Origin of the sequence: uncultured Vibrio sp. (assembly GCF_947488985.1) — a bacterium.
GTDB lineage: Bacteria > Pseudomonadota > Gammaproteobacteria > Enterobacterales > Vibrionaceae > Vibrio.
In genome coordinates this window covers 1-57,218 of sequence record NZ_CANLBV010000012.1, presented here as the reverse complement: position 1 = coordinate 57,218, position 57,218 = coordinate 1, and the positions used below count along the sequence as shown (strand labels likewise).

Annotated in this window: 57 protein-coding genes and 1 riboswitch; of the genes, 26 read left to right on the top strand and 31 right to left on the bottom strand. The window is 45.7% G+C overall.

Annotated features, from left to right (window positions below; all coding sequences use genetic code 11):
- Positions 1–250 precede the first annotated feature (250 nt).
- The 4 genes from cysD to cysC all read left to right on the top strand — a co-directional run bounded on the left by cysD (position 251) and on the right by cysC (position 5,079).
- Positions 251–1,195 carry a sulfate adenylyltransferase subunit CysD gene (gene cysD / locus Q1A70_RS04620; protein WP_299687601.1) on the top strand — a complete coding sequence of 315 codons (945 nt, stop codon included), beginning with the start codon at positions 251–253 and terminating at the stop codon, positions 1,193–1,195.
- An 18-nt stretch (positions 1,196–1,213) separates the two neighbouring features.
- Positions 1,214–2,644: a sulfate adenylyltransferase subunit CysN gene (cysN, locus tag Q1A70_RS04615; RefSeq protein WP_299687450.1), complete on the top strand. Its 1,431-nt coding sequence runs from the start codon at positions 1,214–1,216 to the stop codon at positions 2,642–2,644.
- A gap of 65 nt (positions 2,645–2,709) precedes the next feature.
- Positions 2,710–4,434 carry an SLC13 family permease gene (locus tag Q1A70_RS04610; protein ID WP_299687452.1) on the top strand — a complete coding sequence of 575 codons (1,725 nt, stop codon included), beginning with the start codon at positions 2,710–2,712 and terminating at the stop codon, positions 4,432–4,434.
- A 24-nt stretch (positions 4,435–4,458) separates the two neighbouring features.
- Positions 4,459–5,079, top strand: coding sequence for an adenylyl-sulfate kinase (cysC, locus tag Q1A70_RS04605; RefSeq protein WP_299687455.1), 621 nt, complete (start codon positions 4,459–4,461; stop codon positions 5,077–5,079).
- Between the two features lie 166 nt (positions 5,080–5,245).
- Here cysC and Q1A70_RS04600 read toward each other — a convergent pair whose 3' ends face one another.
- The 6 genes from Q1A70_RS04600 to Q1A70_RS04575 all read right to left on the bottom strand — a co-directional run bounded on the left by Q1A70_RS04600 (position 5,246) and on the right by Q1A70_RS04575 (position 10,601).
- Positions 5,246–6,154 (bottom strand): TIGR03899 family protein, encoded by a 909-nt coding sequence (locus Q1A70_RS04600; RefSeq protein ID WP_299687458.1) that lies wholly within the window; start codon positions 6,152–6,154, stop codon positions 5,246–5,248.
- Between the two features lie 348 nt (positions 6,155–6,502).
- A complete protein-coding gene (locus Q1A70_RS04595) occupies positions 6,503–7,015 on the bottom strand; it encodes a DUF3299 domain-containing protein (RefSeq protein WP_299687461.1) in 513 nt (170 codons plus the stop codon).
- Between the two features lie 14 nt (positions 7,016–7,029).
- Positions 7,030–8,289: an ABC transporter permease gene (locus tag Q1A70_RS04590; protein ID WP_299687464.1), complete on the bottom strand. Its 1,260-nt coding sequence runs from the start codon at positions 8,287–8,289 to the stop codon at positions 7,030–7,032.
- The gene (locus tag Q1A70_RS04585; protein ID WP_299687467.1) at positions 8,286–9,002 is read right to left on the bottom strand and encodes an ABC transporter ATP-binding protein; all 717 of its coding nucleotides are present in this window, start codon (positions 9,000–9,002) and stop codon (positions 8,286–8,288) included. Before Q1A70_RS04585 ends, Q1A70_RS04590 begins: the two co-directional genes overlap by 4 nt.
- A 144-nt stretch (positions 9,003–9,146) precedes the next feature.
- Complete coding sequence (locus Q1A70_RS04580; protein WP_299687470.1) at positions 9,147–9,836, bottom strand: DUF2796 domain-containing protein; 690 nt, start codon at positions 9,834–9,836, stop codon at positions 9,147–9,149.
- Positions 9,837–10,049: 213 nt separating this feature from the next.
- Positions 10,050–10,601, bottom strand: coding sequence for a YtfJ family protein (locus tag Q1A70_RS04575; protein ID WP_299687472.1), 552 nt, complete (start codon positions 10,599–10,601; stop codon positions 10,050–10,052).
- A 248-nt stretch (positions 10,602–10,849) separates the two neighbouring features.
- Between Q1A70_RS04575 and Q1A70_RS04570 the strand changes: the two genes are divergently transcribed.
- Positions 10,850–11,050 (top strand): DUF1107 family protein, encoded by a 201-nt coding sequence (locus tag Q1A70_RS04570; RefSeq protein WP_299687475.1) that lies wholly within the window; start codon positions 10,850–10,852, stop codon positions 11,048–11,050.
- 101 nt (positions 11,051–11,151) lie between these two features.
- On the opposite strand, the gene msrA is transcribed toward Q1A70_RS04570, so the two are convergent.
- A complete protein-coding gene (gene msrA, locus Q1A70_RS04565) occupies positions 11,152–11,781 on the bottom strand; it encodes a peptide-methionine (S)-S-oxide reductase MsrA (RefSeq protein WP_299687478.1) in 630 nt (209 codons plus the stop codon).
- 161 nt (positions 11,782–11,942) lie between these two features.
- On the opposite strand from msrA, the gene Q1A70_RS04560 reads away from it, so the two are divergent.
- Positions 11,943–13,655, top strand: a complete 1,713-nt coding sequence (locus Q1A70_RS04560) for an autotransporter assembly complex family protein (protein ID WP_299687480.1) — start codon at positions 11,943–11,945, stop codon at positions 13,653–13,655.
- Positions 13,652–17,404, top strand: coding sequence for a translocation/assembly module TamB domain-containing protein (locus Q1A70_RS04555; RefSeq protein WP_299687483.1), 3,753 nt, complete (start codon positions 13,652–13,654; stop codon positions 17,402–17,404). The genes Q1A70_RS04560 and Q1A70_RS04555 overlap by 4 nt, the downstream gene beginning before the upstream one ends.
- 93 nt (positions 17,405–17,497) lie before the next feature.
- Here the strand turns inward: Q1A70_RS04555 and fbp are convergent, their stop codons facing one another.
- Positions 17,498–18,508 carry a class 1 fructose-bisphosphatase gene (gene fbp / locus Q1A70_RS04550; RefSeq protein ID WP_299687486.1) on the bottom strand — a complete coding sequence of 337 codons (1,011 nt, stop codon included), beginning with the start codon at positions 18,506–18,508 and terminating at the stop codon, positions 17,498–17,500.
- Positions 18,509–18,776: 268 nt separating this feature from the next.
- Between fbp and mpl the strand changes: the two genes are divergently transcribed.
- From mpl to thiQ, 5 genes are all read left to right on the top strand, one after another.
- Positions 18,777–20,135, top strand: a complete 1,359-nt coding sequence (mpl, locus tag Q1A70_RS04545; RefSeq protein WP_299687489.1) for a UDP-N-acetylmuramate:L-alanyl-gamma-D-glutamyl-meso-diaminopimelate ligase — start codon at positions 18,777–18,779, stop codon at positions 20,133–20,135.
- Positions 20,136–20,173: 38 nt separating this feature from the next.
- Positions 20,174–20,797 (top strand): flavin prenyltransferase UbiX, encoded by a 624-nt coding sequence (locus tag Q1A70_RS04540; protein ID WP_299687492.1) that lies wholly within the window; start codon positions 20,174–20,176, stop codon positions 20,795–20,797.
- A gap of 43 nt (positions 20,798–20,840) precedes the next feature.
- Positions 20,841–20,958: riboswitch (TPP riboswitch) on the top strand.
- A gap of 51 nt (positions 20,959–21,009) precedes the next feature.
- Entirely contained in the window at positions 21,010–22,002 is a 993-nt protein-coding gene (gene thiB / locus Q1A70_RS04535) for a thiamine ABC transporter substrate binding subunit (protein ID WP_299687495.1), read from the top strand.
- Between the two features lie 82 nt (positions 22,003–22,084).
- A complete protein-coding gene (gene thiP / locus Q1A70_RS04530) occupies positions 22,085–23,695 on the top strand; it encodes a thiamine/thiamine pyrophosphate ABC transporter permease ThiP (protein ID WP_299687498.1) in 1,611 nt (536 codons plus the stop codon).
- An 18-nt stretch (positions 23,696–23,713) separates the two neighbouring features.
- Positions 23,714–24,418, top strand: a complete 705-nt coding sequence (gene thiQ / locus Q1A70_RS04525; RefSeq protein ID WP_299687603.1) for a thiamine ABC transporter ATP-binding protein — start codon at positions 23,714–23,716, stop codon at positions 24,416–24,418.
- Positions 24,419–24,526: 108 nt separating this feature from the next.
- Here the strand turns inward: thiQ and yjgA are convergent, their stop codons facing one another.
- Positions 24,527–25,051, bottom strand: coding sequence for a ribosome biogenesis factor YjgA (gene yjgA, locus Q1A70_RS04520; RefSeq protein ID WP_299687501.1), 525 nt, complete (start codon positions 25,049–25,051; stop codon positions 24,527–24,529).
- A 118-nt stretch (positions 25,052–25,169) separates the two neighbouring features.
- On the opposite strand from yjgA, the gene pmbA reads away from it, so the two are divergent.
- Positions 25,170–26,513, top strand: a complete 1,344-nt coding sequence (gene pmbA, locus Q1A70_RS04515) for a metalloprotease PmbA (protein ID WP_299687504.1) — start codon at positions 25,170–25,172, stop codon at positions 26,511–26,513.
- Positions 26,514–26,625: 112 nt separating this feature from the next.
- On the opposite strand, the gene mgtE is transcribed toward pmbA, so the two are convergent.
- The 12 genes from mgtE to Q1A70_RS04455 all read right to left on the bottom strand — a co-directional run bounded on the left by mgtE (position 26,626) and on the right by Q1A70_RS04455 (position 35,900).
- On the bottom strand, positions 26,626–27,981 hold the full coding sequence (gene mgtE, locus Q1A70_RS04510; protein WP_299687508.1) for a magnesium transporter: 1,356 nt from the start codon (positions 27,979–27,981) through the stop codon (positions 26,626–26,628).
- Between the two features lie 153 nt (positions 27,982–28,134).
- Positions 28,135–28,410, bottom strand: coding sequence for an HPr family phosphocarrier protein (locus tag Q1A70_RS04505; RefSeq protein WP_299687511.1), 276 nt, complete (start codon positions 28,408–28,410; stop codon positions 28,135–28,137).
- Positions 28,411–28,412: 2 nt separating this feature from the next.
- On the bottom strand, positions 28,413–29,282 hold the full coding sequence (gene rapZ, locus Q1A70_RS04500; protein WP_299687514.1) for an RNase adapter RapZ: 870 nt from the start codon (positions 29,280–29,282) through the stop codon (positions 28,413–28,415).
- 1 nt (position 29,283) lies between these two features.
- On the bottom strand, positions 29,284–29,745 hold the full coding sequence (gene ptsN, locus Q1A70_RS04495; protein ID WP_299687517.1) for a PTS IIA-like nitrogen regulatory protein PtsN: 462 nt from the start codon (positions 29,743–29,745) through the stop codon (positions 29,284–29,286).
- 1 nt (position 29,746) lies between these two features.
- Positions 29,747–30,034, bottom strand: coding sequence for a ribosome hibernation promoting factor (gene hpf, locus Q1A70_RS04490; protein ID WP_299687520.1), 288 nt, complete (start codon positions 30,032–30,034; stop codon positions 29,747–29,749).
- A gap of 61 nt (positions 30,035–30,095) precedes the next feature.
- Positions 30,096–31,556, bottom strand: coding sequence for an RNA polymerase factor sigma-54 (locus tag Q1A70_RS04485; RefSeq protein WP_299687523.1), 1,461 nt, complete (start codon positions 31,554–31,556; stop codon positions 30,096–30,098).
- A 52-nt stretch (positions 31,557–31,608) separates the two neighbouring features.
- The gene (gene lptB / locus Q1A70_RS04480; protein WP_299687526.1) at positions 31,609–32,334 is read right to left on the bottom strand and encodes an LPS export ABC transporter ATP-binding protein; all 726 of its coding nucleotides are present in this window, start codon (positions 32,332–32,334) and stop codon (positions 31,609–31,611) included.
- Positions 32,335–32,336: 2 nt separating this feature from the next.
- A complete protein-coding gene (gene lptA, locus Q1A70_RS04475) occupies positions 32,337–32,831 on the bottom strand; it encodes a lipopolysaccharide transport periplasmic protein LptA (RefSeq protein ID WP_299687529.1) in 495 nt (164 codons plus the stop codon).
- Positions 32,812–33,375, bottom strand: coding sequence for an LPS export ABC transporter periplasmic protein LptC (gene lptC, locus Q1A70_RS04470; protein WP_299687532.1), 564 nt, complete (start codon positions 33,373–33,375; stop codon positions 32,812–32,814). Before lptC ends, lptA begins: the two co-directional genes overlap by 20 nt.
- The gene (kdsC, locus tag Q1A70_RS04465) at positions 33,372–33,929 is read right to left on the bottom strand and encodes a 3-deoxy-manno-octulosonate-8-phosphatase KdsC (protein ID WP_299687535.1); all 558 of its coding nucleotides are present in this window, start codon (positions 33,927–33,929) and stop codon (positions 33,372–33,374) included. The genes lptC and kdsC overlap by 4 nt, the downstream gene beginning before the upstream one ends.
- Complete coding sequence (gene kdsD, locus Q1A70_RS04460) at positions 33,929–34,900, bottom strand: arabinose-5-phosphate isomerase KdsD (RefSeq protein WP_299687537.1); 972 nt, start codon at positions 34,898–34,900, stop codon at positions 33,929–33,931. Before kdsD ends, kdsC begins: the two co-directional genes overlap by 1 nt.
- Before the next feature lie 34 nt (positions 34,901–34,934).
- Positions 34,935–35,900, bottom strand: coding sequence for a calcium/sodium antiporter (locus Q1A70_RS04455; RefSeq protein WP_299687540.1), 966 nt, complete (start codon positions 35,898–35,900; stop codon positions 34,935–34,937).
- A 261-nt stretch (positions 35,901–36,161) separates the two neighbouring features.
- Between Q1A70_RS04455 and mlaF the strand changes: the two genes are divergently transcribed.
- The 8 genes from mlaF (at position 36,162) to Q1A70_RS04415 (ending at position 41,645) form a co-directional block, all read left to right on the top strand.
- Positions 36,162–36,968: a phospholipid ABC transporter ATP-binding protein MlaF gene (gene mlaF / locus Q1A70_RS04450; protein WP_299687543.1), complete on the top strand. Its 807-nt coding sequence runs from the start codon at positions 36,162–36,164 to the stop codon at positions 36,966–36,968.
- Positions 36,958–37,737: a lipid asymmetry maintenance ABC transporter permease subunit MlaE gene (gene mlaE / locus Q1A70_RS04445; RefSeq protein WP_299687546.1), complete on the top strand. Its 780-nt coding sequence runs from the start codon at positions 36,958–36,960 to the stop codon at positions 37,735–37,737. The genes mlaF and mlaE overlap by 11 nt, the downstream gene beginning before the upstream one ends.
- A gap of 2 nt (positions 37,738–37,739) precedes the next feature.
- Positions 37,740–38,231, top strand: a complete 492-nt coding sequence (mlaD, locus tag Q1A70_RS04440) for an outer membrane lipid asymmetry maintenance protein MlaD (RefSeq protein WP_299687549.1) — start codon at positions 37,740–37,742, stop codon at positions 38,229–38,231.
- A 4-nt stretch (positions 38,232–38,235) separates the two neighbouring features.
- Positions 38,236–38,913: a phospholipid-binding protein MlaC gene (locus Q1A70_RS04435; RefSeq protein ID WP_299687552.1), complete on the top strand. Its 678-nt coding sequence runs from the start codon at positions 38,236–38,238 to the stop codon at positions 38,911–38,913.
- Entirely contained in the window at positions 38,913–39,221 is a 309-nt protein-coding gene (locus Q1A70_RS04430) for a lipid asymmetry maintenance protein MlaB (protein WP_299687555.1), read from the top strand. The genes Q1A70_RS04435 and Q1A70_RS04430 overlap by 1 nt, the downstream gene beginning before the upstream one ends.
- Before the next feature lie 13 nt (positions 39,222–39,234).
- Positions 39,235–39,489 carry a BolA family iron metabolism protein IbaG gene (gene ibaG, locus Q1A70_RS04425; RefSeq protein ID WP_299687558.1) on the top strand — a complete coding sequence of 85 codons (255 nt, stop codon included), beginning with the start codon at positions 39,235–39,237 and terminating at the stop codon, positions 39,487–39,489.
- An 8-nt stretch (positions 39,490–39,497) separates the two neighbouring features.
- The gene (gene murA / locus Q1A70_RS04420) at positions 39,498–40,763 is read left to right on the top strand and encodes a UDP-N-acetylglucosamine 1-carboxyvinyltransferase (protein WP_299687605.1); all 1,266 of its coding nucleotides are present in this window, start codon (positions 39,498–39,500) and stop codon (positions 40,761–40,763) included.
- A 150-nt stretch (positions 40,764–40,913) separates the two neighbouring features.
- Complete coding sequence (locus tag Q1A70_RS04415) at positions 40,914–41,645, top strand: 1-acylglycerol-3-phosphate O-acyltransferase (RefSeq protein ID WP_299687561.1); 732 nt, start codon at positions 40,914–40,916, stop codon at positions 41,643–41,645.
- Positions 41,646–41,752: 107 nt separating this feature from the next.
- Here the strand turns inward: Q1A70_RS04415 and Q1A70_RS04410 are convergent, their stop codons facing one another.
- From Q1A70_RS04410 to arcA, 5 genes are all read right to left on the bottom strand, one after another.
- Positions 41,753–42,142 (bottom strand): RidA family protein, encoded by a 390-nt coding sequence (locus Q1A70_RS04410; RefSeq protein ID WP_299687564.1) that lies wholly within the window; start codon positions 42,140–42,142, stop codon positions 41,753–41,755.
- A 135-nt stretch (positions 42,143–42,277) separates the two neighbouring features.
- On the bottom strand, positions 42,278–42,739 hold the full coding sequence (pyrI, locus tag Q1A70_RS04405) for an aspartate carbamoyltransferase regulatory subunit (RefSeq protein WP_299687568.1): 462 nt from the start codon (positions 42,737–42,739) through the stop codon (positions 42,278–42,280).
- Between the two features lie 12 nt (positions 42,740–42,751).
- Positions 42,752–43,681, bottom strand: coding sequence for an aspartate carbamoyltransferase (pyrB, locus tag Q1A70_RS04400; RefSeq protein WP_299687571.1), 930 nt, complete (start codon positions 43,679–43,681; stop codon positions 42,752–42,754).
- Positions 43,682–43,968: 287 nt separating this feature from the next.
- Positions 43,969–44,973, bottom strand: a complete 1,005-nt coding sequence (locus tag Q1A70_RS04395; RefSeq protein WP_299687574.1) for an ornithine carbamoyltransferase — start codon at positions 44,971–44,973, stop codon at positions 43,969–43,971.
- A 193-nt stretch (positions 44,974–45,166) separates the two neighbouring features.
- On the bottom strand, positions 45,167–46,387 hold the full coding sequence (arcA, locus tag Q1A70_RS04390) for an arginine deiminase (RefSeq protein WP_299687577.1): 1,221 nt from the start codon (positions 46,385–46,387) through the stop codon (positions 45,167–45,169).
- A 576-nt stretch (positions 46,388–46,963) separates the two neighbouring features.
- Here arcA and rraB point away from each other — a divergent pair.
- The gene (gene rraB, locus Q1A70_RS04385; RefSeq protein ID WP_299687580.1) at positions 46,964–47,380 is read left to right on the top strand and encodes a ribonuclease E inhibitor RraB; all 417 of its coding nucleotides are present in this window, start codon (positions 46,964–46,966) and stop codon (positions 47,378–47,380) included.
- Between the two features lie 126 nt (positions 47,381–47,506).
- Positions 47,507–48,301, top strand: coding sequence for a hypothetical protein (locus tag Q1A70_RS04380; RefSeq protein ID WP_299687583.1), 795 nt, complete (start codon positions 47,507–47,509; stop codon positions 48,299–48,301).
- Between the two features lie 25 nt (positions 48,302–48,326).
- Here the strand turns inward: Q1A70_RS04380 and Q1A70_RS04375 are convergent, their stop codons facing one another.
- The 5 genes from Q1A70_RS04375 to pepA form a co-directional block, all read right to left on the bottom strand.
- Positions 48,327–48,821, bottom strand: coding sequence for a GNAT family N-acetyltransferase (locus Q1A70_RS04375; protein ID WP_299687586.1), 495 nt, complete (start codon positions 48,819–48,821; stop codon positions 48,327–48,329).
- A 64-nt stretch (positions 48,822–48,885) separates the two neighbouring features.
- The gene (locus tag Q1A70_RS04370; protein ID WP_299687589.1) at positions 48,886–49,290 is read right to left on the bottom strand and encodes a DUF2061 domain-containing protein; all 405 of its coding nucleotides are present in this window, start codon (positions 49,288–49,290) and stop codon (positions 48,886–48,888) included.
- 225 nt (positions 49,291–49,515) lie between these two features.
- Positions 49,516–52,419 carry a valine--tRNA ligase gene (locus tag Q1A70_RS04365; RefSeq protein ID WP_299687591.1) on the bottom strand — a complete coding sequence of 968 codons (2,904 nt, stop codon included), beginning with the start codon at positions 52,417–52,419 and terminating at the stop codon, positions 49,516–49,518.
- A gap of 102 nt (positions 52,420–52,521) precedes the next feature.
- A complete protein-coding gene (locus Q1A70_RS04360; protein ID WP_299687593.1) occupies positions 52,522–52,971 on the bottom strand; it encodes a DNA polymerase III subunit chi in 450 nt (149 codons plus the stop codon).
- 98 nt (positions 52,972–53,069) lie between these two features.
- Complete coding sequence (gene pepA, locus Q1A70_RS04355; protein WP_299687595.1) at positions 53,070–54,590, bottom strand: leucyl aminopeptidase; 1,521 nt, start codon at positions 54,588–54,590, stop codon at positions 53,070–53,072.
- A gap of 192 nt (positions 54,591–54,782) precedes the next feature.
- Here pepA and lptF point away from each other — a divergent pair, with 192 nt between their 5' ends.
- The 3 genes from lptF to Q1A70_RS04340 form a co-directional block, all read left to right on the top strand.
- Positions 54,783–55,883 carry an LPS export ABC transporter permease LptF gene (gene lptF, locus Q1A70_RS04350; protein ID WP_299687597.1) on the top strand — a complete coding sequence of 367 codons (1,101 nt, stop codon included), beginning with the start codon at positions 54,783–54,785 and terminating at the stop codon, positions 55,881–55,883.
- A gap of 3 nt (positions 55,884–55,886) precedes the next feature.
- Positions 55,887–56,957: an LPS export ABC transporter permease LptG gene (gene lptG / locus Q1A70_RS04345; protein ID WP_299687599.1), complete on the top strand. Its 1,071-nt coding sequence runs from the start codon at positions 55,887–55,889 to the stop codon at positions 56,955–56,957.
- Between the two features lie 118 nt (positions 56,958–57,075).
- Positions 57,076–57,218 (top strand): transposase domain-containing protein (locus tag Q1A70_RS04340; protein ID WP_299687607.1); only part of this gene is annotated, 143 nt, incomplete at its 3' end.

Below are 57,218 nucleotides of genomic sequence, written 5' to 3'. Positions count from 1 at the left end.
CATGGATATTAATAAAATTAGTACATCTATTTTATCTGGTTATCGATAAATTTAATCCCTTATCAGTTTTTCGAATAAAAAATGAAATTTTAGAATTTCCAGTAATATGAGAGGCTGGTCATAATGCCTATATCAAGGACGTATCAGGCCGACGAATCGCAAGTATAGCTCAACACTAAGCTTCTGTTTTCTTCTCGTGCCAATACTCCCATATAAGTCAAATCCCTTGCTGGGCAAGACAAAGGAATGAATTGCTCGTAACGCGAGCCTTAAAGGAAGCACTGAAATGGACCAAGAACGTTTAACCCACCTAAAACAGCTCGAAGCGGAAAGTATTCATATTATCCGTGAAGTGGCGGCTGAGTTTGATAACCCAGTGATGATGTACTCCATCGGTAAAGATTCTTCTGTGATGCTTCATTTAGCTCGCAAAGCGTTTTACCCAGGCAAGATTCCATTCCCACTATTGCATGTTGATACGGACTGGAAATTCCGCGAGATGATTGAGTTTCGTGACCGCACAGCAGAAAAGTACGGTTTTGACCTATTGGTACATAAGAATCCTGAAGGTATCGAGATGGGTTGTAGTCCATTCGTACATGGCTCTTCGAAACACACAGACATCATGAAAACTCAGGGCCTTAAGCAGGCGTTAAACAAGTATGGGTTCGATGCGGCTTTCGGTGGCGCGCGTCGTGATGAAGAAAAATCTCGAGCGAAAGAACGTGTTTACTCATTCCGCGATAAAAGCCACACCTGGGATCCTAAAAATCAGCGTCCAGAATTGTGGCACACCTACAACGGTCAGGTGAATAAGGGTGAAAGTATTCGTGTATTCCCATTATCAAACTGGACGGAACTGGATATTTGGCAATACATCTATCTAGAGAGCATCGATATTGTTCCGCTTTACCTTTCGGATAAGCGTCCGATTGTTGAGCGTGATGGCATGCTGATCATGGTGGATGATGAGCGTATGGAGCTGCAAGAAGGTGAAGTCATTGAAGAGAAAAGTGTTCGTTTTCGTACTTTAGGCTGTTACCCCCTAACTGGAGCGGTTGAATCTGAGGCGAATACGCTAACAGGCATCATTGAAGAGATGCTGGTGGCGACGTCCAGTGAGCGTCAAGGTCGGGCGATTGACCATGATCAGTCGGGCTCTATGGAACTGAAAAAGCGCCAAGGTTATTTCTAAGAATCTAAGGAAAGAAAAATGAATAGTGCAGTAGAAGCCGAATTGGCTGAACTCGGGATTGAAGGTTATCTAAGTCAGCATCAGCATAAATCTATGCTTAGATTTTTAACGTGTGGCTCGGTAGATGACGGTAAAAGTACGCTAATCGGTCGTTTGCTCCATGATACAAAACAGATTTATGAAGATCAGCTAGCCGCAGTCCACTCGGATAGCCAACGAGTGGGTACTACAGGTGAGAAGCCTGACTTGGCACTGCTTGTTGATGGCTTGCAGGCTGAACGTGAGCAAGGCATCACGATCGACGTAGCTTACCGCTACTTCTCGACGCAAAAACGTAAATTCATTATTGCTGATACTCCAGGGCACGAGCAGTACACGCGCAACATGGCAACAGGCGCTTCAACGTGTGATCTGGCGGTGATCTTGATTGATGCTCGTAAGGGCGTTCTGGATCAAACGCGTCGTCACTCGTTTATTTCTAACCTGCTTGGTTTGAAGCATTTCATCGTTGCAGTCAACAAGATGGATCTTGTGGAATATTCACAAGATCGTTTTGAAGAGATTCGCGATGAATACCTAGAGTTTGCTGAAAACCTAGAAGGCGAAACTAATATTCAGATCTTGCCTGTTTCGGCGCTTGAAGGGATCAACGTTGCTGCGCCAAGCGAAGAGCTTGCATGGTTTGAAGGTCCATCATTACTCGAAGTTTTAGAGAACGTCGACATTGATCAAAAGCGTTCTGCGGGTGAATTCCGTTTCCCTGTGCAGTATGTGAATCGTCCTAATCTAGATTTCCGTGGCTTTGCAGGCACAGTGGCTTCTGGCCGTGTCAGTGTCGGTGATGAAATCAAAGCGCTGCCATCAGGCAAAACGTCTAAGGTTGCACGCATCGTGACTTTTGATGGTGATTTGGAATCTGCACAAGCGGGCTTGGCAGTAACGCTGACCCTTGAAGATGAGATCGATATCAGCCGTGGTGATTTGATTGTGTTGGAAAACGCACAGATCGAATCCACTAACCACGTATTGGCCGACATCGTGTGGATGACAGAGCAGCCTCTGCAACCGGGCAAAGCCTACGACATCAAGATCGCAGGCAAGAAAACCGTCGGTCAGGTGGAAACGGTTCGTCACCAGTACGACATCAACAACCTGTCTACTCACGCAGTTGATGAGTTGCCACTGAATGGTATTGGTTTGTGTGAATGGTCACTCAATGAGACAGTCGCGCTGGATAAATACCGTGAAAGTGCCGATACCGGTGGCTTTATCGTTATTGACCGTCTGACTAACGTAACGGTTGGTGCAGGTTTGATTCGAGACCGCTTGGACTCAGTTGAACAGCAAGTTGGTAACTTCTCTGCATTTGAAATTGAGTTCAACGCATTGGTTCGTAAGCACTTCCCTCATTGGGATGCCAAAGATTTAAGCCTACTACTTAAGTCATAAACGACTACGTAATCGCTTATTGAATCAGGCGGAAACCGATTGCTTCCGCCATAAAGGACGGGTATATGTGGCAACAAGGATTTGTATTAGCGATTTTGCTCGGCATCATTACTTGCCTGCTCGTTACCCGTATTAAGCCAAGCTTTATTTTTGCTGGCGCGGCGTTTATTGCTTTTATGGCAGGGATGATCGACTTGTCGAGCCTAGCCAGTAACTTCACTAACTCCTCATTACTGACTTTAATTCTTCTTATTCTCGCATCAAGTGCGTTGGAGAAAACTCGCTTAATCAGTTGGGTTAGCCGTAATATCTCTGAAGGTCGGCTAGGGACCGTGGTTGCGAAGTTGGGTATTTCCACAGCGTTACTTTCTTCTTTTACTAATAACACGGCAGTGGTGGTTTCTTTGATCGGGGCGATCAAACGTAATCAACAACATGCGCCATCTAAACTGCTTATCCCTTTGTCATACGCGGCCATCTTAGGTGGTACATTGACTTTGATCGGCACCTCAACCAATTTGATCATCAATAGCTTTGTTGAGGATGTAGGGCTACCTAGCTTGAACTTTTTTACGCCAACCTTGATCGGTTTAGCTGTGCTAGTGGGTGGGGTATTGATCCTGATCCCTCTGAGTTACTTCTTGCCAAACTACGATGATGGATCGCAGGATGATCTGCCTTATTTTCTTGAAGCAAGAGTAGAGCCCGGCTCGCCATTGGTTGGACGTAGCGTCAGTGAAAATAATCTTAGAGCATTGAGAAAATTGTTTTTAGCCGAAGTGATTCGAGACGGAAAAACCACGGCTTCGATTGACCCTGATTTTATTCTCCAAGCTCGTGATCGATTGCTGTTTTGTGGTGATGTCGAGAGCGTTGCAACACTGCAAGAGATCCAAGGGCTAACCCTGTTTGGCCAGCATCACCTTAATGGTCAGCGCTTTGTTGAGGTCGTCGTGAGTTCATCGGCAAGCTTTTGTCATAAAACCCTGAAAACTAGCCAGTTTAGAGACCGTTTCGATGCGGTGGTAGTGGCGATTCGTCGTGGTCATGAGCGGCTTGAAGGAGGGTTAGGGAATATTACGCTGACCGCAGGTGACACACTAATCTTAGTGCCAGGTAAGCGCTTTGAGGAGCAGCGTCAGCAACACAGTAAAGAGTTTGTGTTGATGAATGACTTAGACTCAAGTGCTAAGCTCGATGCCGATAAATCGACGCTTGTACTACTTGGCTTTGCCAGTGTTATTGGTCTAGCAATCGCTGATGTTGTCCCTCTAATCAAAGGGCTGGCAGGTTTTTTATTGCTGCTGGTCGCATTTGGTGTGGTGCAACTTGGTGAGTTTCGTCGCCGTTTCCCAGTTGATATTGTGGTGATCGTGGGATCAGCACTCTCTATCGCTCAAATGATGATTTCATCAGGGTTGTCGGAACGTATGGGGTTGATGTTCATCGAAGCGTTTAATGGCTGGGGTGTGTTTGGCGCGTTGGTCGCAACCTATTTAATGACCTTAGTTTTAACTGAGCTGGTAACCAACAATGCCGCTGCTGCGCTATCGTTTCCAATTGGCTACAGCATGGCTATCGGTTATGGCGTAGACCCGATGCCGTTCATTATGGCGGTTCTGTTTGGGGCCAGTGCTAGTTTTGTTTCGCCCTATGGTTATCAAACTAACCTGTTGGTTTATAGCGTTGGCAATTACCACGTTACGGATTATCTACGCATTGGCATTCCAATCTCGATTGTCTATTCGGGCTTGGTATTGACCTTAATACCTTATTTTTTCCCATTTTAATGCTGTTTATTTAAAGGACTAGTTATGACCGCAGTACGCCAATCAAAAGATGAGAATGTTGTGTGGCATCAGCACTCGATTGATAAAGCATTTCGCGCTGATCTAAAATCACAAAAGCCAGCCGTACTCTGGTTTACTGGGTTATCGGGTTCCGGGAAGTCGACTGTCGCTGGCGCATTAGAGAATCGCTTAGTGCAGTTGGGTTACCATACTTACTTATTGGATGGTGACAATGTACGTCACGGATTATGTAGCGACCTTAGTTTCTCTGATCAAGATCGTCGAGAGAATATCCGTCGTATTGGTGAGCTTGCAAAATTGATGGCTGACGCGGGCTTAATTGTGTTGTCCGCATTTATTTCTCCGCATCAAGCGGAAAGGCAGCTTGTGCGAGATTTATTGCCTGAAGGTGAGTTTCTGGAGGTGTTTGTTAACACTCCGCTAGAGGTTTGCGAGCAGCGTGATCCTAAAGGTCTGTATAAGAAAGCCCGCGCAGGAGAAATCCCGAACTTTACAGGTATTAGTTCAGTGTACCAAGCGCCTCAGAACCCTGAGATTGATCTACCCGCAGGTGAGAAGACACTCGATGAATTGGTCGAACTGTGTATTGATGCCTTGGAGAAGCGAAATATTCTAGCTAATTGAGACCGTTGGTATGACTAAGGCTGTCCACTTACTTATCGGCTTATTCATGACTGATAAGTCGTGCAGCTTTGGTTTACCGATACAAGAAACCTACCCTCTAGATTCTCTTTATTCTTCTCAATACACTTTACTTTTTACACCGTCTGTTCTTTGCACCGTCGAGTGTCTAGACGGTGTAGTTCACACTGCTGTTAACTTCTGTCTGCACCGTGAATTTTTGGCTCAATAGTGCAATCAACTGGTCGTAATACGGTATATTGGGTTTATTGCCAAGCAAGGTACAAAGCTCATTGCCTGTTGGGCTGAATCGATAATAAACCAGCTTTACCCCTTTTGATAAAGGGGTCAGTGACATAGTTTTGCCTTGATAGGTTAATTGCAGGGCGGGATCGAAATCTATCTCTCCGGATTCCAACTCTGTCCCTAAAATAACCCCGAGTTCTATTAAATGGAGCAGGCTAGAGTAGGGTAAGCTGTGTCCACCAAGGTTGATGGTATTAGTGGTGTCTCTTTTACCAAAGCTTAATAGCCCGGCATGAGATTTAAAGCCAAGCAATAATTTTCTACTGTTGTCGCCACCAAAACTGCAGCCCAGTGCCGCTGCTCTCTGTAGGGTGAGCGCTTCTTTGGGTGTCATACCTTGCAAGATCTGCAGTGCCTTCATCGAGGTTGAGCCCGGATTGGTGACTTCTCTTTTTAACACCTGAGCCCAAAGTCTTTGCATCGATGTATTGTGTATCTCTTGTGCCATATCGAAAAAACGAAATAGCCAGTCTTGATCCGGGTCGCCAGCCGCCTCATCCTTACATGAAGAGTGCGCCAGTTTTAGGATCTGTTCTAGGTTCCTTTGGCGTAACTCTTTGCGCTTTCTCTCTCGTAATAGTGCCCGTTGGATAAGTGTACTTTCAGCGTTATCTGCGGTCTTTTTACTATGGCTGATCAAGGCGTCTAAGCCGAAGCTTTGTGCGATGTGCCGCATCCTGCTTGCGCTATCGGCAATATGAAGCTTTTTCTCATGCTTATGCTGCGTATCGCTAGCATGCTCAATGATCACTGGCTGTTTAGTTTCTGACATAAGAGTACCGTTAGGAGGCGACTTAACTGTCTAAAATGTAACTCTTTATCTTATTGGTGGCTAGGTTTTGCGTACAGACTTGAAGACACCAACAAAATTTCACTTCTGTTAATGATAACAAGATGTTAAATTAGTTGCGATTTAGGAGGAGTATTATGAAGCAAGTCAATGATAGCAAACGGAAGAAACAGTTTAGTATGGGGTTGTTACTGGCGACTTATGTGGGTGTTCTCGTGTACTTGTCTGGTTATATCGCGTAATTTATCCCTATAGTCGTGGTCATTGATTATTGTTGAACCTTGTCATTTTTTCGCAAATAGCAGCTCATCCTTGAGCCTCTTCTAATGACTACATGTCGTCATATTCTTCAATTGCGGTACCTTCAATCAGATAGCCTGTTTGTGCTAGATCGTGGCTGATTGACTCCGTTTTCAGCGTGCCAACTAAGTAGATCACATCCCATAATTGCTGTATTGGCGCACCTTGCGGGAACTTCACGTAGATGATTTGGTTCGGTGGCGGTGGTGGCACGTGTATACATGCGCCGAAATACGGCACTAACAGAAACTCAGTGATCATGTTTTCATCACCTTCCAGCGGAATTACAAAGCCAGGTATTTTCACCTTACTGCCATTCAGCTCCGGACGTACAGCCCCCAAGGTTGATTGCTGTGGGCTTTCTATCGAGTGATCAACCATTGGCATTCCAAATGGGTCGAGTTGAGCTCGCTCCTCCTCTGGGATCAAGTCGATCCAATCGAGTGTTAATACTGACTCGTCATTCTGAGTCGTATTAGCATGAGCGGTGCTGACAAATGGGAACAGAAGTAGCCCAAGTATCAGTAGAAATTTGCGGTGCATGGTAGGGTCCTATTTTAGATGCGAATCGTCATCCCATCAGACAATGACTGGCGGTAAGCCCTGAAAGCGGGAATAAAGCCGATAATGATTCCGGCAATTTGTACCAACATGAGCAGTTTCCATTCATGGGCTGTGATTGCGGATATTGATATATTAATACCATAGCTTTGTTGCACGATAGGAGCAACCACAGCGATCAAGGCAAACAAGAGCGCAACGCCTAATGTTATACCAAGAAAGGTTAAAGCACTGGCTTCGCTAATCAGTAGGCCAAACACATGACGAGGCCTTGCCCCCATCGCTCGCAGAATCGCCATCTCACGACGTCTTTCTTGCAAGCTGGTCAGTAGGCTACTGAGCATGCCCAATAAACCGGCGACAACAACAAACCCTGAAACAATCAGTAGCGCTTGCTCTGCCACAGCCATCATTCCCCACAATTCGTGAAGCGCAATACCCGGCATAATCGCACTCAAAGGTTCTTGACGGTAGTTGTTGATCTCTCGTTGCAGTGCAAAGGTTTGGATTTTCGAGTTAAGCCCAAGCATCATTGCGGTAATCTGCTTAGGTTGGAAATCAAAAGTCTTTAACGTTTCAGCATCTGGGGTGTGTCCGAGGTTAGCTCCTGACTCCCAGCCAACGTGAATCGCTTCAATAGCCTCTAATGACACATGCACGGTTTTGTCTACTGGCGTTCCTGTTGGTGCGAGTATTCCGACAATCTTGAAGGGCAGGTTATCGTGACGGCTGAACGACACATCACTGATACCATGTGCAAGAATGATTTGATCGCCAATCTTGTAATCTAACTTTTTCGCGACATCGGCACCAATCACCACATCAAATAGCTCATTAAACTCTTTACCTTGCTGAAAAGTAAGTGGTTGCTTACTTCCGTAACGATAGTTTTCAAAGTAGCTGTGGTTGGTGCCCATCACGCGGAAGCCTTTGTGAGAGTCACCCAATGAGATAGGGATCGCCCACTTTACTGCGTTATGTTGGCTAAACTCTTGATAGCTTTTCCAATCGATGTTGTTGGTTGCATTACCGATTCTGAATACCGAATACAGCAGTAGGTTTACTTGGCCAGAGCGTCCGCCGACAATCAGGTCGGTACCTGAAATCGTATTGGCAAAGCTGTTCTTGGCTTCGGTTCTAACGCGTTCAACGCCGAGCAAGAGAATGACTGATACCGCCACGGTGAGAATGGTTAAAATGGCGGTGGCTTTACGATTGAGCACACTTTTTAGGGCTAAGTGAGTAATTACTTTCATACGACAACCTGAGCTTGGTTAACGGTTTTGAGATCTATAGTTCGAGTGAACAGTTTCTCTAGTGTTGGGTCATGGCTGACAAATATCAGAGTGGAGCCCGCTTGATTGGCTTGTTCTAACAACAGTTCAATAAAGGCTTCTCGGTTGTCATGATCCAAAGCGGAGGTTGGTTCGTCAGCAATAATGATTTTAGGTTGACCGATCAAAGCTCGAGCGGCAGCGACACGTTGTTGTTGACCAATACTTAACTCTGTCACCGGCTTATCCATTAGAGCTTGAGGTAGCTTTAATCGTAGTAATAACTCTTGGGCGGTTGCTTGCAGGCTATTTGGGCTTTCATCGACTTGCTGCTTACGAATCTTTGAAAACTGGCAAGGAAGCGTCACGTTGTCGATTACTGACAAGTAAGGAAGTAGGTTAAACTGTTGGAAAATATAACCGATATGGTCAGCTCTGAATTTGTCTCTCTGGCGCGGGGTTAACTGAGTGAGATCTTGGCCAAGGATAGAAACTTCACCTTGCTCGGCTTGATTAATTCCGGTCAACAGTCCTAGCAATGTTGATTTTCCACAACCACTAGGCCCTTTGATGAAAAGGTGTTCTTGAGCTTGAATATGCAGTGAAGGGATTTTAAGGGTTGGGGGTAATTCTGGCTTCCAACGAAAGTTGATATTTTCGAGTTTGACCACAAGTGATGAACTGTCAAAAGACATACTAGCTCCAATAATTAAAGCGGGGTATCTACTGGACCACAATGAGAAACATTAATTCCCTATAGCATACCAATTTTTGCAGCCAAGTCAGTGAGTGCTCAATGACTTGGCTGGTTTTCGATGCTTAATTCAATCTAATGCTGATTAGAATCTGAAACTAGTACGCTCAGCATTAAATACTTCTTGAGTTTGCGTATTGTCGGTGAGCAGGTTCACGGTCATTTTTTCTGTATTGCTGAACTTTGAGAACCACTCTGTGCTGACGGTATCAAGCTTGGCGATGTCTGAACATTGGTAATGGTACTCAACCGTAAATTCACCGTGGCCACCTTCCGAGTGATCATGGCCTTCATGATCATGGTGATCGTGTTCAGCGTGGTCGTGGTCTTTGTGTCCGTCATGATCGTGTTCAGCGTGGTCGTGGTCTTTGTGTCCGTCATGATCGTGTTCAGCGTGGTCATGGTCTTTGTGTTCGTCATGATCGTGCTCATGGCCTTCATGGTCATGATGATCGCCTTCTAAGGTGTTGGTTACAGACTTGAATTCCAACGTACAGTTTGCATTTTTGAAACTGAACAGCTCTTCAGGTTGGTTTAATTGTGCAATAGCTTGCTCAAACACTTTCTTTTGCTCTGCTGTTTCTGGAGCATGTTCAAAGCCTACTACATCCGAGCCCGGAGCTGTCACTTCAACCAGCAGTTCTTGCCCATCTTGAGCGATGTTTACTTCAACTTCACCGTGTACGTGTGCGCTATGAGAACGGAATTCTTCGTTAGCTAAAACATTAGTAGAGACTGTCATGCCGATAACAACGGCTAAAATAGAAGGTTTCATGTTTTTTCCTGAATAAAGGTTAATGAAAAAGGTCGCGCTATCTATTCCGTGCTTGCTGAGAGTGGGCTAACTCTGAACTTAAACAAAAAGCATATTTGTGTTCTACGTTCTACAATGTTTTGCCACATGATGATTAACCACAGAATAAAAAGGATATTGTTATATTATAACAATATCCTTTGGTTTGATCTCAAAAAAGATGTAAATAGCTGATTAAATACTCGCTTTAATCAGCTCAATGACTTGATTGATTTCTGACTCGGTTAATTCGCCTTCTTGGACAAACAAAATTTTACCTTGTTTGTCTTGTACGATAATCGCTGAGCTTTTTTCTTTCAGATCCCATGATGAGGCGACAGCACCATTTTCATCAAGCACCATTGAAGACCATGGAAATTCTTCTTTGCTGCTTTCTGCTGACGATTTGACAAAAGACCCTGTACCCCAAACCGCATCATTTTGGTTGATGATGGTCGTCGTTTGGTAGCTGTCTTCTGAGAAATCTGACGCTGTAATGGCGGTCATCAGTGGGGCATTCAGCGCTTTAGCTTTACTGCGACCAGCGATGGCTTGAATGACCCGAACCTTGCCGAGAAGATCATTGGTTGTCCAAGCTTGATATTCGGTCTTGTTGTCGTTTAGAACAATTTCCCCATAGCTGCTGATATCGACGGCAGGCACAGTTGAGCCCAGTGATAGATTGTGAGCATTGGCGAATAGTGGAGAGGCTGCGGCTAAAAAAGCCAGTAGAGTTTTGTTTTTCATTATATTTTTGTTCCGCTTATTGGTTTGCACAGCAATTATAATAGGAAATTAAAAAAATGCCTGGTTAAGTTTTTATTGTACCGCTTTGAAATAAGTTGCATGCTTGTTATCAAAGGGTATAATTGGGCGTTATAAGATAAAAATCGGATTATCTTGCTGTTAGCTTAAGGGATTAGCTCTGAATGTGCTTTGAACAAGCTTCTTTCTGGCTTATAGCTGTTGTACTCAAATGGAATTGAGGTTGTGTTATGTTAAGAGAATTTTCTACTTACCGTCCCCATCAGGTGGCGCGTTTCGTTAAAGTCCTATTCAAAGGGCAGTTTGCTATTGAAGGTGTCGGAGAGTTTCATTTTGACCAAGGCAAGGTGCTACTTCCTGAAGTTTCAGACAAACAAAAACTGACCATTTATAAAGAAGTTAACGGTACGATTGCAGCACTGCCGATGTAAAAGACCATTGTCGAGTCGTCTGCGTCAAATAAATGAATAATGAAATGGGCTTCCTAGTGGAAGCCCATTTTGATGGTTCTGGTTTGTATCTCTAGCCAGTTTTATTGTGGCGGAAAGCAGACTCCGGTACCACCTAACCCACAATAGCCGTTAGGATTTTTCGCCAGGTATTGCTGGTGGTAGGTTTCTGCAAAAAAATATTTTCCTGCAGGGAGAACTTCTGTTGTGATCTCACTCCCTAACGATTCGGTTATTGCTTGCTGGTATTCACGTTTAGACTGCTCAGCAATGGCCTGTTGCTGTTCACTAAAGGTGTAGATAGCAGAGCGATACTGAGTACCTAAATCGTTACCTTGACGCATGCCTTGCGTCGGATCATGACGCTCCCAAAAGGTTTCAAGAATGCGAACTAAAGAGGTTTGCTCGCTATCAAAAAGGACGCGAACGACTTCGGTATGGCCAGTTTGTCCAGTGCATACCTGTTCGTAACTGGGGTTGACGGTATATCCGCCTGAATAGCCAACGGATGTGGAAATCACCCCCTCCAATTGCCAAAGCAACCGCTCCGCTCCCCAGAAGCATCCCATGCCCAGCAGGACTTGTTGCTGGGAGCCTGTCGGCTCATCGAGTAAGTTCGTTTGATTAACGAAATGGCGCTCAGTTATTTGGATTGGTTCGGCATTCCCCGGTAATGCGGTTGCTGCGGAAACCTGTTGTTGTTTGTTTAGCATGTTATATTCCTTTTTGCATACGTTTACCGCGCTTAATTCTGTTTACTTCGTCTTTAAATGAAACCGTGTTATTGCAGGATTTATTACAGACTCAGTCTCTTTTTAGCGGTATGATTTCTTTTTACTTCTTAACGTATTGATAACTTCTTCCCCAATTAAGCATGATAAGAAAAACTTTACCAGTTCTGATTGGCACTCTATTGTCATCTACGCTCGCTTTCGCTGAGGTTTCCCTTGAAATTAAAGGGCTTAATGGGGCGCTTGAGGATAATGTTGAGGCTTATCTGAGTGCGATTCCTGAAGAAGAATATGCCGTTTCACTAAGGTTTCAATCTCGCTTGGAATCGATGATCCAGGAAGCCATCAATGCGTTGGGTTACTACCAACCTCGTATCACCTTTTCCCACTCTGAAGACAATACCGAATTGACCGTTGTGGTTGAACCGGGCGCGCCTGTGATTATTTATGCTTCCGATATTGTTGTGAGCGGCGAAGCCAAAGATGATCCTGATTTTTTGGCGTTGATTGCTCGGAGTCAGTTGTCGAAAGGTTCGATTCTCAACCATGGTAACTATGATGCATTGAAATCATCGATGCGTAACCTTGGATTGGCAAAAGGCTATTTCGACGGTGCTTATGAACTCAGTAAGCTAGAAGTCGCGCCCGAACTAAATCGTGCTTATGTTCGCCTGCATTACAGCAGTGGTATTCGTTATCACTTTGGTAGCACTCAGGTTTCTGGAAGTCAGATTGAAGAAGATAAGGTTCAATCACTCAAGCCTTTTGAAGACGGTGAACCGTATTCGATTGCCAAGGTGGGGGAGTACAACCAAAACTTGTCTAATACCGATTGGTTCTCTTCTGTGTTTGTTGAACCCGACTTAAGTCAATTGGGCGAAGGACGAGAAATCCCGATGAAGGTCAGCCTTACCCCGCAAGCACGCAACCAAATTGAGACCGGTATCGGTGTTTCCACTGACCTCGGTGTTAAAGGTACATTAAAATGGAACAAACCTTGGGTTAATGAACGAGGGCATAGCTTTGATAGTAGTTTGTCGATTTCCAAGCCTGAGCAGACCATCACTGCAAGCTATAAAATTCCATTGGACGACGTGCAGAATGACTACTACCAACTGAAATACGGCATGAAAAAATTGGATAACCGAGATACCAAGAGTTTGGAGTCTAACTTGGCCTTAGAAAGATATTGGCGCCTTGATAATGGCTGGCAACGAACGGTATTCATTCGTTACCTGATTGAAAACTATGAGCAAGGTCTACAAGACGATTTAGCACAGTTTGTATTGCCGGGCGTCTCTTTTTCTCGAACTCGGACGCGTGGCGGCTCGATGCCGATGTGGGGCGATAAACAGAGCATCATGGTGGAAGCGGGGGACGAGAGCTTGCTATCTGAGACCAAGGTTGTGCGCTTTCAAGGACAAACGGCGTGGATTCGCAGCATTGGTGATAACCATCGAGGATTAACTCGACTGCAATTTGGCGGTAACTTTGCTGATGAGTTTGATAAGTTGTCCCCTTCGTTAAGGTTTTTTGCCGGTGGTGATAACAGCATTCGCGGTTATGGCTATGAGTCTATTTCTCCTCGAGATAAAAGTGGCGCACTCACGGGGGCAAAATACATGGCAACCAGTTCATTTGAATACCAATACCGTGTGGTTGGGAATTGGTGGGGGGCGGCGTTCTATGATATCGGTGATGCATTTAATGATACGCCCGAATGGAAGCATGGTACCGGGGTTGGGGTTCGCTGGGCCTCGCCAGTGGGGCCAGTCAGTTTAGACTTTGCTTGGGGGCTCGATGCGGCCAAAGGTGATGAGTTCCAATTACACTTTAGTTTAGGGCCTGAGTTATGATCAAAGTGATGGGTAAGTGCATTAAATGGACATCGATATCTCTGACGTCGATTCTATTGCTATTGATAGCACTGTTGGGGTTTGTTTTATTCACTAACCTTGGACTGAACACTGTGCTGTGGGGCGCAGAAAAAGCCTTGCCACAGCTGAAAGTAGAAAGCACCACAGGGGCTCTGTTGCCAAGCTTTACGCTCAATAATGTTCAATTTAAAGACGATGCTCTTCATATCGATACTAAGGTTGAAAAATTAGCATTAGCCATCAACCCGCGCTGCTTGCTCGATCCTAAGCTGTGTGTCGATCGCATTGCGATCCATGGTTTGGAATTGGCGTTTACTGAATTACCAGCCGCCTCTCCAGAAGGTGTAGAGCCGACCCCGCCAGTAACCTCGGTAAAAACACCGCTGCCTATCGTGATCAATCGCATTGCCTTGTCTGATATTAAACTGAATATCTTGGGGCATGAAATTGAATGGAGTCTGTTCTCTAGCGCTCTAAGTATGCAAGGAGAACAACTGACGGTATCACCCACCTTGTTCAATGATCTTAAGGTGAAACTCGCTGAGTCCATTGAAGAGCCGCCATCAGACACTGTAGAGCCAGAGCCTGTTACTAATACTGCAATAGAGCTGCCTGAAGTCTGGATCCCTTTACAGATTGTACTAGAGCGTTTCGATCTCAATCGTTTCACCTTAGAGCAAGAAACCCCGGTCGTTGTTCACCACCTTGGATTGGAGGCTCGTGTGGGTCAGCATGCGGTTGATGTGTCGACGCTAGAGCTCGATATGCCACAAGCAAGCGCTAACCTCGCGGCTCAGGTTGAGCTCAAAGACGGCTACCCGCTGCAGTTGACTTTAGATGCACAAGTGAAAGAAACCGATCTCGCAGGTCAGGCATTGTCGCTGAAAGCGCAAGGTAGCGTGGCTAAGCTGCAGTTGGATTCTCAATTCTCTGAATTGATCGAGGCAAAACTGTCTGGAGAGATCCAACCCTTAGAGCCGGCGCTACCCTTTGACCTTCTTTTAGAGCAAGGGCAAGTTCAATGGCCTCTTACAGGAAAAAGCGATTACCAAGCGACCATTGAGCAATTCCAAGCCGATGGCTCACTAGACGGTTTCAATGTTCTACTTAAAGGTGAAGCCGATGGTAAGGAAATCCCAGAGTTAGCCATCGACCTGCAGGGTAAAGGTACCACTGAGCAAATCGAACTAGAGCGTCTAGCACTGAGCACCTTAGGTGGCAAACTGAATGGTGTGGTTAAAGTGAATTGGAAAAATCTAGTCAATTGGCAGGCTGAGGTTGCGCTGCAAGACATTCAGCCGGGGCTGCAGTGGCCAGAAGCGGAAGGAAAAATTAGTGGTAGTCTAATCACCACTGGTGAATTGACGGAAGCAGGGGGTTGGGCGATTGAGTTACCTAAGCTAGATATTGAAGGGATCTTGCGTGAGTATCCTCTGGATGTCCAAGGTCAGTTGTCAGCGTCTGACCGCAGCGCAACTGGTGAGCCTCAACTTAAAACCAGCGGCTTGAGCCTCGCCCATGGCGTCAACTCGATTGAAGCGCAGGGAGAGCTGGATAAGCAATGGGATATGGGGGTAGTGATTCATTTCCCGGAGCTTGTGAAAAGTATTCCTCAACTGAAAGGCGCAGTGATGGGTAATATCCAGCTTAGTGGCCCTTCAAAAGAGCCCGAAGTCGCTATCGCTTTAAATGTAGATAACATCGATTGGAACAACGAGGCGACACTCGAATCCTTGTCGCTCAATGGTTCTGTGGTGCCACTACCCAAGCCTCAAGCGGATTTAGTATTAAAGGCCAACAATCTAACCTACCAAGATCAGAGCGTGCAAAGCATCGACTTAACGGTCAATGGTGGCGAGAAGCAACACACCGTGACCCTGGATGTAATCTCCGACATAGTGTCTGCTAGCTTGGCAATTTCTGGTGAGTTGATTCAAACCCCTTCTATCATTTGGGATGGATCGTTAGATCGAGTCAAAATAACCACCGAGCAGGGGCCTTGGCAATTGAATCAACCGGTCGCGATTAAGGCTGATGTTGATAAGCAGCTTGCCGATGTACAAGCGCATTGTTGGCAGCAAGCGGGTTCGAGCGTGTGCTTGGATGAAGACGTTCGTGCCGGGCAGTCAGGTGCTGCCAAACTGTCGATCAATCAGTTCGATTTTGAACAGATTAAGACCTTCTTACCTAATGAAACGCAGCTGCAAGGCATAGTAAATGCGACGGCTGAGGCCAAATGGTCGGAGCAAGGAGAGCCTGAGGTTACGGTCAGTCTCGACATGCCGAAAGGGCAGGTTGTGCAACAAGTTGGAGAACCCATCACACTCGGTTGGGAGAGTGTTGTATTAAATGCCCAGCTCAAGGACAACCAACTCAATGCTGACTTTACGTTAGACGTGACTGAAAACGGTGATTTATCGGGTACGGTGGCGTTACCTGATATTCTTGCCGAAGATAGAATGATCGATGCGGCGATTCAATTGACCACCTTCCACCTCGACTTCTTAGAGCCCATTTTAGGCGAGTATAGTTTGTTGAAAGCACAGCTGGAGAGTGACTTAAAAGTACAAGGCTCTCTAATGCACCCTCAAGTCTTTGGTCAGTTCTCTGTCGATGGAGTGCAAGTCAAAGGTGATGTCACGCCTGTCGATATTAATGATGGTCGTATTGTGGTCGACTTTGATGGCTATAGCGCCAAATTGGATGCCGATATTGAGACCCCGGATGGTCATCTCGATCTTGAGGGGGCTGGAGATTGGCAGGATCTTCAAGCATGGCACTCAAACGTCCGAATCTTTGCTGATGAACTAATGGTTGAGATTCCGCCTATGGTCAAGGTGAAGGTTGTACCTGATATGACCATTGAAGTGACCCCTGAGCTGGCTAAAATTACCGGTGATATCGCACTGCCATGGGGGCGGATTGTGGTTGAAGACTTACCACCGTCAGCCGTTGGCGTGTCATCCGATCAGGTTATCTTGAATAAAGATCTTGAACCTGTTAATGAGGATGCGGTTCCCTTTGATGTTGTGACCAATATTAATATATCAATTGGTGATGACTTTAAACTTTCCGCTTTCGGCCTTGAGGGTGAATTAGTCGGTAAGCTCAATGTGACGCAAAAAGATCAAGGTCCATTTATCACTGGTGAAGTGAATATCGTAGATGGTACCTATCAATCATTCGGGCAAGACCTGCTGATTGAAGAAGGTAAAATTTTGATGAATGGCCCCGCCGATCAGCCATACGTGGCAATAAATGCGGTACGTAACCCAGATAATACTCAAGATGATGTAACAGCAGGGATCCGAGTGACGGGCCCTGCGACAGAGCCAACCATCGAAATTTATTCCGACCCAGCGATGCCGCAAGCGAACGCACTGTCCTATATTTTGCGTGGCCAAGATATTGATGGCGAATCGAGCGGCTCAATGACAACTACCCTAATCGGTTTGAGCCTAGCTAAGAGCGGTAAGGTGGTCGGTGAAATTGGTGAGGCGTTTGGCGTACAGGATTTGCAACTGGATACTGCGGGTTCCGGTGATGATTCACAAGTGACGGTCAGTGGCTACATTCTGCCTGGATTACAGGTCAAGTATGGCGTAGGTATCTTCAATTCGTTGGGTGAGTTTACCGTTCGTTATCGATTGATGCAGGATCTCTATATTGAAGCTGTGTCTGGTTTAGACAGTGCGGTTGACCTGCTATACAAATTTGAGTTCGAGTAGCGGTGGGAAGTAGTGCTCTCATAGAAAGTAAAAAGCCAATACTTCTCATAGTACTGGCTTTTTTAATGCAGCTAACTTTAAGGCGTTAAGCTTTTATTCTGGGTTTTGCTTAAGAAACTCTTCGACTTTATGAACCATGTCTGTTGAACCAACAAAGAAAGGAACACGTTGGTGTAGCTCAGTTGGTTTGATGTCCATGATGCGTTGAGTACCATCTGAAGCAATACCACCCGCTTGTTCCATAAGGAAAGCAATTGGGTTGCACTCGTAAAGCAGACGCAGTTTACCTTGAGGGTGGCTGTGTGTGCTTGGGTACAAGTAGATACCGCCTTTTAGCAGGTTACGGTGGAAATCTGATACTAGAGAACCGATGTAACGTGATGTGTAAGGGCGGTTGTCGCTTGGCTCATTTTCTTGGCAGTACTTGATGTACTTCTTAACACCCGTAGGGAAGCGGATGTAGTTACCTTCGTTGATTGAGTAAATCTTACCTTCGTCTGGAACCATCATGTTTTCATGAGACAGAAGGAAGGTACCCAATGATGGGTCGTAGGTGAAGCCATTTACACCAGCGCCTGTTGTGTATACAAGCATGGTTGAAGAGCCGTAAATCACGTAACCCGCAGCAACTTGCTTGTGTCCAGGTTGTAGAAAATCTTCTTCTGTTGGTGGAGTACCAATTGGAGATACTCGGCGGTAGATAGAAAAGATAGTACCAACCGATACATTCACATCGATGTTTGTAGAGCCATCAAGTGGGTCCATTAGTACAACGTACTTAGCGTTTTTGTTGAGCTCTTTATTAAAAGCTACCGCTTCGTCTTCTTCTTCACTTGCCACACCACAAACTTGGTCACGAGCTTCTAAAGCCGCTTTAAATTTGTCGTTCGCGTAAAGATCTAGCTTTTGCTGCTCTTCGCCTTGCACGTTGTCTGTACCCACTGCGCCAGTGATATCGACTAGGCCAGCTTTGTTGATCTCACGGTTAACAATTTTTGCAGCAAGTCGAATAGACGACAAAAGGGATGATAGATCACCGCTTGCATGGGGGAAGTCACTCTGTTTTTCAACAATGAACTCACCAAGGGTGCGCATCTCAGACATGTTATTTCCTTAAACTTCTCTCAATATTAGGGGGGATTTGAGCACTGTAGATCGGCCTCTTTAGCGGGCTGTATTCATCTAGACGCTTACCTAAATTCTAAAGGTTAGAACTTTTTAATGGTAATGAAGTAAGTGATTCAGGTCTCACTTAGCATGTCGACCTCATTTGTTTTGCATTGCGACTCGCTTTTAATCGCTAATTAATGATAATGAATACAGTCGTTCGATTTAGACATGATTCATTTAGCCAAGTATTTGGAAGCAACTTATGCATATTCATATCTTAGGAATTTGTGGCACCTTCATGGGTGGTGCAGCGGTATTGGCTCGTCAATTAGGTCATAAGGTGACGGGGAGTGATGCGAACGTTTATCCTCCAATGAGCACTTTACTGGAATCTCAAGGGATTGAAATAATTGAAGGGTTCGACCCCGTACAACTTGAGCCCAAGCCGGATCTTGTGGTGATTGGTAACGCGATGAGCCGTGGTAATCCATGTGTTGAGTATGTGTTGGATCATAACCTGAGATACACGTCTGGTCCGCAGTGGTTACAAGAGTTCTTGTTGCATGATCGCTGGGTGCTGGCGGTATCAGGGACACATGGTAAGACTACGACATCAAGCATGCTAGCATGGATCTTAGAAGATTGCGGCTATGCACCGGGCTTCTTAGTTGGTGGTGTTTTAGGGAACTTTGGTATTTCAGCGAGACTGGGTGAAAGTATGTTCTTTGTGGTCGAAGCTGATGAATATGACAGTGCTTTTTTCGACAAGCGTTCTAAGTTCGTTCACTACCACCCAAGAACCTTGGTGATCAATAATCTAGAGTTCGACCATGCAGACATCTTCGACGATCTGGAAGCGATAAAGCGTCAATTCCATCATTTGGTGCGCACTGTGCCGAGCAATGGACGTATTTTTTCACCTAAGCAAGATACCGCTATTGAAGATGTTCTAGCACGTGGTTGCTGGAGTGAGACGGAATCGAGCGGTAAATTTGGAGACTGGAATGCCAAGAAGCTGGTGAAAGATGGCTCTCAATTTGAGGTGTATTTCCAGGGTGAATATGTTGGTACCGTCGACTGGGATTTAGTTGGCGATCATAACGTCAGTAACGCATTAATGGCAATTGCAGCGGCAAGGCACGTAGGGGTGACACCGGATCTAGGGTGTGAGTCGCTGGCGACCTTCATCAATACTAAGCGTCGCTTGGAGTTTAAAGGTGAGGTGGCAGGAGTTTCTGTCTATGATGACTTTGCTCACCACCCAACCGCGATTGAACTGACGCTGGGCGGTTTACGTAACAAGGTAGACAATCAAAAAATCATTGCGGTTTTAGAGCCTCGCTCTGCGACCATGAAGCGAGGCGTGCACAAAGCAACCTTGGCTGATTCTCTGAAGCAGGCGGATTCGACCTACTTATTCCAGCCGGACAACATTGATTGGTCAGTGCAAGATGTCGCGGATGCCTGTCATCAACCGGCACACGTCAGTGATGATATGGATGCATTCGTTGCTAAGATTGTCGCAGAGGCACAAGCTGGTGACCAAATATTGGTGATGAGCAATGGTGGCTTTGATGGCATTCACCAGAAACTGTTGGATGCATTGGCACTCAAAGGCTAATGCCATTCAAGCTCCTATAACCTGAAATAATTGAGACCATGATAAAACACGATAAAGCGATAACCCTCGCGTTCACTGGCGCATCTGGTGCGCCTTACGGGCTGCGTTTACTTGAGTGCCTATTGGCGGCTGATTATCAGGTTTATTTACTGATATCGTCGGCGGCGAGGGTGGTGCTGGCGACTGAGCATCAACTCCAATTACCCGCAGGACCAGAAGCGGCGAAACAAGCTTTAGTTAAGCACTTAGGTTGTGACCCACAAAAGCTGGTGGTGTGTGGCAAAGATGACTGGTTCTCACCGGTTGCGTCGGGTTCAGCGGCACCAAAACAGATGGTAGTGTGCCCATGTTCGGCAGGCAGTCTGGCTTCAATTGCTCATGGCTTATCGGATAACCTGATTGAGAGAGCGGCTGACGTCGTCATGAAAGAGCGAGGGCAGCTGTTACTGGTGGTTCGTGAAACGCCATTTTCCACGCTGCATCTAGAAAATATGCACAAACTCTCAACCATGGGCGTGACGATCATGCCAGCGGCTCCGGGTTTTTATCACCAGCCTAAGTCGATTGAGGATCTGATTGATTTTATGGTAGCACGTATTTTGGATCACCTTGGTATTGAGCAGGGCTTAGTGCCACGTTGGGGGTACGATCAACGTAATTGAGCCTAACTTGATGGCTTATTGTTAAAAATAAAATTACAATCCTGAACACTCATCGGGGAGCGAACCATTCAACTAATGAATGCGAGTTGAGATCAAGCGAGCTTGGGACCCGTAAACCTGAACCAGATAATGCTGGCGTAGGAATTGAGTTAGGAACAACCTCAGCCGTTCTCCTCCCTCAATCCTGTGCCATAGACCATGGAGAGCGTCTAGTGAAATTCACATTAACCACCCTTGCGACTACCACCGCCATCTCTTTTTCTGCTTTTGCGGCAGACAATACCCTCACCGTTTACACCTACGACTCGTTCGCAGCGGATTGGGGGCCTGGTCCTATCGTTGAAAAAGCATTTGAAGCACAGTGTGGCTGTGATGTGAATTTTGTCGCGCTAGAAGACGGGGTCTCTATTTTAAACCGTCTGCGACTTGAAGGCCGTCATAGCAAAGCGGATATTGTTTTAGGTTTGGATAACAACCTAATGGCGGAAGCGAAAAACACGGGACTATTGGCTGAGCACAATGTCGATACTTCATCCGTGATACTGCCCAATGGGTGGAGCGACAGTACTTTTGTCCCTTATGATTTTGGTTACTTTGCTTTTATCTACAACACCGAGAAATTGGCAAACCCACCTAAGAGTCTGAGAGAGCTGGTTGAACAGCGTGATGATCTTAAAGTGATCTACCAAGATCCACGCACATCAACACCGGGACAAGGCATGATGCTTTGGATGAAGTCGGTATACGGTAATAATGCGGCTACAGCGTGGAAGAAGCTGGCTCAGAAAACCGTGACGGTAACCAAAGGTTGGTCTGAAGCTTACTCCATGTTCTTAGAAGGTGAGTCGGATTTAGTGTTGTCTTACACTACGTCTCCGGCTTACCACATCATCGCAGAGAGTGATTCTAAATACGCTGCCGCAAGTTTTGAAGAGGGCCATTATACCCAAGTGGAAGTGGCAGCGAAGGTTAAAGGTAGCAACAATGAGAAACTGGCTGATGAGTTTATGGCGTTTATCCTAAGTGATGAATTCCAGTCGGCGATGCCCACAGGCAACTGGATGTACCCAGTCACCGATATTGAGCTGCCAAAAGGATTCGAGCAACTTACGGTTCCTCAGCAAGCGCTAAGCTTTACGCCTGAAGAAGTTGCCGCTAAGCGAAAGCCATGGATTCGTGAATGGCAGAGTGCGCTTACTTTTTAATTTACTTTTAAAAGAATGAACGACCTGTATTTAAATCCATTCTTTATGTTTGGAATGGACTTGTTACGGTAAAAATCAATTTATGATAAAGAAAACGCCTAAGGTCGGTATTTGGGTCGCGATATTCATTACCGCCTTCGTGGTTTCAGCTGTAGGGGCATTGCTTAGCAGGGCCCCTTCTCTTGATATCAGCCAAGTATGGTCCGATCCTTACTATTGGCATGTAACGAAGTTCAGCTTTTATCAAGCGACACTCTCTACTGTGCTGAGCGTTGGCTTTGCTATACCGATTGCTCACGCGTTGTGTCGCAGACAGTTTTTTGGGCGAGCCTTATTATTGAGGCTGTTCTCCTCGACCTTAGTTTTGCCGGTGTTGGTCGGCGTGTTTGGCTTACTCGCAATCTATGGAAACAGCGGTTGGTTAGCTAAATTTTTGGCGAACTTCGATAGTGAATTGCCATTCTCCATCTATGGGTTGAACGGCATTTTGCTGGCACACGTCTTCTTTAATCTACCCTATGCCAGTCGTTTACTTTTACAAGCCTTAGATACAGTGCCTGCAGAGCAACACAAGCTGTGTGCGCACTTAGGTATGAGTCATTGGAATAAATTCAGATGGGTTGAATGGCCGCGTTTAAGGCAGCAATTGCCTCATGTGTGTGGCTTGGTCTTTATGCTGTGTTTTACCAGTTTTGCTACCGTGATGGCACTCGGCGGTGGACCTAAATCAACCACTATCGAGCTCGCTATTTATCAGGCGATTAAATTCGACTTTGACTTGCAGGCTGGTGCCTTGCTCGCGATATGGCAAATGTTGCTGTGTGGGGTACTTGCGGTGATCATTCAGCGCCTATCCAAGCCGATTTCGGTGACGGCCAGTCAGTTATCGGAAGACAAGTATTTGGTTAAGGACTACTGGTGGTCAAAAGCTTGGGATAGCTTTTGGATCATCGTAGTCTCAATGCTGGTGTTACCGCCGTTGGCGATGGTGATGGTCAGTGGTATTAACTCGCAAGCATTAACCGTACTGAGCAGTGAGCCGTTTTGGGCGGCGTTAATGACTTCGGTTAAAGTCGCGTCATTAGCAAGTGTTATCGCGGTTGGGATTGGTATCGCGATACTCCTGACCAGTCGAGCATGGCGCTTACAGAATAAAAACTTTAGAGCCGATAAAATCGAGCTGATTGGCACTATTATCTTAGTCACTCCGGGGCTTGTGATCAGTACGGGTATCTTCTTATTACTGCGCTCATTTACCGATGTGTTCAGCCTTGCTTTCTTTATCGTGATTGCGGTCAACAGCTTAATGGCGCTGCCTTACGTAATTAAAACCCTAGCTCAACCTATGCTGCATCTGTCTCAACAATATCAATATGTATGTGCCAGTTTAGGTATGACAGGCTTTACGCGTTTTAGGCTAGTGGAGTGGCGCGCACTGCGTAAACCTATGGCACAGGCTTTTTCGATCAGCTTTATGTTAGCGATGGGTGACTTAAGCGCGATTGCCTTATTTGGCAGTCAAGATTTTAGAACGCTGCCGTTATACCTATTTCAATTGTTAGGCAGCTATCAAATGGAGGCCGCTGCTGTCGTCTCCGTGAGTTTATTGTTGTTGAGTGTCGGTAGCTTTAGCTTGATTGAATTTTTATTTACTCGAAGATCTAAGCTCAATACTAAACAACTAAAGGACTAAAGAGTTAAGGAACCGATGATGTTAGTGATGAAAGATGTGGACTACCACTATCACAGGGAGTTATTTAGCTTTGATTTTCAAGCTGAACAGGGCGATATTGTTGCGCTTATGGGGCCAAGTGGCGCTGGTAAATCAACACTGCTTGCGCTAGTCGCGGGGTTTATAGAGCCGACATCGGGTACGATTTCTGTGGCAGGGCAGTCGCTGATTGGCAAAGAGGTGCATCAACGCCCATTGGCAATGTTGTTTCAAGAGCACAACCTCTTTGCCCATCTTACGGTGCGAGAAAATATTGGGCTAGGGTTACATCCAGGGCTAAGGCTCACGGCAACCCAGAAGCTCGAAGTTGAGCAAGCAGCAGTACAAGTCGGTGTTGCTGAATATTTGGACAGATTGCCTGAGCACTTATCGGGCGGTCAACGACAGCGTGTGGCGTTAGCCCGTTGTTTTGTCCAACCACATGATATTTGGCTGCTTGATGAGCCGTTCTCTGCGCTCGACCCTTTACTGCGAGAGGAGATGCTGAGTTTAGTGAAGCGCTTAGCGGCAGAGCGAAATATTACGGTTTTGATGGTGACTCACCATTTAGGTGATGCGCGCAGTATCGCGAATAAATTTGCATTTGTGGCGTTAGGTAAGGTGTTGGTTGCAGACTTGATAGAGGTACTGACAGCGGAGCATCCACAGCCGGAGCTCAGTGCATTTGTTCGAGCAGGTGAGTGATCGTTGATCGTTACACGGAATATTTTTTGATATTGAGTACGTCGAAAACAAAAAGACCTAGCATGCGCTAGGTCTTTTATTCTCTCTATGAGTAGAGCGAGACACAGATTAGTCTTCTAGCTTTAGCTCTTTTAAGATTTGGAAGATCTCACGAGAAGATTTCGCTGGCTTATTTGCTGATTTCTCTTTGTTAGCTTGGCGAGCGAGTTGACGAAGACGCTGACGGTCTGCTTCAGGGTACATTTCCATGACTTCTGAAATGGCGGCATCACCTTCAGCAACCACACGATCACGCAGTAGTTCAAGCTTATGCAGCTCAGCGGTTGCTTGTGAGTGTTTGTTACGAACTTTATCCAAAGCGGCTTGAATTGGCTCAGGATCGACATTGCGCATGACTTTACCAATGTATTGAAGTTGACGGCGCTTAGCTTCATTTTTAAAGCGTTGTGCATCTTTAATCGCTTGTGCCAAATCTTCAGACAGCGGAAATTTGTCTAATACAGAAGGCTTTAGTCCAACAAGCTCTTCTCCCAGCTTTTGCAGGGCGTCCATGTCCGTTTTCATTTCTGTCTTACTTACCCAGATGATTTCTTCTTCTGGTTCCCATGGGGCTTTTTGGTTTTTGCGAGCCATCTTTTCTGCCTATGTCACTATCTCAAACGAATATATTGCCTATTTTAGCAAGAATCTTGGGGAGAAAGCGAAATTCTTGTTATCCTACCTAATATTGACCTACAAAATTAGAATAGATATGGATGTAAAACAGCAAGTCGCCCAGCAAAGAGTTGAGCTAGAAGCCGCAGTAGCAAAAGCGTTGGATATGGCCTCTGTGAGTGCAGACGCCGCTGAGGTCGCTATTACTAAATCAACGGGGTTAAGTGTTTCTACACGTATGTGTGAAGTGGAAAACGTTGAATTTAATAGTGATGGTGCGCTAGGTATTACTGTTTATCGCGGCCAGAAAAAAGGCAGCGCATCTACATCTGATCTGAGTGAGAAGGCTATCGCTCAAACGGTAGCGGCGGCACTTGATATCGCTCAGTACACCTCTGAAGATCCGTTTGCTGGCCCGGCAGCAAAAGAATACATGGTAAAAGAGATCCCAGACTTGGATCTTTTCCACCCTGATGAGCCAAACCCAGATTACGCGGCTGAGATTGCGATTGCTGCTGAGAAGCAAGCGCTAGCCTACAGTGACAAGATCAAACAGAGTGATGGCGCAAGCTATGACAGCCACTATGGCGTTAAGGTTTATGGTAACAGCCATGGTTTACTCGCAAGCTACGCGTCAAGCCGCCACAGCACGAGCTGTTGTGTGATTGGACAAGGCGCTAATGGTGAAATGGAACGCGACTACAGCTACACCGTCGCACGTCACCGTGATGAGCTGTGGACGCCTGAGCGTGTAGGTCAAGAAGCGGCAGAGAAGACCATTAGCCGCTTGGATGCGAAAAAGCTAACAACAGGCCAATATCCAATTATGTTCGCTAACGATGTCGCGACTGGCCTAATTGGCCACCTTGTGATGGCGATTAGTGGCGGTAATCTATACCGTAAGTCGTCGTTCTTATTGGATCATCTAGGTCAGAAAATCCTACCGGACTGGTTCAACATTTCAGAGCGCCCACATATTTTACGTGGTTTAGCTTCAAACCCGTTTGATAGCGAAGGGGTTTACACTCAAGATCGTGAAATCATCACTGACGGTGTTCTAGCAACTTACCTATTGACGAGTTACGCAGCACGTAAAATGGACATGACACCAACCGGCCATGCGGGTGGTATTCATAACTGGTTCGTGAAATCGACAGGCCAAAACTTTGAACAGATGCTAAAAGAGCTCGGTACGGGCTTCTTCGTGACTGAAGTGATGGGCCAAGGCGTGAATACCGTGACTGGCGATTACTCTCGTGGCGCTGCGGGTTTCTGGGTTGAGAACGGAGAGATCCAATACCCAGTATCAGAAGTTACCATCGCAGGTAATCTAAAAGAGATGTTTACGCAGATTGTTGCGGTTGGTAATGACGTAGAAACACGTTCGCAAATTCAAACCGGTTCTATCTTGCTTGAGTCAATGAAAGTCGCGGGTGAGTAATTTGCTGATTTGCTTTAGTTTAAACATGGGACCTAAACCTGAAGTTTAAATCTGATGCATTAAAAAGGGGAGCCAGTGGCTCCCTTTTTGCATTTACCGAGTTGTAATCAAGCTAGATAAGTATCGTGGCTAAGCCTAAGAACACCGATAGGCCAATAACATCGGTGACGGAGGTCAGTACCATACCGCCCGCCAGTGCTGGGTCGATATTCATCTTTTTCAGCATCACTGGGATGGTAACACCGGCAATACCTGCGACAATTAAGTTAGTCATCATCGCCGCTGAGATAATACCTCCTAGTATCCAGTTACCTTTCCAAGCTACGACTATACCACCAATGATCACAGCCCATAATGCGCCGTTAAGGAAGCCGATCGCCGCCTCTTTGAGGAGCAGTTCGCGTTTGTTACTGTCACCGATATGACCGAGAGCTAAACCACGAATCACCAGTGCAACGGTTTGGTTACCGGCAACCCCACCCATGGAAGGTACGATAGTCATCAGTACCGCAATCGCCGCCATTTGGTCGAGCGTGGCTTCAAACATGTTCGATACCGATGCCGCTGCGAGTGCTGCGAGGACATTCGCCCCTAGCCACACACTGCGGCGGCGAGCGGATTTAACGACCGGGGCGAAGGTATCTTCGTCATCATCCATACCCGCCATACTCATCATTGAGTGCTCGGCATCTTCTCGGATAACATCAACCACATCATCGATGGTGATACGACCAACAAGGTGTTGATTACTATCGACTACGGGAGCTGAGACCCAATTACGACGTTCAAATAGGCTCGCAATATCTGAAGCACTGGTTTCAACGGTGATCGCTTCGTCGGCATCGTCCATCACTTCTGACACCGCGACATCAGGCTGAGTGGTAATGAGTGTGGTTAATGACAGGTTACCAATCAGCCGCTCCTCTTGGTCAATGACGTAGAGTGCGTCGGTCGCTTCTGGCAGTTCGCCACGCATACGCATGTATCGCAATACGACATCGACATCGACATCACCACGAATGGTGATGACGTCGGTATTCATGATCGCACCGGCTGAATTCTCAGGGTACGAGAGGGCGGTTTCTACTAATGCACGTTCGACGGAGTCCATTTGCGAAAGGACTTCACGAGAAACATTATCGGGTAGGCTTCGAAGTACGTACGCGACGTCATCGGTTTCCATGCCCTCAGTAGCTTCTGCCAAGGTCTCAGGTGCCATTTTAGATACAAGGGCATCTTTGACGTCTTCGTTCAGCTCATCAAGAATTTCACCGTAGTCTTCTGGATCGGTGAGTTGCCAGAGTACTTCACGACTTTTGCGAGGGGAGGCTTCTAAAAGGTGAGCGATATCTTCAGGTTCCATGTCCTGAAGTTGTCGACGTACATGAACAAATCGGCCATTTTCTAGGGCTTCGCTGACTTCTTGGAGGGTTTGGTGAGCTTGGTCGAATTCTAATTGCTCTGCCATATTGTCCTCCTATCTTATTATTCTAACAATACTTGGAATAGTAGCTTAATTCTGGGGCTTATTTAAATCATAAACTTAGATAGAACGAATATTTAATTTAATATTGGTTGGTTCGCTGTTTGAGTCTTAGGTGTTATGAGTGAGGTGTTTTCGCTACTCACCCTCATCAAACTTGTCTTCAATGAGATGACAGACGGCATCCAGTGCTTGTTGCGAGTCTGTACCGCTAGCTTGAATGGTGATGTATTGCCCTTGTGCGGATTCTAGCATCAGCAGTCCCATAACACTGTCTGCGGTTGCGCTTTTATCTTCTTCACTATGAATGGTGATGGTGGCATTAAAGCTTTGTGCAAGCTCAACCAACTTAACAGCAGCTCTAGCGTGAAGACCCAAGCGATTTTGGATCAGTACCGTTCGATTTAATTCCATGGTTAGCCTTGTTGGTGCTTTTCTAGGGAGGCGTGTCTGATTTGAACTTGATGGCCAAGTTGTTCGAAGTACTCACCAATTTTTTGAGTGAGATAAACCGAGCGGTGCTTGCCGCCAGTGCAACCAATCGCGACCGTTAGGTAACTGCGGTTGTTACTTTCTAGCATGGGTAGCCACTGCTCAACAAAGCCTTGGATCTGCTGTTTGAGATCCAGAACTTCTGAGTGCTGTTCTAGAAATGAGTGGATCGGCGCATCAAGACCGGTTAATGGCCGTAGAGCGGGTACCCAGTGCGGGTTAGGCAAGAAGCGCACATCAAACACATAGTCGGCATCACGGGGTAAGCCATATTTAAAGCCGAAAGATTGAAAGACGATGATCAGCTCTTGCTTCTCTTTGCCTTCAACCTTAAAGCGAACTTGTTCACTTAACTCATAGAGGTTGCAGTCACTGCTGTCAATCACAATGCTGGCTTGTTCGACAAGCGGAGCGAGCATTGTTTGCTCTAAATCAATCGCTTGTTCAAGCGAAAGTTTTTCGTGGCCAATGGAGAGAGGGTGAATTCTTCGGGTTTCGCTGTAGCGCTTGAGCAGTGTTTGTTTGTTCGCATCGAGGAACAACACATCCACATCAATATTGGTGGCAGATTCTAGCTGCTCTAGCGTCTCAGTGACTAATTGAGGTTCTTTCGGTAGGTTGCGAATATCAATACTGACAGCGACGTTTTGATTGATTTCTCGTACCGACCCAACGAAGTCGTTGAGCAGGCTAACGGGCAGGTTATCAACACAGTAATACCCCAAGTCTTCAAGAACTCGCAGCCCAACACTTTTACCGGCCCCAGATTGGCCACTTACTACGATCAGTCGCATGTTATTGCTCGCAAGTCGGCACTTTAATCATGATGTCGTAAAGCTCTTGATCACTTTGAGCATTACGCAACTGTTTAAGCGTTTGCTTGTCGTTCAGTCGCTCTGCCATGCAAGAAAGGGTTTTTAAATGCTCCTTACATTGCTCACTTGGAACCAGTAGCGCAAACAGAACATCAACGGGACGATTATCAATTGCATCAAATTCGATTGGCTCTTGGCATTGCAGTAATACCGCAATCGCTTTATCACTGGCGTTCATACGAGCGTGAGGAATAGCGATGCCATTGCCAATACCAGTACTGCCCATTTTTTCACGACTCAACATACACTCAAATAGCTCTGTTGAATCTTGCCCACAACTTTCTGCGGCGATTTGGCTGATGAGCTCAAGGGCTCTTTTTTTGCTTGTGCATTGGACGGCACTCTTAGTGCAGTCCAATGAAAGTACTTCGCTTAATTGCATGTTAGTGACTACTTAGCTTTTCTTTGTGCTTGTTGAGTTGTCGAACGAGTTTATCGACTAAGGAATCAATAGCGGCATACATACTTTCATCTGTTGCCGTTGCATGAATCTCACCTTGATTTATATGCAGGGTCGCTTCTGCAGTTTGATTGATTTTCTCAACTCGTAATACAACCTGAACGCTATTGATATGATCAAAGAAACGCTCAAGTTTTTCGAATTTAGTATGAACATAGTCTTGCATTGAATCGGTAAGATCAACGTGATGGCCTTGAATATTGATTTGCATAGACTTTCCTTTTCAGTTAGTTGCCTGGTTATCGCGGCTAAGTAAATAGCGACGCATGAGTTTATAGCAGGCGTTTACGCTGACTCGATGGGGCAATCCCCAGAGATTCACGGTATTTTGCAATGGTACGTCTTGCTACCTGAATTCCTTGGTCAGCCAGTAGAGCTGCAATCTTGCTATCACTTAGAGGCTTGGCGGTATTTTCTGCCGCGACCAGCTTCTTAATGAGTGCGCGAATTGCTGTGGATGAACACTCACCACCATTATCGGTGCTGACATGGCTCGAGAAAAAGTATTTAAGCTCAAAGATGCCACGTGGGGTATGCATGAATTTTTGGGTTGTCACACGAGAGATCGTGGATTCATGCATATCAACAGCTAATGCAACGTCGTTGAGCACCATTGGTTTCATCGCTTCTTCGCCATGTTCGAAGAAATCACGCTGATGTTCAACGATGCAACGTGCTACTTTGAGTAACGTCTCATTTCGACTTTCTAGGCTTTTAATGAGCCACTTTGCTTCTTGCAAATTTGAGCGAATGAACTGATTGTCGGCACTGCTGCCTTTACTGCTCAGGCTAGCGTATTGTTGGTTCACTTTCAGCTTAGGAACGCTATCGGGGTTAATGGTCACTAACCATTTCCCAAGCTCTTTGAAGACTGACACATCAGGAATCACGTACTCAGTGTCATCCGGTGTGATCTTACTACCAGGACGAGGATCCAATTGCTGAATGAGTTGTAGAACTTCACGCAGCTCTGCCTCTTTTAATTTGGTTTCTTTGATAACTAATTTGTAATCACGATTCCCCAACTGATCGATGTGGTTAGTAAGTACTAACTTAGCTTCGTTGAGCCAAGGGGTATCTTGAGGGAAGGTCTCCAACTGCAGCAGTAGGCAATCTTGCAGGTTCACAGAGCCGACACCTAGCGGGTCAAATTGCTGAATTCGTTTGCGAACGGCTTGGATTTCATCAAGTTCAATCTCTTCGTTGTCGAAGTTTTCGAGGATATCTTCACAAGATACGGTCAGGTAACCATGGTTATCAATCGCGTCAATCAGCGCGAAAGCGATGCTTCGGTCGGTATCAGAAAATGGTGTGAGGTCGAGTTGCCAAAGTAGGTAATCTTGCAGGCTTTGGGTCGTTTCACCTTGATAAACGGGCATGTCGTCATCAATCGCAATCCCAGTATTACCTGTATTAGCGCTGTAAACATCTTCCCAGGTGGTATCAATCTCTAGCTCGTTACCAAGCTCAGATTTTTCAATTAAATCCGAGCTATCAGGCAACTCAGGCTCTGAAGCTTCTACTGTTTCCTTCTCGTCACTACTAGGCTTTTCTTGTGATGTCGGCGTTTCTTCATTGCCTTCTTCGACATCGAGTAGTGGGTTAGATTCGAGCGCTTCTTGAATTTCTTGCTGCAAATCTAATGTAGACAATTGCAACAAACGAATCGCTTGCTGCAATTGAGGAGTCATTGCTAACTGTTGGCCTAGCTTAAGTTGTAATGAGGGTTTCATTCAGTGTTATTTACCTGGTTATTATTCTTAGAACGCTCGACACTCTATCTAATCATAGACGGAATTGTTCGCCTAGATAAACTTGTTTAACTTGTTCGTTATTGAGAACATCCTCAGGCGTTCCCTCAGCAATCAGGTGCCCTTGGCTGACGATGTACGCTTTTTCACACACGTCTAATGTCTCACGAACGTTATGATCGGTAATTAATACGCCTAAGCCGCGATCGCGCAGGTGAACAATGATTTTTTTGATATCGATAACCGAGATCGGGTCAACACCGGCAAACGGTTCGTCCAATAGAATGAACTGTGGGTTTGCCGCTAGGGCACGCGCAATTTCAACACGACGACGCTCACCACCAGACAGAGCCATACCATTACTGGCTCGGATATGCTGGATGCTGAACTCTTCTAGCAGATCTTCCAGTTTATCTTGGCGTTGTTCATTGGTCATCTCATCACGGGTTTGTAAAACGGCCATGATGTTGTTCTCTACCGATAGTTTACGGAAGATAGAGGCCTCTTGAGGCAGGTAGCCGATACCAAGGCGTGAACGGCTGTGCATTGGCAAGATACTGATGTCGCGATCATCAATGGTGATGGTGCCTTCATCACGTGCAACCAGACCAACAATCATATAGAAAGAGGTGGTTTTACCTGCACCGTTGGGGCCAAGCAGTCCCACTATTTGACCTGACTCTACCTGCAAGCTTACATCGGTAACAACTTTACGCTTGCCATAGGTTTTTGCTAGATTTTTTGCTTTAAGAACAGCCATGGTTACTTATTCACTTCCGCTGGTTGTAGAACCGTTGATACACGTTTGTTCTCACCGCTGTTAGCGACGAGTTTTTGCGATGTGATTTGATAAGTTATCTTAGAACCGCGAATGATGCTGCCGTCTTGAGAGAGCATCGCATTCTTAGTCATGACCAACTGGTCGGCAATAAGTTGGTAATGCAGATCGTTTGCTTCACCATAGAGTGTTTTCCCATCATCGGTCAGTTGAGAGAAGGTTGCCGGCTTGCCGAACCCTTGGATCTCTTCTATCTCACCGTTGACAGCGTTGCGGGTAACAATGACCTTATCGGCATTGATATTGATGCTACCTTGCTTAAGGTTTACATCACCAAGGAAAGTCACTTGGTTGCTCTTCATATCTAATTGCTGGCTGTCTGAATCAATATAGACAGGCTGCTCGCTATCTGAAGATAGGGCGTAGACATTCGGTGCCGCCAGTGTGAAAGCGAGTAAACTAAGGTGTAAGAGTTTCATATCTACCTTGAACTGAATTAAAGAGAGTCGCATTGTTGGTACCAAAGTTACCCTTCATTGCTTGCCCCTCAGTTTCAAAAAATGTACCGATCATATAGACCGGAGTATCTGAATAAAAATCTCGGCTTGTAAGCTCGACCACCATTTTCTCGGTGGTCATTGTGTCGAAGCTGGCTTCTGGCAACAGATTTTTGGCGACGACATTGTCATAAAAAGTGATGACTTGATTTTCATCCATGATCGCTCGATCGGCAGTGAGTTGCCATTCAATCGTGTGTCCTTCATGGAATACTGAGAGCACCGGGTTTTGAAAATGGGTATCGCCAACCACCGAGTAATGTTCTAAATACGTGGACTCAACCTGATAGCTACGAATACCTCTTTCGTCGTAGCTGATGTTATCAAGGCTCTTACCACTAAAAGCGGGTAGCTCCGTATTGGGCGCCACTTGTATTGTCGAAACTTGCTCTTTGTCGTACAAATAATATGTCGACCAAGAGGCAATAAAGATAAGTATTAAATAGATAATACGAGTAAAACTCATATGCTTAAACCTTTATGCATGTCGAGTTCGTCTCTTGCTTGTAAAATGAGGTCACAGACTTCACGTACCGCGCCATGACCGCCGTTGATGGTTGTCACGTAGTTTGCGCGCTGAGCAAGCAGTGGATGACCATCTGCCACACAGACCTTCAAGCCGACTTTTTCCATCACAGGCCAGTCGATCAGATCGTCCCCAATGTAGCCTGTATTTTCTGGTGCGACAGACAGCTTATTACAAATATCGTGATACGCTTTGACCTTGTCATCTTGGCCTTGGTAGATCAGTGTAATACCAAGCGCGGTCATTCGATTCTCAACAATTTGAGATTTACGACCGGTGATGATGGCGATTTCAATACCCGCGTTCATCAGTGATTTAATGCCGTAACCGTCACGAGTGTGAAAGGTTTTCAGCTCTTCACCATTATTGCCCATGTAGATGCGACCATCTGAGAATACACCATCGACATCACAAATCAGCAGTTTGAGCTCTTTTGCAATGGCAAATACACCGGAGTCTATTGTGCCGTATAGAGTTTCGACTGTTTGTGTCATTACATTACTCCAGCTTTCAGTAAGTCATGCATGTTTAGGGCTCCGACTAATTGGCCTTCATGGCACAACATCAGGCCATTGATACTCTTCGCTTGCATCAAGTTTAGTCCTTCAACCGCGAGCATGTTTGGTTCAGCGACCGTCGGGTTTAGCGTCATAACATCACCAATTTTAGTGCTATGAATATCAACGCGTTTATCTAAGATTCGGCGTAAATCCCCATCGGTAAAAATGCCGGCCATTTGGCCATCTTCGCCAACGATTGCTGTCATGCCCAAGCCTTTCTGTGAGATCTCGAGTAAGGCATCTCTGACTAGCGCGTCAGGCGTGACAATAGGTAATGCCTCGCCAGTGTGCATGATGTCCTCAAGTTTCAACAATAGTTGACGACCTAAAGCACCACCAGGGTGAGACAGCGCAAAATCTTCAGCGGTGAAGCCTCTGGCTTGTAAAAGAGCAACGGCTAATGCGTCCCCCATGACCAAGGTCGCTGTGGTACTGGTCGTGGGCGCTAAGCCTAGTGGACATGCTTCTTTCGGTACTGAAATTTGCAAATGAATGTCAGACAGGGTAGCCATGTTTGATGTTGGTTTACCTGTCATGCTGATAATATTAATGTTCAAGCGCTTTAATACTGGGAATAGACTAAGAATCTCACCCGATTCGCCAGAATTGGAGATGGCGATGACCACATCACCGGCTTCTATCATGCCGAGATCACCGTGCGCGGCTTCCCCTGGGTGTACAAAGAAAGCCGAGGTGCCAGTACTGGCTAGCGTTGCCGCTATTTTGTTGCCTATGTGGCCTGATTTACCCATGCCCATCACAACCACTTTGCCTTGGTTGTTCAGGATAAGGTCACACGCTTGACAGAAATCATCATTAAAATATTGGTCTAATTGAGTAAGACCTGCAACCTCGGTTTCTAAAACCTGTTTTGCTACGCTGCGATAATCAAATGACTGAGACATCAAATACTCCAAGTACGGGAAGTTAAATCAACAATTAAGCTGACATATTCATGAGTAGGTAGCCCTGGTATGCCACGAATGTAGCAATTAATACGCCGCCTTCGATGCGATTAACACTGCGTGATTTGCCGAGTGCCATAACCACCAGCAGTAGCGAGACGCCGAGCATCACCCAGAAGTCACGGCCCATCACAAATTCGCTCAAAATTGAAGGGTTGAGAATGCCTGGAATACCCATAACAGCAAGGATGTTGAATACGTTAGAGCCAATGATATTGCCCACTGCCATGTCGTCTTCACCCTTCATAACACCAGCGAGAGAGGCTGCAAGCTCAGGCAGACTGGTGCCAACGGCAATGATGGTCAAGCCGATCACCAGATCGCTCATACCAAAGAATTTGGCGATGATCACCGCGTTATCAACCAGCATATCGGCCGCTAACGGCAGGATAATTAGACCCACGACCACCCACATTGCGGCCTTAGGGTTGCTTACGCCTTCAGGGACCTCTGATTCTTGCTCATCAAGGAAGGCATCGCCATTCTTTTTCTCACTGCGGCTGATTTGCAGCATCGCGAATAAGAACGCAGCAAAAAGAACAAACAACAACACACCTTCGTAGAAGCCTAAATGGTTGTCCCACAATATGGCACCGGATAATAGCGTGACGCCTATCATCAGTGGAAGTTCACGGCGAATCACGCCAGAACTAATGGAAAGTGGTTTTATAAGGGCGGTAATACCCAGAATCAGTGCGATGTTGGCAATGTTGGAGCCTAAAATATTACCCACCGCAGTATCGGTTCTGCCATCCAGAGCTGCCGTGGCTGAAACCATCATTTCGGGTGCAGATGAGCCCATTGCAAGAATCGTCATACCGATCACTAACGGTGAGATGCCGAAGTTGCGAGCAAGAGCGGCGGCACCGTAGACCAACTTATCTGCACTCCAGACCAAAAAACCTAGGCCGATAATAAGAAACGCAATCGCTTCAAGCATGATGATTCCTAAAAATTAATAAAACGGAGAATTAACCGCTAATTTTGACTTGTTGCTAGATAAAAGGGAAGACACTCAATAAATTAATTCCCCGTTAGTGGTAAAGAAATATGGTTGATTGGGTAATTTATCAATACTTTCAAAACCCTGCCTTTAATTTTTGTTTCGACAATTAATTGAACAGCGCTTTTAATTCTAAAGTAGACTGATTATTATTGCAGCCACAGTTGGCGTATTTTAGAGCAAGGAAGCGACAAGATTATGTTGAGTACTGAGCTTGTAAAAGTGAATAACCTTAGCTTCTCTCGCGGTGAGCGCATTATATTTGATGATATCTGTTTAGAGGTCCCTCAAGGCAAAATAACCGCAATCATGGGTCCATCTGGGATCGGTAAAACGACCTTGTTGCGTTTGATTGGCGGACAGCTACCGCCAGATGAAGGTGAGATTTGGTTTGATGGCGATAACATCCCAACACTATCACGTCGAAAGCTGTACCAAGCACGTAAGAAAATGAGCATGCTATTCCAATCCGGTGCGCTTTTTACGGATCTCAATGTGTTTGACAATGTGGCGTTTCCGCTGCGCGAGCACACCGAACTGAATGAAACGTTTATTCGTACCATCGTATTGCTCAAACTGGAAGCGGTTGGCTTACGAGGAGCGGCGCAATTAATGCCGAGTGAGTTGTCCGGTGGTATGGCAAGACGAGCAGCATTGGCGCGTGCCATTGCATTGGATCCAGAACTCATTATGTACGACGAACCCTTTGTTGGCCAAGATCCTATCACCATGGGGGTGTTGGTTGAGCTTATCCGTAATCTCAACCAAGCTTTGGGTTTAACCTCGATTGTCGTGTCTCACGATGTGCCTGAGGTGATGAGTATCGCAGATTGGGTTTACTTGTTGGCCGATGGCAAAATTATTGCGGCTGGGTCTCCTGATGAGTTGTATAGCAATAGTGACCCAAGGGTGCAGCAATTTTTGCAAGGCGAAGCGGATGGCCCCGTGCCGTTTAGGTTCCCTGCGCAACCTTTAGAAAAGGACTTGTTTCAATATGATGGCTAAAACCATAGCGGGTGTCGGCAGGCGTACACTTGCGATCTGTGAGTCATTTGGTCGAGCAAGCCTGATGTTATTTGGGGCTTTGTTCGGCATCCCGCGACTCAAAAACTTCCCTTTATTAGTAAAACAACTTTATAGCGTTGGCGTTCAGTCGTTGGCTATTATTTTAGTATCCGGTTTGTTTATTGGCATGGTACTGAGCCTGCAGGGATATGTGGTGTTAATCGACTATGGGGCCGAGGGTAACCTTGGACAAATGGTCGCACTGTCACTGTTACGAGAGCTAGGTCCAGTGGTGACGGCGCTGTTGTTTGCTGGTCGTGCAGGTTCGGCGTTAACGGCTGAGATTGGCTTAATGAAGGCAACGGAGCAGATCTCAAGCCTTGAGATGATGGCCGTTGATCCTCTAAAACGTATTATTGCACCACGACTTTGGGCCGGGCTTATCTCAATGCCATTGCTTGCTATGATCTTTATGGCGGTTGGAATTTGGGGGGGCCAGTTGGTGGGGGTCGATTGGAAGGGTATTGATCATGGCAGCTTTTGGTCTGCGATGCAGTCTTCCGTAGAGCTTGGCCGAGATATTGGTAACAGCATGATTAAGTGTATGATTTTTGCTATCACCGTAACTTGGATCGCTCTTTTTAATGGCTATGATGCCGTACCGACCTCTGAAGGCATTAGTCAGGCAACCACCCGCACTGTTGTGCACTCTTCTCTAGCGGTATTAGGGCTAGATTTTGTTCTTACCGCATTGATGTTTGGGAATTAATCATGCAACAAACTCAAAAATTGGAATTATGGGTCGGCACCTTTGTTATTGCCGGAATTTGCGCAATCTTAGTGATGATCTTTCAAGTTGCTGACGTAAAAGGCTTAGGGTCAAACCATACTTATCAGCTAACGGCGACCTTTGACAACATTGGCAGTTTAAAGGTGCGCTCTCCGGTGAAGGTAGGCGGCGTAGTGGTGGGTCGAGTGCAAAGCATTGAACTCGACACTGACAGTTATCTCCCAGTGGTTGAGCTGTCTATCGATGCGAAGTACTCACAATTTCCTGATACCTCTAGCGCTCAAATTTTAACGTCAGGTTTAATTGGTGAGCAGTACATCAGCTTGGTTCCAGGTTTCATCTTTGACGATGAAGAGATGCTGGTTGATGGCGATGCAATTGAAGACACCAAATCAGCTCTAGTACTGGAAGATTTGATTGGTCAGGTGCTGTACAGCGTTGGTGGCTCGGATGATAACGAAGCAAAGGAGTGATCTCATGTTAGAAAACAATACCATGTTGAAGGCGAACCTCACAGTGAAGCGATGGTTGATGACAGTGCTTGCTTTGCTGATGTCTGTTCAAGCTTTTGCAGGCGAATCGATTGATCGTACCCAGCCTTACCAAATGATGACTCAAGTCGCAGAAACCGCGTTTGAGCGTTTAAAGAGTGAACAAGACAACATCCAACAAGATCCTGAGTTACTGAAGATCATCGTTGAGCAAGAGTTGATGCCGTATGTGAATGCTCAATACGCAGCGCTTAAGCTGTTGGGGCCCAACTTGAAAGGCGCAGATAGAAAAGACGTGGGCGTGTTTATCGATGCATTCCGTAAATACTTGGTTTCTTCTTATGCCCAAGTGTTGACCCAGTATACCGATCAGACTATTAAGTTTGGTCCAGAACCAAAAATCAAAGCGGACAGTCGTATCACCAGTATCAAGGTTGATATCATCGATACACCGCGACCAAACATCAAGCTTGAATTTAAGCTTCGTAAAGACAAGAAGTCTGGCGAGTGGAAAGCGTTTGATATGGTTGCGGAAGGTATTAGCTTGTTGTCGAGTAAGCAATCGGAGTGGAATACTAAGATCCGCCAAGAAGGTATCTTAACGGTTGCCGGTGAACTGGAGAAACTTGCCGCACAACCGATTCGCTTTGAGAGTAATAAATAATGGGTCACCCTCAATGGCAAGCACTAAACTCTAAACAGTATCAGCTTCTCGGTGATATCGATCGAGACAGTGTTCCTGCAATCTGGCGTATATTGGAAAAGTGGCAAACGACGGAATTGCGCGTTGAAATTGACCTTAGCCATATAAATCGAGTCGATTCAGCAGGAATGGTGATGTTAATTCACTTATTAGAGCATGCAAAAAATCAAAACTGTCATATAATGCTCAGTTTCGTGCCAGAACAATTACGAACGTTGTTCCAATTGAGCAATATCCAGCCAATGATGGCAGAGCACATAAAAAATTAGGCAGGAGCTATTTGTGGACAGCACAAAAGTACAAGAATTATTAGCAGAAGCCCTGAACCTTCAGGAAATTATCGTGAAGGGTGAAGGCAGTCATTATGAAGTTGTTGCGGTTGATGCATGTTTTGACGGCATGAGTCGAGTTAAGAAGCAGCAACTAATCTACGGCCCACTAATGGAATACATTCAACGTAATGACATCCATGCTCTTTCGATTAAGGCTTTCACGCCGGAAGAGTGGGAACGTGATAAGAAACTGATGTCACTTTAAGGTTTATGATGGAAAAGTTTCGAGTTATTGGATCGGATAAGCCGCTAAGCGGTGAAGTGACGATCTCAGGCGCAAAAAATGCAGCGCTACCTATCTTATTTGCTTCAATTCTTGCTGAAGAGCCAGTGGAAGTAAGTAATGTGCCTCACCTACGTGACATCGATACTACGATGGAACTGCTTAAGCGTTTAGGCGCAAAAGTATCACGTAATGGTAGTGTTCATGTTGATGGCAGCGAAATTAATGAATTTTGTGCGCCTTACGATTTAGTGAAAACAATGCGTGCTTCTATCTGGGCTTTAGGTCCTCTAGTAGCTCGTTTTGGAGAAGGCCAAGTATCACTTCCTGGTGGTTGTGCGATTGGTGCTCGTCCTGTTGATCTGCATATCCATGGCCTAGAGCAGCTAGGTGCAACGATTACGTTGGAAGATGGCTATGTAAAAGCAAGCGTTGATGGCCGTTTGAAAGGCGCGCATATCGTGATGGACAAAGTCAGCGTAGGTGCGACGATTACTGTCATGTGCGCGGCAACGCTAGCGGAAGGAACAACGGTACTCGACAACTCAGCGCGTGAGCCTGAGATTGTTGATACCGCTGACTTCCTAAATAAACTAGGTGCTAAAATTTCTGGCGCAGGTACGGATACGATTACTATCGAAGGCGTTGAGCGTCTTGGTGGTGGTCAACACTCTGTGGTTGCTGACCGTATTGAAACGGGTACTTTCCTGGTTGCTGCTGCTGTTTCTGGCGGTAAAGTAGTTTGTCGCAACACCAACGCTCATCTTCTTGAAGCTGCCTTAGCGAAGCTTGAAGAAGCGGGTGCGAAGGTTGAAACAGGTGAAGATTGGATCAGCCTTGATATGACAGGCCGTGAATTGAAAGCGGTGAAAATCGTAACGGCACCTCACCCAGGCTTCCCAACCGACATGCAAGCGCAGTTTACTCTGCTAAACATGATGGCGAAGGGCAGCGGTGTTATCACTGAGACGATCTTTGAAAACCGCTTTATGCACATTCCTGAGTTGCAGCGAATGGGAGCAAAAGCGGAAATCGAAGGCAATACGGCTATCTGTGGTGAAACAGAAAAGTTGAGTGGTGCTCAAGTTATGGCTACCGATCTTCGTGCGTCTGCGAGCCTTGTTATCGCAGGCTGTATCGCTCAGGGCGAAACCATTGTTGATCGTATTTATCACATCGACCGTGGCTACGATAAGATTGAAGATAAACTGTCAGTCTTAGGTGCCAACATTACTCGATTTCGTGAATCTAACTAACCTAGGTTAGCGAGTCTATGAATCAATAAGATAAACACACTAAAGTCGGAACCTTGGTTTCGACTTTTTTATACTTGTATTTACCAAAGGCGAATCTATTACGATTTTATGTGAATAGATGGGTGAGCTTTGTGGTTGGTGAGGAACAAAATGATAGCAATACTACGTATTTTTGCATTGGCGATATTTGCGATTCTAATGTTTGTATTTGGGTGCGGTTACTGTCTACTCAGTCCACGCAATCCGAAACACGTATTTACCTTTGGCCGTTACTTCGGTCGTATGTCGAAAGTATTCGGTATGAAGTTGGAGCTACGCATCCCTGAAGATGCTTACTCACGCGGTCAGCATGTCTATGTTGCGAACCACCAAAACAGTTGGGATCTGTTCACGATATCATCTGCGGTAACGCCTAAAGTGGTGACCGTGGGTAAGAAAAGCCTTGCGTGGATGCCGTTATTTGGTCAGCTTTACTGGCTAACGGGTAATATTCTCATTGACCGTGCTAACCGCAGCAAAGCCGTTGGTACGATTGATCAGGTGGTGACTAGCCTAAAAGAGAGTGATGTTTCAGTATGGATGTTCCCTGAAGGGACTCGCTCTCGTGGTCGTGGTCGTGGTCTGTTGCCATTCAAAACAGGGGCTTTCCATGCAGCAATTGGCGCAGGCTTACCTATTGTTCCTATCGTGTGTAGCTCAACAGGTGGCGTTAAGCTCAACCGTTGGAACAATGGTCACGTGATTGTTGAAATGCTGCCACCAATCAGCACGGAAGGCTACGACAAGTCTAATGTGCGTGAACTGGCTAACCTAGCTCGTGAGCAGATGGCCGTTAAGCTAGAAGCATTAGATAAAGAGGTGGTTGAGCTTAATAAGAAATAGCTTAAACACAAACAACGAATAGTAAAAAAGGTTGCCAATTTGGCAACCTTTTTTGTATCTATCAACACTTAGTTCTACGCTAAGCCGTTGACTAAATAGAGTGAAATCTATTTGCGAACCGCAATTGCTTCGATCTCGATACCGACATCTTTCGGTAGGCGAGCCACTTCAACACATGAGCGAGCAGGGTAGTTTGCAACGCCGTGTTCATCAAAGAATTTACCGTAAGCTTCATTGACCGTGCCGAAGTCGTTTAGGTCTTTAACGAATACCGTCAGCTTTACGATGTCTTTTACAGTCAGGCCTGAAGCCTCAACAACCGCTTGAACGTTTTCTAGAGATTGGCGAGCTTGCTCTGCGATATCGGCAGATACTTCACCCGTTACTGGGTTAACTGGGATTTGACCAGAAGTCAGTACCATGTTGCCAAGGTCAACGCCTTGTACGTATGGGCCGATTGCAGCTGGAGCCGATTCTGTGTGAAGTACTTTAGTCATTGGTTATTCCGTCAGTGATTAGATAAAAGTCTATTTTCAGTGTGCCTACAAACTTGGGCTAGGTAAAGAGCAAAATACCCCGCACAGGAGAGGTATTTGATCGTTTTTGCATTCGACGACAATAGCCGTATTGCGTTATCTTTCAGTCACGACTTCGCGAGAGAAAACTTTTTCACAGTACTTACATTTCAATCGAATATCTTCTTTCTTTTCAAAGATTTTAAAGCTGCTTTCAACCGGCTCATTGTGAGTAATGCAGTTGCTGTTTGGGCACTCAAATACATCGTTGATCTGTTCTGGAAGCTCTAGTGCAAGCTTCTTGACCACTTCATAATCTTCGATTTGGTTAACCGTAGCATGAGGGGCATACAGGGCCAGCTTACTTGCTTGCTCTTCTGTGATGAACACATTCTCAATCTTGAGCAGGTCTTTTCCACCTTGTGCCGATGAAGGCAGGTTCAAGCCAATGGTCACACGCTGATGAGAGTTGTGCATGTCGAACAGCTTTAACACCTTGATCCCGATGTTGGCAGGGATATGGTCGATAACAGTACCGTTTCTGATGGCTTCAACTTTTAATTGAGTCTCTTTAGACATGATATCTCTCCTTTACAGCGTTTCGTTAAGAACAAGGGCCAGTAATGCTTCACGAGCGTAAACACCATTCTCAGCTTGCTGGAAGTAGTAAGCGTAAGGTGTTTTATCGACATCGATAGTAATTTCATCCACACGAGGAAGAGGGTGCAGCACCTTGAGGTTCTCGCGAGCATTGTCTAGCAGTGCGGCAGTAAGAATGTACGCCGATTTGATGTGGGCGTATTCCGATTCATCAAAGCGCTCTTTTTGAACGCGAGTCATGTACAGCACATCCAACTCTGGGATGACATCTTCCATGTTGGTTAGTAGTTGGTACTTGATACCGGCTTCATCAAGCTCTTCGCAAATGTAGTCTGGCATAGCCAGTGCTTCCGGTGCGACGAAGTAGAAACAGATATTGTCGAACTTCGCGAGTGCTTGAGTTAAAGAGTGAACCGTACGGCCATACTTAAGGTCGCCAACGAACGCAACATTAAGGTTATCTAGGCGGCCTTGTGTCTCTGCGATGGAGAACAGGTCTAATAACGTTTGTGTTGGGTGTTGGTTAGCGCCATCGCCCGCATTAATAACAGGCACGCCATTTGAAAACTCAGAGGCCAGACGCGCTGCGCCTTCTTGAGGGTGACGCATCACGTAGGCATCTACGTATGAAGAGATCACCTGTACTGAGTCAGCCAACGTTTCGCCTTTCTTTGCCAAAGATGTATTACCACCACTGTCGAAACCAATCACATCACCACCGATGCGTTGGATCGCGGTTTCAAAAGAGAGACGAGTGCGCGTTGAAGGTTCGAAGAAGCAGCTAGCAACCACTTTGTTCTTGATGAGTTCTGGGTTTGGTTCAGCTTTTAGGTGACCTGCCGTTTGAACAATTAATTCTAGCTCTTCACGAGAAAGCTCTGGAATTGAGATGATGTGCTTTTGATAGAGCGAATTCGCCATGATCTTCTTCCCCACAATAATGTATTAGCCATAAAAAAGCCCCCCATCATGGGAGGCTTTAAAAACATACCGAAAAGCAGAATAGACGGCCAGGTAAGCAGGCTAGCTTACGAGCAATATTAGGTGTTTTCACAATATTATTATGTGTTGTCACAATATCATTATGTTCTATCACAACATTGCTTGGCGTCATTTTCACTACTCTCAGACAAATTGCCGAGAATTATACGCTTTCAATTTGTGAGCGCAAGCGATTACATCAAGCTTTTGTTTACTTTCATTATTGTCTATTGACCAAGAGTCGCGACCATCACCGCCTTGATGGTATGTATGCGATTCTCTGCCTCATCAAATACAATTGAGTAGTCAGATTCAAACACTTCATCCGTCACTTCCAAGCCGTTCATTCCATACTTGTCTGCGACTTGCTGGCCAATCACGGTTTCATTGTTATGGAAAGCGGGTAGGCAGTGCATGAATTTCACTTGAGGGTTCCCCGTCAGCTTAATCACATCCATATTCACTTGGTATGGTTTCATTACCGCTACACGTTCATCCCAAGCTTCAGGCGCTTCGCCCATCGAAACCCAAACGTCGGTGTATAGGAAATCACAATCTTTCACGCCTTCAGCAACGTCTTCCGTTAGAGTGATTTTGGCACCTGTGCTTTGCGCGATCGCTTGGCACTCTTCAACAAGCTGCTCTTCTGGCCAGAAGGCTTTTGGTGCGACCAGGCGAATATCCATGCCCATTTTCGCAGCACCCACTAACAGAGAGTTGCCCATATTGTTACGTGCATCACCTAGGTAGGCAAAGCTAATTTGATACAGTTGTTTACCTCGGCCATGCTCAAGCATAGTGAGGAAATCAGCCAAGATCTGAGTGGGATGGAACTCATCGGTTAGGCCATTCCAAACTGGTACTCCGGCATAAGCCCCCAGGTCTTCGACAATGCTTTGGCCAAAGCCACGATATTCGATGCCATCGTACATACGCCCCAATACACGAGCCGTATCTTTCATTGATTCTTTTTGACCGATCTGCGTACCAGAAGGGCCTAAATAAGAGACCTGAGCCCCTTGATCAAAAGCAGCGACTTCAAACGCACAACGAGTTCGGGTGGATGCTTTTTCAAAGATCAAAGCGATGTTTTTACCACTCAGTCTTTTTTGCTCTGTACCTGCATATTTTGCTTTTTTTAAGTCTGCAGATAGATCGAGCAAAAACTGAATCTCTTTAGGAGTAAAGTCGAGAAGTTTTAGAAAGTTACGATTGCGAAGGTTAAAGGCCATATCTCGCTCCTTGGATATATAGAATCAATGAAGAATCCAGTTAAACATAAAAATGCTATATTTGTGAATATTTATTTTTATTTTTAATAAAAAAGGCCAGTACAAGCGTACTGACCTCGATGAGTTGTGATTTCGGTTTGATTGAGTGGCTTAGTTGAATTGAGTTAAGTTAAGTTGAACTCGAGCCTGTAATTTAAATTCCGTCTCTTTCAATAGGGCAGCTCATGCAACGAGCCCCCCCGCGTCCACGCCCCAGTTCGTTACCCGGAATGGTGAGGACTTCGATTCCCGCTTTGTCGTATTTCTCATTGGTGTAAACATTACGCTCATAACCAATCACAGTCCCCGGTTTTACGGTGAGTACATTGTTGGCGTCATTCCACTGTTCACGTTCTGCTTCGTAGTTGTCACCACCGGTGGTGATGATCTTCAGTTGATCGAGGCCCAGCGCCCCTTCAATCGCAGATAGGTAGTTATCGGCCTTCTCGACCCGCATTTCGCCATTTTCTTTTGGCGTTAAGCGCCAAGTGTCGAGATCTTTACGCACAATCTCTGGATAGACAGAGAAGGTGTCGATATCCATGTGCGTCATCACCGTATCTAGGTGCATGCAAGAGCGGTGCTTTGGTAGGTCGATCGCGATCACTTCGCTTGCTTGACCCGACTTGAATAGGCTCGCAGCAAGGTTTTCGACACCTTGTGGCTTGGTACGCTCAGAGATTCCGATCAGTACCGCACCTTTACCAATAACCAGCACATCCCCGCCCTCGATGTTGGCATTATCGTAGTGCAGATCTTCATCACCGAAATACTTAATGAAATCTTGCCCTGCAAAGACTGGATGCCAGCGGTAGATAGCACGCAGATGGTTGGTTTCGCGTTGACGTGCGGGCTTCATCATTGGGTTAAGTGATACACCGCCGTAAACCCAGCATGAGGTATCTCGCGTAAATAGATGGTTCGGCAGTGGCTCTATCACGAAATCGAGCGGTCGCTGCATTTTAGGTAGCATCGACGAGGATTTGATTGGCAGCTCTGAGTAAGCCAAGCCACCCAATAGTAGGCTCGCTAGGTGCTCATTATCCATTTGAGCAAGATAGCTTCTTAAATCACGGGCAAAAATAGGCCCATAACGAAAATCTGAGATTTGAGTATTCAGGAGCCATTCTCGAGCCTGAGGGACAGCAAGCGTCTCTACCAGTAAGTTATGCAGTAGCAGCACTTCTACATCTTGGCTACGCAGGGTTTCAGCGAAGGCATCGTGCTCCTCACCCGCAGCCTCAACAGCAAGTACATCGTCGAATAGTAATTCGTGACAGTTAGAAGGGGTGAGGTGGGTGAGTGCTCTTTCAGGTCTATTTAAGAGAACTCGTCTTAACTGACCGACTTCGGAGCCAACGTACAGCTTACTCATTTTGCATCCTTACTTATAATCCAGCGTCTATTTATGACAAGCTTGATCGTAATATGCAAGTTTTAGAGAGTGTGTTAATGCTAAGTATTATTCAATTTAACAGTGTTAAAATCTGATTTTTGCTTATTAATTAGCACTAAACACTAATAGGGAGCTCATTACATTGACCCGTCTTTTTGAGGATTTATGCTCAGTTGGTGCTGTGATTGAAATCGACTTTGCTTAGCATTAATGATTTTTTATTCATTATCATTCACTTTTGGATGGTAGAGTGAGGTTTTATGCAACTCAAAAGTTGTGGGGTGTATGCAATGAGCATGACTAACCACGCAGTTTTTATTCAATTCGGGCACAAGGCATCACAAAACTGAAATGCTAAAATGCCGCTCGGTTAATAATATGTTGAAGATTTGTTTCTGTGATTTTGATTTCACTTTTTTATTGATATTCCTTCGGTTATCGCACGATAAACTTACCTTTCTATGCTGGATCTAGGTGGCTTTTCTGAACGATCCGTGCCATATTTCGTGGCAATCAAATTTGATCTTTTCATAGTCAACACTCTGGAGCAGACCCATGTCTCACGAAGATGAATATCTATCAGTAGCGGAATTAATTGAATTTCAAAAGGAAGAGACTCGCGACATCATCGAAGCACTCATCGAAGATGGCAGCGATCCTGAAGCACTATACGATATTGAGCATCACCTATTCGCTGAAGATTTCGCAGTACTTGAAAAAGCGGTAGTTGAAGCATTCAAAATGGGCTTTGAAGTGCTGGAAGCTGAAGAGACAGAAGACGAAGATGGCAACAAGCTACTTTGTTGTGATGCAACCATGCAATCGACTTTGGATGCAGAAACGATCGATGCGCAGGTTGAGAAGCTTGTTAACCTTGCAGAGAAATTCGACATTATCTACGACGGCTGGGGCACTTACTACGAAGGTGAAGATGCTATCTACCCTGAAGAAGATGATGAAGGCGAAGAGTAATTCCTTCCCAACGTTTAAAAAATGCCAGCCACGAGCTGGCATTTTTTTACCCTCAGAAAAATAAATTTCTTTCTATACATTCATTCTTTATAATGCGGCCAATATTGATCTAGCTCAAGGAATGATATGCGGTTACTTCTCGATGGTCTCTGGCAGCTATCGCCACTGACGGATCTCTCTATTCCACAAGATGACATTACCTTTCCGGCGCCTTTAAGCTCAACGCTGCCAGGTCGCTTGAGTGAAAATGAAATTGCACAGCAAGAGTGGCATCTGATGCACGATATCGACGTGGATGATGCGATGTTGGCGTGCCCATTTGTTGAGCTCGTTATTGCCGGTGTTGATTACTTTGCAGAAGTTCGACTCAATGGTGTGGCGGTATTTGATTGTGATGGGAGCCAAGCACGGTACCGTAAAGATATCCGCCCTTATATGCAGCAAGGTCGAAATCGCTTTGAGATCCTTTTTCTTGAGGAAGAGGAGGGCTTATTGCTTGAAGAGGATATGGATGAGTCAGCCTCTTTACAGACTATCGCTAAATCCGATTCACGCATCGGGATCTGGCAAACTCCCTACCTGCAATTCGTTCGTAACGTTAAGCTAGAGCAAGTGGTCACAGAGCAGATCTGGCACCATGGTGGTGGCTGTGAGTTTAAAGTCGACGTGATTTATCAAACGCTAAAGGCTGGGTTAGTATCGGCATCCATCAAGTTTAATGGTATGACACTGGTGATGCCTATTGACGTACGCGCAGAACATACTGGCGTCGTGTTCCAGGTTGAGGCTCCGATCATTTTTAATCTTGAGAGCCCCAATCCTAAACACCTATACCTGTTAGAAGTGAACCTTGATGGGCAACACGAGAGCTCTTTCGTTGCCTTGAACCCAAATTCTTGCGTCAGTAACTTTTTACGCTAGAAGGTACATTTCTTAGTCGCTCTATTTACAGTGGCCTAGCCATGACAACCTCACAAGCGTCATGGCCAGTGTCTCCCCAAGCTGAATCCAGATGTTCAAAGCCTAACTTTTCATAAAGTTTAACTGCAGCATTAAGGCACTCTGTCGTTTCTAAGTACATATGCTGATAGCCTAAATCTTTAGCTCGCTTCATTGACATATTGACTAATTTCTTAGCTAGCCCTTTACCTCTTGCTTCCGGTAAGAAGTACATCTTTTGTAATTCACACACTTCTGGCATTCCCGCTAACGGCGCAAATCCGCCTCCACCGATGACCTTTCCCTCAAGCTCAATTACCCAGTATTGTGATTTCTCATTGTGATAAACACTGAACATATCTTCCAATGTTGTGTCTGCGACACCATAGCCTTTGTCTTCCGTTAGTCCGTTCTCATAAGAGACTTGGCGAATGACGTTAGCAATGCTTGAGTTATCTTTTAATTCAATTGAGCGAATGGTGAGGTTAGCAATGTATTCCATATTCAGCCTATACAAATGGGTGACTCATTAGGTCAACAGATCCGAGCCACCCAATATATTGCGATTAAGCGTGTTGATGCAAACAAAACTCAGTGTGTGCTGTTTGGCTTTCTGCTTTTCGTAGCCAGACTTTCTCATGGAAGTAGTAAGCCACGGTATTCAAGGTTGGCTCTAGCAAAGCCATCACACCACCGATAAAGGCATCACCCGTTAACAAATACACCACGCTAAACGCAACACTAAAGTGAATGGTCGCAAAGCTTGCTGTTTTTAACTTTGTCATCCACTGACGAGCTTTAAGCGCTGGAATTTGAGCCCACGCCTTTTCATGAAAATAGAAGGCGACGGTATTCACAGAAGGCTCAACCATAGCGATTAAGCTACCAATTAAGATGTCGCCTGTTAGTACGTAAGCGACACTAAATGCGATAGTAAAATGTAATGCAGCAAAGGTTAGTGTCTTTTTCATGATAATTACTCAGTCGTTGTGTTGTTTCGATAGGTCTATTATTGAGAATTATTATCATTAAGTATAATGGGTAGTTAAGATTGTTTTGATAGGCAAAAGCTATCAATAAACTGGAGTGAGGCCGATCGGACTGGGTTGGAGCTTGGGGTATAAAAAAAGGCTGACCATGAAGGCCAACCTTTTTATCTAGAGCGAGAGGGTAGAAACCTCCTCGTTCATTCAGTTTTAAAGAGCAGCGATGGTCGCTTTTTGCTCTTCAAGCTTAACAAGAGTCTCTTGGTAGCCTTCAAGCTTCTCACGCTCTTTCGCGATAACCGCTTCTGGGGCTTTCGCAACGAAACCTTCGTTACCTAGCTTACCTTCGATACGCTTGATTTCGCCGTGGGTTTTCTTCACTTCTTTATCAAGACGAGCAAGCTCAGCATCCTTGTCGATAAGACCCGCCATTGGGATCATCAGCTCAGATTTGCCAACCAGTTTAGTTGCGCAAGCCGGTAGCTCTTTTTGATCAAGAGGTTCGCCGTCTGCTAGAACTTTAATGTCGTCTAGTTTAGCGAGAGAGTTTAGAACGATCTTGTTCGCTTCGATACGAGCAGCGTCCTTCTCATCAGCGACTTTGATCATTACTTCTAAGCCTTGGCTTGGTGCAATGTCGTATTCCGCACGTAGGTTACGGATAGCTGTGATGAAGGTCTTAACCCATTCGATGTCTTCTACGATCTCAGCATTGAAGTTATCTTCGTTAAACTGAGGAAGCGCTTGAGTCATGATTGTTCTTTCTTCTGCGTCAGGGCCTTCAACGCCGTCGATCAGCGGGATAACGCTCTGCCAGATAGATTCAGTGATGTAAGGAAGAACAGGGTGAGCAAGACGTAGAGTCTTCTCTAGAACTGTGATAAGCGTGTAACGAGTCGCTTGTTGCTGAGCTTCAGTACCTTTCCAAAGGACAGGTTTTGTTAGCTCTAGGTACCAGTCACAGAATTGGTTCCAGATGAATTCGTAAAGCGTGTTTGCTGCCATGTCTAGACGGTAGTTGTCTAGGTGAGCGTTAAACTCTTTCGCTGCAACTTCAAACTGAGATTCAATCCACTTATCTGCTAGAGAGAATTCCATGTTTGCACGGTCTTCAACAGACAGTGACATGCCACAATCGTGCTCTTCTGTGTTCATCAGTACGTAACGGCTTGCGTTCCATAGCTTGTTACAGAAGTTACGGTAACCTTCAAGACGCTTCATGTCCCAGTTGATGTCACGGCCCGTTGAAGCCATAGCAGCAAGAGTGAAACGCAGTGCGTCAGTACCGTATGGTTCGATACCGTTTTCGAAAGTCTTACGTGTTGCTTTTTCGATCTTAGCAGCCAGTTTAGGTTGCATCATGTTGCCACAACGCTTCTCTACTAGCTCTTCAAGGCCGATGCCGTCAATCATGTCGATTGGGTCAAGTACGTTACCTTTCGACTTAGACATCTTGTCACCGTTTTCATCACGGATAAGACCCGTCATGTAAACCGTTTTGAAAGGTACTTGAGCCTTGCCATCTTCGTCTTTCACGAAGTGCATGGTCATCATGATCATACGAGCAACCCAGAAGAAGATAATATCAAAACCAGATACTAGTACTTCAGATGGGTGGAATGTTTTCAGTGCTTCAGTATCTTCAGGCCAGCCTTGTGTGCCGAAAGTCCAAAGTGCAGAAGAGAACCAAGTGTCGAGTACGTCGTCGTCTTGCTTAAGTACAACAACAGGCGCTAGGTTGTTCTTTTCACGAACTTCTTCTTCAGTGCGACCTACGTAAACTTTACCATCGTTGTCGTACCATGCTGGGATGCGGTGGCCCCACCAAAGTTGACGAGAGATACACCAGTCTTGCACGTCACGCATCCACGCGAAGTACATGTTTTCGTATTGCTTAGGAACGAACTGGATTTGACCATCTTCAACGGCTTTAACTGCAGGCTCAGCAAGAGGTGCTGTGCGTACGTACCATTGGTCAGTCAGCATTGGTTCGATAACCACACCACCACGGTCGCCGTAAGGCACGGTTAGGTCGTGATCTTTGATTTCGTCTAGAAGACCAAGTTCTTCGAATTCAGCAACGATGGCTTTACGAGCAGCAAAGCGCTCCATGCCATGGTATTTCGCTGGAAGTTCTGTTGAGTAAACATCGCTTTCTTCGCCGTTAGTTGTGAATACTTCAGCAGCATCACGGATATCAGCGTTGAATGTAAGGATGTTGATCATTGGTAGGTTGTTGCGCTTACCCACTTCGTAATCGTTAAAGTCGTGAGCAGGTGTGATCTTCACACAACCCGTACCTTTTTCCATGTCTGCGTGCTCATCGCCTACAATAGGGATAAGACGGTTTACAACAGGAAGCAGGATCTCTTTACCGATAAGATCTTTGTAACGTGGATCTTCTGGGTTTACCGCTACGCCAGTATCACCAAGCATGGTTTCTGGACGAGTAGTAGCAACAACAATGTAATCTTTACCATCAGCTGTTTTAACACCGTTCGCTAGCGGGTAGCGGAAGTGCCACATGAAACCTTTTTTGTCTTTGTTTTCAACTTCAAGATCCGAGATTGCCGTGTGCAGTTTAGGATCCCAGTTTACTAGACGCTTACCACGGTAGATTAGGTCTTCTTCGTATAGACGAACAAACACTTCTTGAGTCGCAGCCGATAGGCCATCATCCATAGTGAATCGCTCACGATCCCAGTCTACCGATGCGCCAAGGCGACGAAGTTGTTGAGTGATCGTGCCACCTGATTCGCCTTTCCATTCCCAGATCTTGTCGATGAAAGCTTCACGGCCGTAGTCGTGTTTTGTTTTGCCTTCTTCAGCAGCAATCTTACGCTCAACAACCATTTGAGTTGCGATACCTGCGTGGTCAGTACCCACTTGCCAAAGCGTGTTTTTGCCTTTCATACGCTGAGCACGGATAAGCGTATCCATGATCGTATCTTGGAACGCGTGACCCATGTGCAGGCTGCCAGTGACGTTCGGTGGCGGGATCATGATGCTGTAAGCTTCTTTTGATGTGTCACCGTGTGGCTTAAAGTAGCCTTTCTCTTCCCAAGTCTTATACAGAGCTTGTTCGATTGATGTTGGGTTGTATGTCTTTTCCATAGTGCTCTTAAACGGATACTGTGAATGGTTAATCGTGGTCAAACTTCATAAGTGAAGCTTCTTGAATCTAAATCCAAAGATAGCTTTAACTATGAGGTTTAACTACGGATGTTGAATCTCGATAGTTTGTAGCTGATATCCAGCCTGACGGTAAATTTTATACCTTTCTCGAGCGAGTTGCTTAGCTTTTTCTTCGCAAGGGACGAAGTCTATCACCTGAGCAAAGGCGTTCGCAAAGGTTGTATGATTGTCAGCCAGATTAATTACCAGTTGACGATTCCAATTGTGCTTGACACCTTGGTGGCCAATTTCAATGTTAGTTGAATACTTAGGCCCTTCGCCAACTAAGTTATGGGCAATAAACTCATTGGGTTCGACTTGCCAGAAAACTTCAGCGATATGCTCGGCATGTTGTTTGTCATGACAGTTAAGATAAAGTTTAGCGCCTTGTTTCGCAAAGTGCTGAGCAAGAAACAGCACATAGTCAGCAAAACCCGCTTCACTGGCTTGTGGGCTGTTTAAGGGCACAATGTAAAACGTGGCAGTTTGCATACTTAACACTCGAACTGAAAATCGTGGGTATCAATGTTACTTGGTTAGCAGGAGCTAACAAATAGCGCTTATTAAAAAAGGGCCCGTAGGCCCTTTTATTATTTTGAAGATTGCTCCTCAGTCTCATGGCCGCTGCGGTTCAATAGGAATTGGACTAGCATTGAGACAGGGCGACCTGTCGAGCCTTTCGCTGCGCCTGATTTCCACGCCGTACCCGCAGTATCGATGTGTGCCCAGTGATACTTCTTCGCGAATTTAGACAGGAAGCAGCCAGCAGTAATAGTGCCGCCAGGACGGCCGCCGATGTTCGCCATATCAGCGAATGGGCTGTTTAGCTGCTCATGGTACTCGTCTGCCATTGGTAGACGCCATGCTCGGTCACTGGCTTGCTCTGACGCATTAACCAGTTCATGAGAAAGTGGGTTGTGGTTCGATAGAACGCCACTGATGTGGTGACCTAGCGCAATCACACACGCGCCAGTTAGTGTCGCAACGTCAACAACACAGTCAGGTTCAAAGCGTTCAACATAAGTTAATGCATCACACAGAACCAAACGACCTTCCGCATCCGTATTTAATACTTCAACCGTTTGGCCTGACATGGTGGTTAGGATGTCACCAGGGCGATAAGCGTTACTACCCGGCATGTTTTCACAGCCAGCTAGGATGCCGACCACGTTAATCGGTAGGTTTAACTTAGCCAATGCTTTCATGGCCCCAAAGACAGAAGCAGCGCCACACATGTCGTACTTCATCTCATCCATACCGTCACCAGGCTTAAGTGAGATACCGCCTGAATCGAACGTTAGGCCCTTACCGATCAGAACGATAGGTTTTGCATTCGGATCTGCAGCGCCTTTGTATTCCATGATAGACATCATAGATTCATTTTTAGAACCACGACCAACGGCTAGGTATGATGTCATACCCAGTTTTTCCATCTCTTCTTCGCCAATGATCTTCGTTTTTACTGTTTCGTAGTCGTCAGCTAAGCGACGCGCTTGAGATGCAAGGTAAGCAGGGTTAGCGATGTTTGGTGGCATGTTGCCAAGATCTTTAGAGGCTTTCACACCAGAAGCAATAGCAAGGCCATGAGAAATAGCTTTCTCACCAAGGCTTAATTCACGACGTGTCGGTACGTTGAATACCAATTTGCGCAGTGGACGACGAGTCTCAGGCTTGTTGCTCTTGAATTGGTTAAATGTGTAAAGGCCATCTTTGGTTGCTTCGACCGCTTGACGCACTTTCCAGTAGGTATCGCGGCCTTTCACGTGCAGTTCTGTAAGGAAACACACGGCTTCCATAGAACCGGTTTCGTTGAGTGTGCTGATGGTCTTTTGAATGATTTCTTTATATTGACGCTCACCTAGCTCACGCTCTTTACCACAGCCGACCAGTAGAACGCGTTCAGAAAGTACACCGGGAACTTGATGCAGTAATAGCATCTGGCCAGGTTTACCCTCTAGATCACCGCGACGAAGCAGTGAGCTAATGTAGCCATCACTAATCTTATCTAATTGCTCGGCTACTGGAGAAAGGCGGCGCGGTTCGAATACACCGACAACGATACATGCGCTGCGTTGTTTCTCTGGGCTACCACTTTTTACACTGAACTCCATGCGTACTCCTACATCCTGAAGACAAATCGAACTAAATGTTAGATAATAGGTTCTTACTTGTTGGATCCCATAAAGGAACTAACCTTAAAGAATAACTCTAACACTTAGCTAAAAATTTAAAAAAATAAAAGGTTCAACGGGAAATTATAGTGATTCAATCAAAAAAACAAGTTTTGTATAGGTAATTTGAGCGTGATTATTGTTAGATATTTGATCCGCGAGACAATCAAGAGCCAATTTGCGATCTTTTTTGTTCTCTTTCTCGTGTTTCTCAGCCAAAAATTCATCAGTGTTTTAGCGGACGCTTCTGATGGTGATATCCCAGCGAGTCTCATATTGTCGATTGTTGGCTTAAATATGCCCGCGATGGGCTTATTGATGCTTCCACTTAGTATCTATATTGGTATTTTACTTACTTTTGGTCGCCTTTACGCTGAAAGTGAAATAGTCGTAATGAACGCGACTGGTATTGGTAATAAATTCCTCATTCAATCTGCACTTTACTTAGCCTTAATCACAGCAACCGTCGCTGCTTTTAATTCATTGTGGTTGTCTCCTTGGTCGCAAGATAAAGTCGAACAGATGTATGAAAAGGTGGCCGCTGAGAACAGCGTAGATTTGCTACCAAAGGGGAAGTTTGAAGGCACACCTGATGGCTCATCAGTCGTATTCATTGATGATATCGACGGCAACAAGCTAGAAAATGTGTTTGTTGCTCAAATGCGCCCTCGCGACTCTGTGCTACCGAGTGTGATGTTCTCTGAATCTGGAGACGTCAAAGAGTTGAGTGATGGCCGCCAAATTATAGTGATGTACGATGGCACTCGTCATGAAGGCGTGCCTACCCGGCTTGATTATAGGGTCACGCATTTTGAAGAGTACGAAGGCTTGATCGGTCAGCGTGAAGTTGAAAAAAAAAGTCGAGATTGGGAAGCTATTCCAACGCTTGACCTTATTGGTAATCCGAATAACAGTGCGAAAGCGGAATTGCAGTGGCGTATCTCATTAGTACTTTGTATTCCGTTGTTGACCATGCTCGTAGTGCCGCTGTCAGCGGTCAACCCTAGGCAAGGGCGTTTTGCCAAAATTGGTCCGGCAATATTGATCTATTTAACGTACTTCTTAGCAATCAGTGCAACCAAATCTTCGATTGAAGAGGGAAGTATTCCTGCGGTGATCGGCATGTGGCCAATCAATGCGTTATTATTATTTGTCGCAATTGGTGCAAACTTTATGGATAGCGTATTCGTAAGGCGTTTGAAAGAAAAATTCAAGAACAAGAGGTTGGCTTAAGCCGTGTTTAAAATTCTCGATTTATATATAGGCAGAACCATCATCTCAACCACGTCATTAGTATTGGTGACGTTTGTTGGCCTCTCAGGGATCATCAAGTACGTAGAACAGTTGAGAAAGGTAGGGCGTGGTACCTACGATCTATTACACGCGCTTTATTTTGTTTTATTGAGTGTCCCTCGTGATATTGAAATGTTCTTCCCAATGGCGGCATTACTTGGGGCGTTGATCGGGCTTGGTATGCTTGCTGCCAGTTCAGAGCTTGTGGTAATGCAAGCGGCGGGCTTTTCAAAGTTAGACATTGGCTTATCAGTACTCAAGACGGCTATTCCTCTGATGATAGTGGTCACCCTTCTTGGGCAGTGGGGTGCCCCTCAAGCACAGAAGATGGCTCGTGATTTAAGAACTATATCAGTTGCTGGTGGCAATATTATCTCGACTCAAAGTGGCGTATGGGCTCGCGATGCCAGTGATTTTATTTTTATTGCTAAAATTGAAGATGATAAGTTGTATGGCATGAATATGTGGCGCTTTGACGGGAATAATGCGCTCAAGACGTCGATATACTCTGAAGAAGTTGACTACGTTGGAGGAAATGTTTGGACGATGCACGATGTTGAGATCACATCTTTTGAAAATGAACTTCAGATCACCAAAGAAAGCCTGCCAACTTACACTTGGGAAACCTCATTGGCACCCGATAAGCTCGCAATAGTAACGGTGAAACCGGAAGAGTTATCGTTAAGTGGTCTATATGATTATGTTTCTTATCTTAAAGCATCTGAGCAAGATGCGGCTCGTTATGAGTTGGCGCTATGGAGAAAGATAACTCAGCCGATCTCGATTGCGGTGATGATGCTAATGGCATTGTCGTTTATCTTTGGCCCTTTGCGGAGTGTGACCATGGGGGCAAGGATTCTGTCTGGCGTTATCGCAGGCTTTACCTTCTATATATCCAGCGAGTTCTTTGGCCCGATTAGCTTGGTGTATCAAATACCACCGGCCTTTGGTGCAATCGCACCGAGTGTGGTATTCCTCGGAATTGCCATCATGTTGCTGAGGCGGAAACTGTAAATAAAAAAGGAAGGCATAGTGCCTTAATGCCGATCAGTTAAGACAATAATCGGCAGATCAGTTGAATGATCCTACCAACATGTAAAAATCCGATAGACCCTGTTTATCGGATTTTTTTATGCACGTTTCTCAAGCCCTCGACATCATCAATAACTACAAACCAAATAAAGTCGAAACTCTCGCAGACCTCCTACCGATTGAGTTAATAAAAAATGCCTATGAGCTGACAGATACTGTCACCCTGAGAAAGCGTAAACTGAC

Excerpts from the sequence above, each read along its gene's own strand:
- cysN (WP_299687450.1), top strand. The coding sequence starts at position 1,214 with ATGAATAGTGCAGTAGAAGCCGAATTGGCTGAACTCGGGATTGAAGGT.
- Q1A70_RS04610 (WP_299687452.1), top strand. The coding sequence starts at position 2,710 with ATGTGGCAACAAGGATTTGTATTAGCGATTTTGCTCGGCATCATTACT.
- cysC (WP_299687455.1), top strand. The coding sequence starts at position 4,459 with ATGACCGCAGTACGCCAATCAAAAGATGAGAATGTTGTGTGGCATCAG.
- Q1A70_RS04600 (WP_299687458.1), bottom strand. The coding sequence starts at position 6,154 with ATGTCAGAAACTAAACAGCCAGTGATCATTGAGCATGCTAGCGATACG.
- Q1A70_RS04595 (WP_299687461.1), bottom strand. The coding sequence starts at position 7,015 with ATGCACCGCAAATTTCTACTGATACTTGGGCTACTTCTGTTCCCATTT.
- Q1A70_RS04590 (WP_299687464.1), bottom strand. The coding sequence starts at position 8,289 with ATGAAAGTAATTACTCACTTAGCCCTAAAAAGTGTGCTCAATCGTAAA.
- Q1A70_RS04585 (WP_299687467.1), bottom strand. The coding sequence starts at position 9,002 with ATGTCTTTTGACAGTTCATCACTTGTGGTCAAACTCGAAAATATCAAC.
- Q1A70_RS04580 (WP_299687470.1), bottom strand. The coding sequence starts at position 9,836 with ATGAAACCTTCTATTTTAGCCGTTGTTATCGGCATGACAGTCTCTACT.
- Q1A70_RS04575 (WP_299687472.1), bottom strand. The coding sequence starts at position 10,601 with ATGAAAAACAAAACTCTACTGGCTTTTTTAGCCGCAGCCTCTCCACTA.
- Q1A70_RS04570 (WP_299687475.1), top strand. The coding sequence starts at position 10,850 with ATGTTAAGAGAATTTTCTACTTACCGTCCCCATCAGGTGGCGCGTTTC.
- msrA (WP_299687478.1), bottom strand. The coding sequence starts at position 11,781 with ATGCTAAACAAACAACAACAGGTTTCCGCAGCAACCGCATTACCGGGG.
- Q1A70_RS04560 (WP_299687480.1), top strand. The coding sequence starts at position 11,943 with ATGATAAGAAAAACTTTACCAGTTCTGATTGGCACTCTATTGTCATCT.
- Q1A70_RS04555 (WP_299687483.1), top strand. The coding sequence starts at position 13,652 with ATGATCAAAGTGATGGGTAAGTGCATTAAATGGACATCGATATCTCTG.
- fbp (WP_299687486.1), bottom strand. The coding sequence starts at position 18,508 with ATGTCTGAGATGCGCACCCTTGGTGAGTTCATTGTTGAAAAACAGAGT.
- mpl (WP_299687489.1), top strand. The coding sequence starts at position 18,777 with ATGCATATTCATATCTTAGGAATTTGTGGCACCTTCATGGGTGGTGCA.
- Q1A70_RS04540 (WP_299687492.1), top strand. The coding sequence starts at position 20,174 with ATGATAAAACACGATAAAGCGATAACCCTCGCGTTCACTGGCGCATCT.
- thiP (WP_299687498.1), top strand. The coding sequence starts at position 22,085 with ATGATAAAGAAAACGCCTAAGGTCGGTATTTGGGTCGCGATATTCATT.
- thiQ (WP_299687603.1), top strand. The coding sequence starts at position 23,714 with ATGTTAGTGATGAAAGATGTGGACTACCACTATCACAGGGAGTTATTT.
- yjgA (WP_299687501.1), bottom strand. The coding sequence starts at position 25,051 with ATGGCTCGCAAAAACCAAAAAGCCCCATGGGAACCAGAAGAAGAAATC.
- pmbA (WP_299687504.1), top strand. The coding sequence starts at position 25,170 with ATGGATGTAAAACAGCAAGTCGCCCAGCAAAGAGTTGAGCTAGAAGCC.
- mgtE (WP_299687508.1), bottom strand. The coding sequence starts at position 27,981 with ATGGCAGAGCAATTAGAATTCGACCAAGCTCACCAAACCCTCCAAGAA.
- Q1A70_RS04505 (WP_299687511.1), bottom strand. The coding sequence starts at position 28,410 with ATGGAATTAAATCGAACGGTACTGATCCAAAATCGCTTGGGTCTTCAC.
- rapZ (WP_299687514.1), bottom strand. The coding sequence starts at position 29,282 with ATGCGACTGATCGTAGTAAGTGGCCAATCTGGGGCCGGTAAAAGTGTT.
- ptsN (WP_299687517.1), bottom strand. The coding sequence starts at position 29,745 with ATGCAATTAAGCGAAGTACTTTCATTGGACTGCACTAAGAGTGCCGTC.
- hpf (WP_299687520.1), bottom strand. The coding sequence starts at position 30,034 with ATGCAAATCAATATTCAAGGCCATCACGTTGATCTTACCGATTCAATG.
- Q1A70_RS04485 (WP_299687523.1), bottom strand. The coding sequence starts at position 31,556 with ATGAAACCCTCATTACAACTTAAGCTAGGCCAACAGTTAGCAATGACT.
- lptB (WP_299687526.1), bottom strand. The coding sequence starts at position 32,334 with ATGGCTGTTCTTAAAGCAAAAAATCTAGCAAAAACCTATGGCAAGCGT.
- lptA (WP_299687529.1), bottom strand. The coding sequence starts at position 32,831 with ATGAAACTCTTACACCTTAGTTTACTCGCTTTCACACTGGCGGCACCG.
- lptC (WP_299687532.1), bottom strand. The coding sequence starts at position 33,375 with ATGAGTTTTACTCGTATTATCTATTTAATACTTATCTTTATTGCCTCT.
- kdsC (WP_299687535.1), bottom strand. The coding sequence starts at position 33,929 with ATGACACAAACAGTCGAAACTCTATACGGCACAATAGACTCCGGTGTA.
- kdsD (WP_299687537.1), bottom strand. The coding sequence starts at position 34,900 with ATGTCTCAGTCATTTGATTATCGCAGCGTAGCAAAACAGGTTTTAGAA.
- Q1A70_RS04455 (WP_299687540.1), bottom strand. The coding sequence starts at position 35,900 with ATGCTTGAAGCGATTGCGTTTCTTATTATCGGCCTAGGTTTTTTGGTC.
- mlaF (WP_299687543.1), top strand. The coding sequence starts at position 36,162 with ATGTTGAGTACTGAGCTTGTAAAAGTGAATAACCTTAGCTTCTCTCGC.
- mlaE (WP_299687546.1), top strand. The coding sequence starts at position 36,958 with ATGATGGCTAAAACCATAGCGGGTGTCGGCAGGCGTACACTTGCGATC.
- mlaD (WP_299687549.1), top strand. The coding sequence starts at position 37,740 with ATGCAACAAACTCAAAAATTGGAATTATGGGTCGGCACCTTTGTTATT.
- Q1A70_RS04435 (WP_299687552.1), top strand. The coding sequence starts at position 38,236 with ATGTTAGAAAACAATACCATGTTGAAGGCGAACCTCACAGTGAAGCGA.
- Q1A70_RS04430 (WP_299687555.1), top strand. The coding sequence starts at position 38,913 with ATGGGTCACCCTCAATGGCAAGCACTAAACTCTAAACAGTATCAGCTT.
- murA (WP_299687605.1), top strand. The coding sequence starts at position 39,498 with ATGGAAAAGTTTCGAGTTATTGGATCGGATAAGCCGCTAAGCGGTGAA.
- Q1A70_RS04415 (WP_299687561.1), top strand. The coding sequence starts at position 40,914 with ATGATAGCAATACTACGTATTTTTGCATTGGCGATATTTGCGATTCTA.
- Q1A70_RS04410 (WP_299687564.1), bottom strand. The coding sequence starts at position 42,142 with ATGACTAAAGTACTTCACACAGAATCGGCTCCAGCTGCAATCGGCCCA.
- pyrI (WP_299687568.1), bottom strand. The coding sequence starts at position 42,739 with ATGTCTAAAGAGACTCAATTAAAAGTTGAAGCCATCAGAAACGGTACT.
- pyrB (WP_299687571.1), bottom strand. The coding sequence starts at position 43,681 with ATGGCGAATTCGCTCTATCAAAAGCACATCATCTCAATTCCAGAGCTT.
- Q1A70_RS04395 (WP_299687574.1), bottom strand. The coding sequence starts at position 44,973 with ATGGCCTTTAACCTTCGCAATCGTAACTTTCTAAAACTTCTCGACTTT.
- arcA (WP_299687577.1), bottom strand. The coding sequence starts at position 46,387 with ATGAGTAAGCTGTACGTTGGCTCCGAAGTCGGTCAGTTAAGACGAGTT.
- rraB (WP_299687580.1), top strand. The coding sequence starts at position 46,964 with ATGTCTCACGAAGATGAATATCTATCAGTAGCGGAATTAATTGAATTT.
- Q1A70_RS04380 (WP_299687583.1), top strand. The coding sequence starts at position 47,507 with ATGCGGTTACTTCTCGATGGTCTCTGGCAGCTATCGCCACTGACGGAT.
- Q1A70_RS04375 (WP_299687586.1), bottom strand. The coding sequence starts at position 48,821 with ATGGAATACATTGCTAACCTCACCATTCGCTCAATTGAATTAAAAGAT.
- Q1A70_RS04370 (WP_299687589.1), bottom strand. The coding sequence starts at position 49,290 with ATGAAAAAGACACTAACCTTTGCTGCATTACATTTTACTATCGCATTT.
- Q1A70_RS04365 (WP_299687591.1), bottom strand. The coding sequence starts at position 52,419 with ATGGAAAAGACATACAACCCAACATCAATCGAACAAGCTCTGTATAAG.
- Q1A70_RS04360 (WP_299687593.1), bottom strand. The coding sequence starts at position 52,971 with ATGCAAACTGCCACGTTTTACATTGTGCCCTTAAACAGCCCACAAGCC.
- pepA (WP_299687595.1), bottom strand. The coding sequence starts at position 54,590 with ATGGAGTTCAGTGTAAAAAGTGGTAGCCCAGAGAAACAACGCAGCGCA.